The sequence below is a fragment of the Treponema sp. OMZ 790 genome (assembly GCF_024181285.1).
Taxonomy (GTDB): domain Bacteria; phylum Spirochaetota; class Spirochaetia; order Treponematales; family Treponemataceae; genus Treponema_B.
Window position 1 is genome coordinate 2,363,160 of record NZ_CP051201.1, and the last position, 57,671, is coordinate 2,420,830.

A 57,671-nucleotide genomic window follows, 5' to 3' on the forward strand; every position below is an offset into this window, starting at 1 on the left:
TGTCGTTACAATCAAATCGGAACGCATGGTCGAAATATCGACGCTTCCTGCAGGCCGAGCACCGAAAGGCGGATTTGCAAGAATTACATCTACAAGATGTTCGGGTTCGTGTTCCAAACTATCTTCACATTTAATCGGCGTGGTGTCCGCTCCAATGTCATGAAGATAAAGGTTCATAGAAGCCAACGTTACGACAAGAGGCGTAATGTCATTTCCCCTAAGAGCCTTAGTTTGTAAGAAATCCACTTTACTCTGTTCGTCGCTTTGTTTGCGCATATAGTCATAGGCAGCGAGCAAGAATCCTCCGGTTCCGCACGCCGGGTCGGCAACGGTTTCCGTAATTTTCGGCTGAACAACATCAACCATAGCATTAATCAAGGGGCGCGGAGTAAAGTACTGCCCTGCTCCGGATTTTTTATCCTGTCCGTTTTTTTCAAGAATACTTTCGTAAATTGCACCTTTTAGATCTCCGTCCATACTGAACCAGTTTTCTTCATCAATCATTCCGATCAGTTTTTTAAGAAGAGCCGGTTTTGTAATCTTATTTTGTGCTTCCGTAAAAATTGCGCCGATAAGTCCGTCAGTTGCCTGTAAAATTTCCAGAATCTTTTCATATTTTGCAAGTTGATCAGGTCCGTCCAGTTGAACAATATCTTTCCACTTACTTCCGTCAGGAAGTGTGCTGCCTAAACCGTATGATTCTTTTTCAAAATCCATTTTTAGAAATAAGAGATATGTCAGCTGAATAATATAATCCGTAAATCCGACGCCGGCTGCTGCAAGAACATCCGCCATGTTCCAAACTTTTTTCGTAAGCGCCTGTTCCGGTTTTGCCTGTGTTGCTTCTTTTTTTGCCATTTTTATGCTGCCTTTCCGTAGAATAAGTATTTTGAGATTGTCTGCATTTCCGCGTTTAGTTTGTCGGCTCCGAAGATTGGAATGGCTTTTACGAACAAATCATGTTTTGCATTGTTTAATTCAATGTTCGTGATACAACCGTTTTGTACGATGTATTCTGCAATCTGCCGCACGATTTCAATTTGTTCCGGCGTAAATTTACGCCAAGCCTGTCCGCAATAAAGGTTGAAATAGCTGCCGAATCGTCTTTTAAGGGACACAAGTTCATCATCCAACTTATATCCGTATCTTACCAGTTGAATAAGATTGGTAAAAACGCCCAGCTCCGTTTCTCTGTTTAAAGGTTTTACTTTTCCGCTTTCTCCATCCAGCGTTTGATAGCACGTCCACAAGAATTCCGGCTTGAACTGGCTATTATACGCAATAAGTTTCTTTTCCAAATCTTTAAGCATCGTATACGTGATGGCGATTTTTTCCTGATTATAAAGAATTCTTAATGCTTCAATTTCATCTTTATTGTCATCAAGATAGGTTTCAAATGTAACGATATATTCTTTTGCTTGTTCTTTTGAAAATCCTGTATAAATTAACGAGTCCTGTTTTTCAAGGGCAATTTTAATAAATCCGGCATTGATTTCCAAAAGTTTTTTGCGGGCTTTTACATTGTTTATGATAGGGGAAATCAAAATCTTTCTTTCCGTATTCGGCTCATTAATATCTTTGTAGAGGGGTAAAATGCAAGACGCGGCTGCGATTGATTCAAAAATATTTACAGCCAATTGTTTTACGGTAATAGAGCCGAGTAAGTCATTAAGTTCGATAATATCTTCCGATTCGGCTTTTTTATTTACGCGTGAAAGATAGCCTGCTAAAAGTTCCAAATTATTATCGGATAATTCTCCGTGTGCAAGATGTTCAAGAAGGTCTTTGAGCGGTAAGACTTTTTTTATATCGTCGTTTCCGCCCGGAGTCGGCATTGATTTTTCGTGTTCTGTTACGCCGACAGCATCCACAAGATAGTAAAAGTCTTTTGAGGTCGCATTTGAGGTTACATTTCTTAGTTTATCGTCGGCAAATGTTCTGCATCCGCGTCCTTTCATCTGAGTGTAGAGAACTTCGGAATGTATATCGCGCATAAAAACAAGAATTTCCAAAGGTCTGATATCGGTGCCTGTTGCAACAAGCGTAACGGTAATTGCAATCCGAAAATCTTTATCATTTCTAAAATCGCTGATCAGTTGATTTGAATTTCCGGATTTACACGTAATCAACTGGGCATAATGTTCGGGGATTTCTCCGTTAGGAAATTCGTTTTTGAAAACCTTTTTGATTGCTTTCAATATGTCTTCTGCATGGCTTTCTGTTTTTGCAAAGAAAAGCGTTTTGGGAATCATAGTCCAATCTTTTTTTCTGTCCGGATACAGAGACTCATAGATGGAATCTTTATATGCTTGAACAATCGTTTCGATTTGTGCCGGAATCACGACACTTCTATCTATATCCGTTTTGGTGAATTGCCGGTCTTCATGCTGCTTTTGAGTTTTTCTTTTACCGCTCCAGTTGGAAACTTTTTTGATTTTTTCACCGTCTTTAATGGTGCCGCCGCTTTCCGAGATTTCGGTTTTAATTCTATACACACGCGGAGGAACATTAACACCATCGGCAATAGATTTTTCCAAAGTGTAATTTACTACTCGGTTTTTATTAAAAAACGCTTCAGCTTCCGGTGTCGGAGTTGCCGTCAGTCCGATGATTTTTGCATTATTAAAATAAGTAAGAACCTGCCGCCAATCTCCGTAAATCGAACGATGACATTCATCAATTATAATTACGTCAAAGAAATCCGGCGGTAAAAGTATGTTTCCTGTAAACTGAATCCGTTTCCCCGGTGCGTTTTCATCATTATCCGTTTCTTCGTTATCGCCGGCATCATTTATTTCTTGCCCCGTGAGCACTGCAAAAAGCCGTTGAATCGTTGAAATGACGACACTTGCATTTCCCATTTTTTCAACGCTTTTAAGACGATGAACAATGTATTCATCGGAAAAAGGATTACCGGTTTCCGTAAGTTTATATGTTCCGAACTCGCCTTCGGCTTGCTTCCCAAGATTGTTACGGTCGACAAGGAAAAGAACCCGCTTTGCAGATGTATAATTCAAAAGACGATATGCTGCGGTACAAGCAGTAAATGTTTTTCCGGCACCCGTAGCTAAAACGATAAGAGCCTTTTTTAATCCCTGCTTAAATGAAAGTTCCAGCTTCGTGATTGCTTCAAATTGACATTCTCTTAAACCTTTTGACCCTACAGACGGGACGGAAGGAAGTTTTGCATATTCCGAATCAATGTCGCTGCCCGCCAATTTAACAATATCTTTCGGGGAGAGCATTTTTTTAAGAACTTTATAACTCGGTTTTTCGTCGTGCATATCCTTAAAGAGCAAAGTCTCACCGTTTGAAAGAAAAATAAACGGAAGCGGAGTTTTCCATGCCCGTATCCAATCGGGCAGAATATTTCCGTAATTTTGTGCTTGTTCTGCAACTTCAAGACCTAAATTATTCTCTTTTCTTTTTGCTTCAAGAACCCCTATAGCCTTTCCGTCAAGATAAAGAATGTAATCAGCTTCTTTATTACCTTTTAAGATATTTTCACGGACGGCTTGCGCATTTATCGCTTCGGGAACAAACTCATCCCGGTTGACTACCGTCCAGCCGGCATCTTCAAGATATGCATCTATATAAACACGCGCTTTTTGCTCAGGCAATAGGCCGTCATATCTGAAATTATGATTGTTCTTATATTCCGTCATAAATATATCCTAATGTTCTCATATCCCAAAACTATAGGAACAATTATAACACTATTTTAGGTATTTTAATAGTACCTTATAATGGTTAAAGGCAGCCGCTGAATGGCCGCTGCATCTTTTAGCTTCGGGGATGTTTTAAAAGTTTGTTACTTTTTCACCATCCTTTGCTAGACTTGAATTGCACTTTAAGGTAATATACCGGTAGAAATAGGAGCCGTTTATGATAAACATTATAAAAATAGAAAACAAAGACGAAAAAGCAAAAATTGTCGAAGAAGTTTTGACGGATTTACCGGAATGGTTCGGCTTGCCTGAAAGCACAAAAGAATATATCAATGATTCAAAAGAATTGTATTTATGGGCAGCAAAAGAAAATGATGAAATTATCGGGTTTATAACATTAACCGAATCAAGCCCAGATTGTGCTGATGTGCATTGCATGGGAGTAAAAAAAATACATCACAATAAGGGAATCGGCACATTATTATTTAATGAGCTGAAAAAATTTGCTTCAACTAAATATGATTATATACAGGTAAAAACGGTAGATGAAGGTCATTATAAAGAATATGACCAAACAATAGCCTTTTACAAAAAGCAAGGATTTAAAAAATTAGAAGTTTTTCCCACACTCTGGGATGAGTGGAATCCTTGCTTGGTGATGATCCAAAAATTATAAAAATGCAACTGTCTGATAGTTGCATTTTTATAAAAAAAACAATATAATAAGATATGAGCAAGGATGAAAAACTTATAAAAAGGTTAAAATCCAAACCAAAGGATTTTACATATACTGAGCTTAAAAAATTGTTAAAGGCATTGGGCTACGCAGAAACACAGAGCGGAAGAACATCAGGTTCGAGAGTTGCATTTATTAATTCGTCTGACGGACATATTATCCGCCTTCATAAGCCTCATCCAAATAATGAATTGAAACAATACCAAATTGAGCAGATTATTGCCGAATTAGAGTTAAGGGGGATACTATGAAAGACTTTTTAGAATATAAAGATTATTTAGGATCGGTACATTTTAATGCTGATGATGAAATATTTTATGGAAAAATAGAATGTATTGATGATTTAATATCATTTGAAGGCAATACCGTAAATGAGTTAAAAACAGCCTTTATTGAAGCAGTTGAGGATTATATTGAACTATGCAAAGAGGCAGGAAAACCGGCTGAAAAATCATATAAAGGAAGTTTTAATATAAGAATTTCTCCTGCAATCCACAAAAAGGCTAAAAGACAAGCTATTATGCAAGGAATATCATTAAACCAATTTATTCAGCAGGCTGTTGAACAGGCAGTAACATACAATACTCGGCAAATTTAATTTATTATAATTTTGATAAAGTCGATTATTGATAATTTACAAGGAGCTTCACCGCATGTATAGAACTGATAACGAAATAAAAAAGGCCTTACTTATTTTTACCGATATATTTTCAGGACAGGCCTCAAACTCTTATATAAGCCGCTCCTCCTTACAGGAAAAGAGTGCTGAGGCTCTAAAAGAAATAGAAGAAAAGGAGCTAAAAAGCCTCGTTAAAACCATATTTTTGGAGCCCTTATCATCCCTCCGTTTTAAGATAGCAAAAGAAAACCCGGCTACCCTTGTAGGCTCGGGGCAGCTTGAAAAAATTGCCCAAGCTATCGAAGATGAAGGTGCCGATCTTGTTGTCTTTAACAGTGCTATAAGCCCCCGCATTCAGCGAAACCTTGAAGCAGCCCTCAACACCTGCGTTATCGACCGCTCCGAGGTAATTATCCAAATATTTGCAGACAGGGCTCAAACAAGGGAAGCCGTCTTGCAGGCAGACCTTGCCCGTTTGGAGTACTCTATGCCCCGCCTTGCCAGACGCTGGACCGGCTTAGCCCAGCAGCGGGGAGGTGCAAAGGGAACAAGAGGAGCTTCCAGAGGTGCCGGCGAAAAAAAGCTGGAGCTTGACAGAAGAACCTTAAAAACCGAAATTGCCAGGCTAAAAAAAGAGGTAGAAAGGGTCAGACTTCAAAGAAAGGAACAGAGGAAGACCCGCTTACAGGGAGACAAAAAAATAGGGGCGATTGTAGGCTACACAAACGCCGGAAAATCCTCCCTTTTAAAAAAACTTTCGGGAACCGAAATTTTTACCGAAGATAAACTCTTTGCCACCCTCGATGCCGAAACCAGAAAAGTTTTTTTACAAACAGGTGAAAAAAATATTCAGGTTCTATTAACCGATACCGTAGGCTTTGTAAGTAATCTGCCCCATCAACTGATTGACGCCTTCCGTTCAACTCTGGAAGAAGCATCCCTTGCAGATTTTTTAATAATAGTCTGCGATGCCTCCCATCCTGCGATGACGGAATGCCTTGAAGTTACAAGGCAGGTCTTGGATGAACTTTCATGTAAGGAAAAGCCGGTCATAATTGCAATAAACAAAATAGATGAAGTCTTTGATGAAGGTGAAATTTTAAGATTAAAGGAGCGATACCCTGAAGCTGTCGAAATTTCGGTTAAAACAGGGAAGGGGCTTGAAGATTTGAAGACGAGATTGGCCGATATAATTATTTTTAATAAATAGTCAGATAATCATTGAAATACACTTGACATAATATTAGATTTATTGATATAATCGACTCATATTCATGGGGATATAGCTCAATTGGTAGAGCGCTTGCATGGCATGCAAGAGGTCAGGGGTTCAATTCCCCTTATCTCCAATGCTAAAAGTTGGTACATTCCTAACTTATTGATTTGATAAGGCGGCTAATCAGTGGATTCGACAACTGAAATAGATCTTGACGAGCTTCTCAAAGATGTAGTAATGCCTTCCGGCAATGCGGCACAATCGCCGCCAACCCCCGGAGGATTTGACCTTGGTGTAAACCAGTCAACTCCTTTTCCTAACATAAAAAGCGGCGGGTTAAGCAAGGAGACTATGCTGTCTATGGCTCCTGAGGCCAGAGGCGAAGCAAAACGGGATCCGAGTGAACCCGATCTTACACTAACCCATTTTGAAAATGTTGAAAAGTTTTTTTCCGATACCCCCCATACTTTATTTGATACTGCAGAATTTTACAAAATAGTTTTAAAAGGCGAAGGCGAAAATGCCCAACGTCTCCATGCATCTCTGACAAAATTTTTGACGGCTACAGACCCCAAAGACCGAAGCGTATTCCGGCAGCAGGTCGAATCATCCTATTGGAATCTTGTTTCCGACATGGTTATGAAAATCGCCTCCGGTAAGTCTTCAAAAGAAAAGCAATATGCAGTCAGATACGGTCTTGTTCTCCCCACTCTTTTGACCACAGCACAAAAAGATATGTTCTCAAAGATCATCGACGAGAACAAATATTGTGAAGCCGTATACTATTTGGATGAATGGTTTAGGGAAATAGGAATAGGCAAAATCAATCCTTCCGCAACCGACGAAGTTAAAATTTCAAAAAGAGACGATAATTCGAGATTTAATCAACTTTTAGAAAAAGCAAAAGGAAAACTTCAAACAGCCGACAACCTGCTTCGCGCAAAATCGGAAGAAATAAGCCGCTCTGAAGACTCGATAAAGCAGCAAATAGACAGTATGTTTTCCCATGATATGCTTGCCAATTTCTCCAATGTTAAATCGCCTTATACGGAATCACAAAAACAGCAGATATTACAAATAAACGAAAGATTAAAGAAACTCCTCAATTTCGATAAAGAACTGCAAAGCTGTATTTCCGATTATAAAGAAGCAGATGCAGATGTACGCAGTTTGAGAGAAAAGGCTGATGCTTCAGGCGGTATTACAACAAATATGTCAGGGGCAGAGGGCGAATTTGATACGGTAAAACAGATGGCCAAAATGACATGCGGACGAAAAGGCAATCACTTTCCTATCCTGTCCCGTGAATATTTTAGAAGTTCCTCAAAAGAATTGGGCACCCGCGAAAATGTCCTGCGGGAAATGAAATGGCTTGAAGACATAGATGTTCAAGCTTATTGCCGTCAATATAAAAATCAATTAAACCGCATACCTCCATTTGTTATCTTAGTACCCACTTATGGAGATATAGGTTTTTGCTGGGAACCCTTTGACAGATATAACCGTGTAACCAGCCGAGGAAGAATCGTCATCCCAATGTATCCTAAAAGCTTAAGAGTGTCTCTTTTGATGGCAACAGCAGATTTACGCTGGCAGGTTGCAAAAGAAAAAGCCTCATACTATTGGATGGAAGAAGGCTTGACGGGAAACTACTATCAATGGTTCCAAAATCAAAAATTAAAAGGCGATATAAAAGAATATTTTATACAGGATTATATAACTTGGATGATAAAAGAAAGCGAAGGCATCCAAAAATTAGACAAAGAAGTTAGGGAAGTATTTTGGCGGTACATGCCCTTTGCCGATTCAATTAAGGCAAAACTTAGAGACAGGGCCTTGGTATATCAAGAGCTTTGTCAACGAGATATAAACCGCCAGATGTCGGATGGATATTAAGATATGAAAAAACAACTTTTTTTATTTGGTAGTAAGTTGTGCCCCGATTGCGGGCCTGCAAAGGAATATTTAGAAAGAAAAGGAGTAAAATTCCGTTATTTTGACATTACCGAAGATTTAGGTTATCTAAAGTTTTTGTTAAAATATCGGGATGAACGGGCTGAATTCGATCAGCTCAAAAAGGAGGGGAAAATCGGCATTCCGTGCTTGATGGTTGGAGATGGCGAAGAGTTTGTGTTCGACATTGAAAGAGCTGATCTGTCAAAATGGTCATAACTCAATCAACCATCTTGCCCAAAATCAGGTAGTAAAGCCGGTTTGTATTTAGGCTCAGCCTAAGTACACCTAGCAGGACGTGAGAAGACACGCCCTGCTTTTTTTTGCCGCACCGTCATTTTAATACTGTCAAAGGGTTAATTAGTTTTCCGTTTTTATATATTGAAAAATGCACATGAGGCCCCGTAGAGCGTCCTGTATTTCCTACTGTTCCTATTACGGCACCCTGATTTAAGATCTGCCCTCGTTTTACTTTTATAGTGTGCATATGTCCGTACATTGACTGATAGCCGCCTGAATGCGTAACAATGACGTAATTCCCATAGATTGCGGAGTAACCAGTATAAGATACTTTCCCGTCAAGAGTGAGCTTAATCGGTGTTCCGGTAGGTGAAGCTATATCTATGCCTGTGTGAAAACTCTTTCTTCCGGTAAAAGGGTCCCTCCTATAACCGAAAGGTGAAGTCAGCCTTCCATTTATCGGGTAAATAAAAAGTTCACCCAAAGCTTTTCTAAGCTCAAAAGTGCTCATTGTTGCTCCGGGTATAAAAAGTTTTTGCCCTATGTTTATACTCTGATTTTCAAGATCGTTTGCATCCAATACCGCGTTAATAGAAAGATTAAATTTTTGAGCTATTGAGCTTAAAGAATCGCCCTTTACGGCGGTATAAATAATTCCGTCAATGGACGGAATAACCAATTTTTGCCCTATCTTTAATTTTTTTACACTGCTTATTCCGTTTACCGAAAGCAGGGTTCCCGGATTTTTAAGACCGAATTTTTGGATAAGGCCGCTTACTGTATCACCTTTAGAAACCATGTATTCTTCAAAATCAACAGCAGTAATAAAGTCAGGAACATCTGCAGGGGAAAAAGAATTTTTTTCTCCAGCATCCGTTTGAGCGGCATAGTTCTCCCCTTTCGAAATATCGGCAGAAGGCATAACATATTGGCGCATTGCATTTATTGAAGAAGGCTCATCCCAGAACGATATAGGTTTTATTGACGAAAAACCCCAATTTAACTTTAAAATTGGAAAATAAAAAAATATAACCCCAAGAATCAGCATCGTTAAAAGACTTAAGAAAATAAAAGACTCCTCTCTGGAGCTGAGTCCGGTCTTTTTCGCAGTCTCCGGCTTTACCGATGAACCGAATAAAATTTTTTGCGGGTTAATAGCGGAATAGAGTCTGACAGTTTCTATATGAGAAAAAGCAATTTTTCTTCTTTTTTCTTGTCTATATTTATTTTTATGATGCACTGCATCCGAATACGTTATGATATCCATATTCAGTATATCGGCATAAAAAAATATGATTTTAGACCAAATTAAATAAGAAAAGGGCTTAAAACTTATAAAAGTCTTAAGCCCTTTGTTAAAATCTATGAGAAAAGACTATCTCAAAAGACCATACAAATTTTTCGGATTTTCTAAAACAGGAACGAGTTCTTGGGGAACACCGACATTCTCATCTTTTGCAATATCATACATCAACCTGAGCATTGAAAAGTCTTCAAGGGCAAACCCAACGGAGTCAAAAATAGTAATTTCATCCGGCTTGCGGTTTATTGGTTTACCTGTTTTGATTACATTCCAAATTTCGGTAACCTTAAAGCTTTCGTCCATGTGCTGAATTTCACCTTCAATTCGGCTTTGAGGTTCAAATTCTACATAAACATCGCCCATAGATAGAACTTTTGAGTCAAGCTCAGTTTTACCCGGGCAGTCGCCTCCTACACCATTTATGTGCATACCCGGCTCAACCATATCGGGAGTAATGATAATAGCATTTTTTTTATCGGCTGTAACAGTAGTGATAATATCCACTCCCTTACAAGCCTCTTTTGTACTGCTGCATTTAATTAGCTTTAACCCCTTTACGTCTTTAAGGTTATCCATAAGCTTATCGGTAGCAGCAGGATCGACATCATAGCAATAAATTTCTTCTAAACCCAAAATATGATGGAATCCAAGAGCCTGAAATTCACTTTGGCATCCGTTTCCTATCAAAGCCATTTTTTTGGGATTAGGTTTTGCTAGATATTTTGCAGCCATTACAGATGTTGCAGCAGTTCTAACAGCGGTTGTCAAAGTCAACTCGCTTAGAAGAAGCGGAAACCCTGTACAAACTTCGGCTAAAACGCCTATAGCCATGACCGTTAAAAAGTTATGTTTAGGATTTTCAGGATGTCCGTTTACATATTTAAAAGAATAGGTTTTGGAATCTCCTATGGGCATGAGCTCAATAACTCCGATAGGACTGTGATGAGCCATTCTTGGAACTTTATCAAAATCGTTCCATCTTTTATAATCTTCTTCCAAATACGGAACAAGTCTTTCAATAACCTTTTCGGCACCTACAGATTTAAGATACTTTGCCATTGTAGGCAAATCAATATACTTCGTTTTCAACATATTAACCTCCTCAATGTTGATTCTACAGTAATGATACACGCTTTTTTTGATTTTGTCTATACAACATATATAATCTCCAGCTCAAATTATTTTTTCTGCCCCGGATTATATTTTTTATTTTTAAAAAAATCTTCAGCAAGTTCTTTGACTTCTTTGTTAAGCCATATAATTCCTACCATGTTTGGAATAACAACGAGGGCAAGGGTTATATCGAGTATAAAGCCTGCATGTTCAAATTTTATAAAAGCTGCCGCAGCAATCATTAAAGTAGCAATGAATCTAACTAATTTTCCTATAAATGTTCCAAAACAATATTCCGCACATTTTTCACAATAGTAAACAATTACCAAAATAGTAGATAAAACAAATAAGAAAAGCGAAATAGATATGATAACAGAACCGGTAAACCCAAAGGAAAGATTAAAAGCTCTTTCTACGGCAATACTTGAAAATTCGCTTTGTTTCCATATTCCTGTTGTTAATACAACTAATGCAGACATTGTACAAACAAGAAGGGTGTCCACAAGCACTTCAAAAACACCCCACATACCCTGTCTACAAGGATGGTCGGTAATTGCCGTTGAATGTGCGTAAGGGGCAGACCCCATACCGGCTTCGTTGGAATAAACTCCGCGGGCAACACCCTTTTGAATAGCCAATAAAATTCCGCCTCCTATACTTCCTCCTGCAATTGCAGCAGGATTAAAGGCTCCGATAAAAATCATCTTAAATGCCGACGGAACATTTTTAATGTTTATCAAAATAATTATCAAAGAACATACTGTATATAACAGAGCCATAAACGGAACAAGGTATTCCGTTACCTTGCTTATACGTTTGATACCGCCGTATACAACCAATCCTACAAGCACAAAAATAAATCCGATAGCAACATAGCGGGTTGCAGCAATATCGGTATTAAAAAAACTCTCTCCCAGCTTTTCGATGGGGCCTACAGCAGACAATGTTTGCAATGTAATTGAAGGTAATATTTCAAGCATAAAGAAAAAGGATACACAAAATCCTAAAACCTTACCTATTTTTCCTCCTATTCCTTTTTTTAAGTAGTATGCAGGACCGCCCACATACTCTTGTAAGGCATTTTGTTCGCGGTATTTAATGCCGAGAACAATTTCCGCAAACTTTGTAGCCTGCCCTAAAATAGCTGTTACCCACATCCAAAAAACGGCACCCGGGCCTGCTGCAAAGATAATAGTAGGAACTACAACAATATTGGCAGCTCCTATCGATGATGCCAAAGCAGCCGTTGCCGCTTGAAATGGAGTTACGGTACCTGTTCCTTCTCCTTTGGTAAATATCTTACCAAATGTTTGCTTCAAGATAAATCCCAAATATTTAAACTGGAAAAACCCCAAACGCAAAGTAATCAAAAAACCTCCGCCGACAAGTAGAATTAATAGCGGCGGCCCCCAAAGCCAATCTGCAAAGCTGCTAAGACTTTCAATTAAAGTATTCATACTATACCTCCTACAAAATATTGAATTATCATTAACAATAATTATAACACAATGTTTTATAAAAATCGATAATAAAAACTTAGGAGTCAAATAAAACAGGTTAAAAATAAACCGCTTACAAGATAACATCTTGTAAGCGGTTTTCTATTTTAGAAAAAGCATTTTAATTGTCTTATTCAACAAAGGCGTACTTTAGATTATAGGTACCCGGATAAAACTGTTTAACTCCTTTTAATCTTTTTTGCATAAAGATATTATAGGTCTGGTTTGCATAGGGAGCAATTCCGCATTCGTCGGCCAATAAAATCATTTCCGCTTTTTTAAAACATTCCAACTGTTCGTTAAAATCGGAGCTTTTCTTTGCCTTTTGAACCAAGTCTGTATACTCCTTATTTTCCCAGCCTATCGGAACAATTTTGTTGCCGGGTAAAAAAAGATCCAGATATCTTGCCGGCGTATCAATGCCGCCTCCCCAGGATTTAAAACCAACCTGATAGTCCAAGCTCTTATTCCGTTTTTTAAAGACCGTTCCCTCAATTTTATCAAGCTCTACATTTACTCCAAGTACGCTTGAAAGACGATTTTGTAAATATTCGTCAAACTTGGAACTTTCGTGTGATGGGAACATTATAGAAATCGTTATTTTTGACGGGTCATCCCCAAGTCCGAGCTCTTTTAAGCCTTCAATAAAATGAGATTTAGGATCAGATACTTTTTTTATCAATTCCTGAATCGGCTCACCTGCAAGACTGCGGTAATTTTTACCTTCAAGCTCGGTTGCAATCGAAACAAAGCCGTAGGCCGGTTTATAAATATCGTCAAACAAGTCCGTGCAAATTTCTTTGCGGTCAAGACTTGCCGAAAGAGCTTGACGAATTTTTTTGTTTGAAAATAGCTTATCCTTTTGATTCATAAAAATATATTGAACTCGGCTGTCAACTCCGTGTATTTCGGCAAAGCGGTTTTCTTTTTTTAGCTTGTTTATCCAGCTTATGGAATAAGCATTTGCAATATCGATGCTTCCGTTTAAAAGTTCGCCTAAGGCGGCATTTTCTTCATTTATTATTTTAAATGTAAGAGCATCTATTTTTACCCTTTCGGCATTCCAAAATTTATCGTTTTTAACGAGCTCAATCTTGCTGTTATGTACCCAAGTTTTTATCTTAAAGGCCCCGCTGCAAATTATTTTTTCGGCCTCACTTCCATAGGATAATCCGAATTGGTTTATAATATCTTCCCTCTGGGGAGGAATTTTTGCAGCAAATTCATGAAGATTTTTTATGGGATTTTCAGTTATAATTTGAAGAGTTTTTTCGTCAAGGACCTTGATGCCTATTTCGGAATAATCCAGTTTTCCTTTTAAAATGGCTTGGGCATTTTTGATATAGTCGTAGTACATTGCCATGGGAGAGGCAGATTCGGCATTGATGATACGGCGAATACTGTACACAAAGTCTTCAGCCCTTATCTTTACGCCGTCAGACCAATAGGCCTCACGCAATTTAAAAGTCCATTCGGTATAATCGGCATTATGAGTCCAAGACTCGGCAAGGGCCGGAAGAACCTTTCTTTCCCCATTATCTTCGGTTAAGATATCGGTAAGGTTTTCGTTTATATAGTCCAGCACTATAAAAGAATACCTATCCGAAGCCTTTGCAGCATCCAAAATACTCGGTTCTGCACCCAATGAGGCCGTAACAACTTTGGGCCCATCAATTTTTTTATTGCCTCCGCAGGCAAAAAAAAGCAGCACGAATGCTGCAAGAAAAATAATTTTTATAGTCTTCATTTAAACCTCGGCTTGCACTATAGCAAATTTTAGATGATTTTTCCAGCGGGTAAAAATAGAGCAGCAAGAAGCTATAAGATGGTTAAAATTCTATAAAAAAGATTCAAATAGTTTACCGAAAAGGAGGCCCCAGCCGTCAACCATAACAAAAAGAATCAATTTAAACGGCATAGATATTTGAATAGGAGGCAGCATTATCATACCCATCGACATAAGTATACTGGCCACAATCATATCTATTATAATAAAGGGCAGGTACAAAAATATACCTATCTGAAAAGCTATTGTAAGTTCATGCAGAATAAAGGCTGCAATCAAAATATGCGTCGGAACATCTGCAAGAGTATTCGGCTTTGGGAGTTTTGCCATAGCCATAAAGGTACGGATGTGTGCAGGATTTTTTTGCATTTGCTTGTACATAAAATACCGCATAGGTTTTTCCGCCTCTTTATAAGCTTCTTCTATTCCGATTTGTCCCTCGCTCATAGGTTTATAGGAATTATTGTATATCTGAGTGAAGGTCGGCCACATAATAAAAAGAGTCAAAAAGAAAGCTATTCCGTTTAAAACCTGAGTCGGAGGCACTTGCTGCAAAGACAAAGCCCTTTTCACAAAATCCAAAACAATACTCAAACGCAAAAAGCTCGTCATCAGCATTAAAAGACTCGGAGCTATCGAAATAAGAGTAATAAAAATTAAAAGCTGAACGGAAAAGGCCACATCCTTATTTGTGGAAGGTTCCCGTATCGAAAAATCGATAAAAGGAATGCGCCCAGCCTGTCTGTTAGGGTCGGCATCCGTTCTTCCGGCTGTAGAGCCTTCAGGAAACCTTGCTTGCGAAAAAACCTGAAGCGGAACAAAAAGGACCATGACGAAAAAGATTACAACTAAAAATCTTTTTTTCATTCTCTTTCCTCCGGCTGTCCTTTTGCGGCATTATTTAATCTTTCTCTTTGCGCTTCAAAAAAATTGACATCAATGCCGTTATTTTTTGTGTTTTTAAAAACCGACGAAAGCATAGAAGCAAAATCCCGTTTGGGCAAGGAACTGCGCCGTTCGGCTTCCAAATTCATGGTATCGACCAAAATTTTATCTTCAACTTCTCCTATCATGTTTATTGAAGAATCGGTAACTCCTACAAGATAGGCTTTTTCGCCCAATGTGATTACATGGATACTTTTACCTTGAGCAAGGTTGATTGAAGCAACGCTTTTTAAATAAGGATCTTCAGAAGAAAAAGTTGTCGAATATTTTTTTATGAATTTAAGTACAACGTAAGCTAAAATACATACAACCAGCAAAGAAATAAGTATACGCAAAAGAACGGAAACAGAAGATTGAGATCTTTCTGCAACATTCAAATCAAAGCCTGTCTCATTTCTTGAAGGTAAATCTTCTGTTCTATCCGTAGTCTTTTCCGTATCTGCATCCAGCAAAATACCCGACTCGGAAGGTAAGGCCTCATCACCTGTAGAAGGACTGTCACCTTCAGCAAACAACAAGACCGAAAACAAAAAGAAAAGAACAAAAGAAAGTTTTTTTCTTAACCTCATTAAAGCCCCCACCCGATTTTAATTTTATATATCCGAAATACGCTCCGCCGGAGACAAAATTTCGGTAATACGGACACCGAAACTTTCTTCTATAACTACAACCTCGCCCTTGGCTATAGGTTTGTGGTTTACAAGAACATCGACAGGTTCACCGGCAAGCTTATCAAGCTCAATAATGTGCCCCTCACCCATTCCGAGGATTTCTTTAATCATTCGCTTTGTGCGCCCTAATTCTACGGTCATTTCCATGTAGACGTCCATGATAAGACCGATATTACCCTGCTCTTCCTGACTTACAAAACCCTGAAGGGGCGGAAATTGAACAGGCTGAACATTAGCGCCCATTCCCATTTGAGGCATCATGCCCATATTATTCATAGCCTGCATACTTCCTCCTTGCTGAGGCGATCCTTGGGCCATACCGGAACCGAACATTTGCTGTGCAGGGCCTCCTGCTTGCATAGCCCCCATCTGCATACCGCCCATCATTCCGTTTTGCATTGCGCCCATATTTTGCATACCTCCCATTGCCGCCATGCCTTGTGCTCCGGCATCTCCTCCCATAGTCTGCATTGAAGGATCAGGCCCTGCAATAGCAGAAGCTATTTTATCGACAACATCTTCAGGAAGAATCTCCCATAATTGGTATGCTGAGTCATCAAGCTGTACATTATACGTGACACTTATAAAGCTGCGCTGAGGCAATCTCATCATAGCCTTAGGAACATGTGAAGATTCTGCCGGAGCAGATGAAACGCCGGTAAGCCCGGCACGCTCAAGGTAACTAAGTTCCGTACCGACATATTGAGCTATTGTCTCGCTTATAACCGAAAGGGCCATATCGTCTATTTCTACGCTGTCTTCATGGTTAACCAAGCTGACTATTTTTTTTGCAAGCTCAGGTGTCATCATAAAGGCATGATCACCTGTCATAGATCCTGAAAAATCAATGAGGGTCGCAACCGCCATTTCGGAAACCTTTCTTAAAAAGGTCTCCCTATCTGAAAGCTCGATAACCGGCTCCGAAATAGCGACACTTTTACCGGTCATAGACTCCAAATTAGAAGATAGCCCCGGAATATTTTCTTTTATAAATTGAAGCAAGGCTGTTTTTTTAAAACTAGCCAAATCATCGCCTGCACCTGCAGCAGGGGCCGGTGCAATTCCGCCTCCGCCTACTCCCGATAACAAGGCATCTATTTCATCTTGAGAAATTGAACCATCACTCATACAACTCATCTCCTTCCGATGTTAATTCTTCGAATTCATCACCGCTAATATCTTCTATTTTTTCCAAAATCTGAACTGCTAATTTTTTACCCTTTACACCGGGCTGGCAGGAGAATTTAGGCCTGCTTCCTACTGTGAGTTTAAAGGGATCCCCTACCCTTACGTTGGGTAAGCGTACAACGTCTCCGGCTCTCAAATTAAGAACGTCCCTGATTGAAACATCCAAGGAACCTACCTCGGCAACCATGTCAACTTCAACCGAAGAAAGTTTATCCTTAATCGCAGCCGCATATTGACCTGTTGAAGCCCTCCTGACCGAAGAAAACCAAAACTGTGTCGATAATTTTGAAATAATCGGTTCAAGGGTAATATAAGGAAGACAGATATTCATCATTCCTTCTTCTTCACCGACTTTGGTTTCCAAGGTTACCAAAAGAACCATTTCCGAAGGGGTTACAATCTGAACAAATTGCGGGTTGGTATCTATGTTTCCCAAACGGGGACGTAAATCGACTACGGTAGTCCATGCTTCCCTCATATTTGCAAGGATACGGACTATAACTCCTTCCATAACCGAGCTTTCGATTTCGGTCAATTCTCTTTGAACCTTTGAGCCCTGTCCTTTACCGCCGAACAAGCGGTCTATAATCGAAAAGGTAACCGAAGGGTCTATTTCCAAAAGAGCACTTGCCCTTAAAGGATCCATGTTGATAATCGCCAAGGTCGTCGGCGTAGGTATTGATCTTATAAATTCTTCATACGTAAGCTGTTCTACAGTTGCTACGTGAACATGAGCCATGCTTCGCAGCTGAGCCGAAAGAGAGGTGGTTGTGAGACGGGCAAAGGTTTCATGCATCATCTGTACCGTCCTCATCTGCTCTTTAGAAAATTTATCGGGACGTTTGAAGTCGTAAATTTTTATTTTACGGGTATCGTTAACGGCACGAAAATCTTCAGTATCCGTATCCCCTGAGCTTATTGCGGTGAGAAGCTGATCTATTTCATCCTGCGAAAGAACTTCTGTCATGGCTCTCCTATCCTTTATTGTTCAACAATGTCGTATTGCGTGAAGCGAACATCCTTTATTTTATTTTTTGTAAGTACATTATCGTTTATTTCGTGCTTTATTTCAATCTTTATTTTTTCTTCCTGTTTTAATTCTGCCGTAGTTTTGTTCTTAAAATAGGAACGTAAAAAGTCTATTATTTCGACCTTTCTTGCAGAAAGTTCCTGAGGTGTCGACTTATCGTTATTGGTATATCCCAATGCAACATCAACTATCAAAGTTGCAGGAATTCTATCGGCCGTATGTACTTTCAAAATACCGATTGCCTGATACCATTGAAAAACATCCCTTGTTTCCCGATATTCTTCAGAAACGGGGGATATTGAATGAGATGCACCCTTCTTATCTCTTATGTTCATTGTAATAACAACAACGGTAACAATGAAAATTAGAGCAACCAATACAATAGCAACCCATTTTATCAACATGGGTATAAGACCTGCACCTCGTTTTTTGGTGTCTACAGATGAACTCATGTTTTCCTGAATATCATCGTCATCCATTAAGTCATTATCAGCCATAATTTTCTCCTTACTATCATAATCGGCACATTTCTATTTTTACTAAAAGTGTGCATCATCAAGAATAATTATATCAACCCGCCTATTATAGGCTCTGCCTTCTGCCGTATCATTCGAAAATATCGGACGTGTGTCCGCATAACCGGCTACAGAAAACCGGGATTCTTGAGCTCCAAAATCTGTAAGACTGTGCAAAATATTTATTGCTCTTGCAGATGAAAGCTCCCAATTACTTTTCCATACATCAGAATCCGTTACGCCGGAATCCGTATGGCCTTCAACCCTAAATCTATGAGAAGCAAGGTCTTGAGAAGATAAAAATTGGGCGAGGTTTAAAAGTGTGTCTCTGGATTCGGCAATATTAAGCTCCGCACTTCCCGGGTAAAAGAAAACGTCCGACGCCAAACTTATTACCACTCCTCTTTCATCGCTTGTAACCGCAATTTTATTTGTTTTAATTTCGGGAGCAAAAAGAGAAACGGCTTTTTTTAAGGCCGTCGCAAGCATCTTTCCTTTTTCCATTGAAGGCAGGGAGCTTATGGTGTTTCCAAGGTCTGAAAGTCTGCCGGCAGAAACGGAAAGACCGCCTCCCGTCGGGTCACCGCTTATTGACGCAGAAAGAGCCAAGAGTTGAGTTACATCAATCTCAGACGGCTCAAAAAGCATTACGAAGAAGCAAAGCATGAGAGTAACCATATCTGCATAAGTGGTAAGCCATCCGCTTCCTGCGGCGCCCGCTCCGTGTTTCTTTTTCCTCGCCATTTTAATCCTTTAGGACTTCCGCCTCAATTGCTTTTCTATCGGAAGGAGTCAAATATGTAACAAGTCTTTGAGCCAAAATTCTTGGGTTATCTCCGGCTTGAATTCCCAAAACTCCTTCTATAATCATTTCCTTTGATTTTACTTCCATATTATTTTGATATATAAGTTTTGTTGCTATAGGAACCAATAACCAGTTTTGCATAAGTGAACCGTAAAAGGTGGTAACAAGAGCCGTAGCCATGTTAGGACCTAGAGCGCTTTTATCGTCCAAGTTTAACAACATACCTATAAGACCAATAACCGTTCCCAACATACCAAAACCGGGCGCAAGAGTCGCCCAAGCATTTACCAAAGAAACCCACGTATTGTGTCTTTCTTCCATTTGGTTAAGTTCATTTTCCATAAGGGAGCGGATAGCTTCACCGTCTATACCGTCAACTACGTTACGCAAACCGGAACGCATAAAGGGATCTTCAAAATCTTCGATTTCTTCTTCCAATGCAAGAAGACCCGCACGGCGGCTTTTTTCGGAAAGAGCTACGAAGCGTTGAACCAGAGCTTTTTCGCCGTAATCGGTTACTTTAAAAACCCTTCCTACAACTTTAAAAATTCCTATTGTGTAAGATAAAGGATAGGTTAAAAAAAGACACATGTAGGAGCCGCCCATTGTAATGAACATTGAAGGCAAATGAATAAGACCTCCGGCTGAACCGCCTAGGAAGGCACCAAATGCAACAACTCCTAAACCTCCGAATATTCCTATAAACGACGCTATATCCATATATTCCCCTTTTTGCTTCTTCTACAACTCATTTTTAAATACACCTATTTTACGGCGGTACGCGACTATAGCCTCCAAAATCTCTTCAGGACTTTCTTTAATCACATAGAACTTTCCTGAAAGCATTTGCAACGTAACATCAGGATTGCACTCTATCGTTTCAATTTGATGAGGATTAATCCAATATTTTGTTCCGTTTAGCCGCGTTACCTGTATCATAAATAATACCCTACATTATACCATACTATCGTTTCAAGTTCAAGACTGTTTCAAGCATTGTATCTGAAGTTTGTATTGTTTTAGCTCCTGCCTGAAAGCCTTTTTGAGTTACGATCATGTCTACAAATTGGTCGGTCAAGTCAACGTTACTCATTTCGAGGGTTCCACCGATAAAGTAGCCCTTGCCTACTGTTCCCGATGTAGAAATATTTGCAATGCCTGAGTTGTTGGACTGAACATAGGTGTTTTGTCCGGCCTTTTCAAGACCGCCCTGATTAGCAAAACCGGCCATGGCTATCTGCCCTATTTCCTGTCTTACACCGTTGGAGTAAACGCCGGTTATAATACCGCTCTGGTCTATTCTGAAGTTTTCAAGGTATCCCAGAGTATATCCGTCCTGTTCGTAAGCCTTAGTGGTGCTCTTATCGGAAAACTGAGTTATAGTATTTTTGGAAGTACCGATTTCGCCTAAATTTACGTCAAATGTGTGTCTTGTAGGAGCTCCTGCCTCATCGGGGTTTGCACCTACTACATTGTAAGAAATTTGAACCAAAACTTGTCCTGCAGGTGCTGTTACGTTTCCGGCAGTGTCGGTAACGGAGGCAAGATGTCCGTTATTGTCAAAGCGGACTATAAAATTATTTTGGACACCGTCGGTTGTTCCGATTCCTACACGGGTAGCAGTAGCTTCTGCATTTGTCGGATCAACATTTACGGTTGCCTGCCAAGCATTGACCTCTCCCGGAATTCTTGCAAAATCGATTTGAAGTTCATGGGCTTCACCGAAGCTGTCATAAACCTTAAATTCGGTAGACCATGTGGATTCCAAAATCTGAGCCCGGTTTGCTCCTTCGGGTAATTCGGGTAATCTTTTATCAAGGTTACAAGCATAGTTTACACTTGTAGTAGCCTTTGCATCAAGTTTTTGACCTATCGGAATGTTTAAATCTTCTGTCTGGCCTGAGGTATTGATTATCCTAAACCCATCGGCTTCTTCAGCCATCCAGCCCTGAACTCTCATTCCGTTTGCGGGATTTACCAAAGTTCCGTCCTTATCGATACCGAAGGCACCGGCCCTTGTATAAAAAGTTTTTTCTCCGTCTTTAAGAATAAAGAAGCCGTTTCCTTGAATTGCAAGGTCGGTGTTGACTCCCGTTGTCTGCAAGGCTCCCTGTGTAAAGATTGTGTCGATACTTGCTACCATCATACCTAAGCCGACTTCTTTAGGGTTTACACCTCCAAGTTCCTCGGTAGGACGGGCTGCACCGCTTAATTGCTGTGAAATTAAATCTTGGAAGTTTACTCTTCCTCTTTTAAAACCTGTTGTATTTACGTTAGCTACGTTATTTCCGATAACGTCCATTCTTGTTTGGTGATTTTGCATTCCGGTAACACCCGAAAATAATGATCTCATCATAATTATTGCCTCCTAATTGTTTTCTGCATAAACCGTTTTAACGGCAGACCAGTTGTACCAGTTTCCGTTTACCATAACTTCAGGATTTATACCTCGTGTTGCTGCCGAAATATATCCTGAAACTTTAGAAGAACCTAAATCAAGGTCAACTTTTTTGCCGATGGCGTTTACAGCCGATGAGCCTGTCATAAGCTCGTTTAAGGCGGCAAAATTTTTATTCATATTGGTCATCTGCTCAAGGGATGAAAATTGAGCCATTTGCCCGATAAATTGAGTATCTTCCATCGGAGATGTAGGATCTTGATGGGTGAGCTGGGCAATTAACAGCTGAAGAAATTCGTCTTTCCCAAGCTGCTGCTTAGGAACCCTTGTTTCAGCAAAATTTTGTTTGTTCAAGGTGTCAACCTGAAGGCTTAAAAGAGCCTTTTCTTCAGGACTCATCTCGGATTTAAAATCCTTCATCATTTCCGCTTGTTCAAGAGCGGTGTTTACAACGCTTCTATTAATATTATTTACTTGCATAAGATTCCCCTTTAAGCCAAAAGATCTACAGTTGAACCGTAAACGTAACTGTAGGTACTCAGATTATCGGCCGTTTTTTCAAGCTGCCTTAAATCTTGTTCCGGATTTTTATAAGCAAATCCGGCAAAAGATTCAAAATTTTCGGCAAAACCATCTTGTCCCGAAGTTCCCGACCAATCTAAATTAAATTCGGCAAATTCAAAGCCGTTTTCTTTAAATTCTTTAGCCAAATTATCCAAATTTTTCTCAAAGGCTTCGTAGGCTTCTTTAGAGGCAACCGTTACTGTTCCGGTAACCCTTTTACCCTCACTCAACTCTAAATTGATTTTTACGGATCCAAGATTTTCAGGTCTTAGATGCAGCCTTATTTCTCCTGCGTTATTGTCGCGAAGAACTATTTTTCCGGCTTGTACAAAGTCTGCTGCCGACTCTCTTATTTCTTGAGCCAACATAGCGGAAAAACTTTGATTTGTTTTTTGAGCCTCGCTGCCGTTTTGAGTGCTTTGAAGATCTCCGCCCTGTGATGCATTTTGAGGCTTACCGCTAAAATCGATGACCATATCGACGGAATTATCGGTTTCCACCCTCGATTCGGAACCTGCCGTATGAACATCCGATTGAACTGAATGCATTGAGCGTAAGTCTTCTACAGAAATTTTAGGCTTAAGCTTGGAAATCGGCTTTTTGTTTAAGTTTTCCTTTACCGCTTCACTTTGAGGAGATATCTTTTTTGGTAAGCCTTTTTTATCGGTCTTGGATAAAGATGCCAACGCTCCTGCTTGTCCGGCCTTTTCTTCGTCAACGGACTGAGTTTTTTTCTTTTTTGTCTTATCTAAGTTTTTTAAAGCTTCATCAGAAAGAAGAGTAAGGCTTTCATCTTCTTTGACATCTTGCGGCAAAAGATCCTTAATTTCTCCCCTAAAATCCTCATTGAGAATTTTAAGATTTAATTCAGGTATATCTTTTTGCACTTTTTCAGCCTGCAAGTGTTCCGAATTTAGCTTTTGCGTTTCGTTATTAGGCTTTTTTAGTAAATCCTTGAGCTCTTTTAAATAAGCTTCTTTGGAATTAGGCCGATTATCGGTTTCTGCAGCATTCAAACCCTTGGCGTTACGGGCCGAATCTTTAGCCGAGAATTCCGTATCTTGCCTTCCTGTTTCCTTTTGAAGCGATGAATCCCTCATTTTATCTTCCCTAAGGCGGGCATCTTCAAATCGGGCCTCATCAATCTCCTTGCTTCCATCCTTGGCGGCGGCAATCATCTTTTTGATCATTGCCAGGAATGAATCTCCGTTTCTTACAGGTTCCGCATCAGCTCTTTTAATGTCCCTAGGGCTTTCGTTTTTTTCCGGTTCCTGTACCGGCAAAGCCTGCATACGAACATCAACTGCGTGCATATGAACCTCCTATTAATTTTTAACTGATCGTTATCTCAATAAATTTTCGGCTTGTTTTTAAGTCGGGTTTAGGAAAAAAAGAGAGTTTAAAGCTAAAGGGCGAAGTGAAAAGTACGAAGTACGAATGACGAAGTGAGAAGTGTGAAGTTCGACATTCGACATTCGAACTTTCCAATCGTTCGAACTTTCCAAATTTTTTAAAAAAATTTTACTATTTATTCAAAGTAAAACCCTATAATTATGTGAAGGCAGGCAAGAAAATAATGTCTGTTAAGGAGTTACAATGAATAAAGAAAAAATTTTAAACCCTAAGACCGATTGGGTATTTAAGCTGATGTTTTCTAAAGGCGAGGAAGGAAACAAGGCTCTTATCAGTTTTCTAAATGCCTTTTTGGAAGATTCTTACGGTAAAATCAAAAAGGCCGAAATCCTAAACACCGAGCTCATCCGCGACAGACCGTCGGGTGAAACCTACCGCCTAGACTTTTTAATTAAAACCGACACAGGCCTTCTTGTAGATCTTGAAATGCAACAGTTTTGGAAAGCCAACTATCCGAGGCGGAGTCAAATGTACCTTATGCGTTTAGCTTCTCGTTTTTTAAAGACGGAGCCTAAAGAAGACGACTTTTTGTATGCAATAAGCCTTTCGGTTTTTGGCTGCGATGTTCCTAAAAACGCCGAGCTTGTCAGAATGTCTGAAGGTTCGGTAATTCAATATCTTTATGTTGAATTAAACGAGCTAATAGTTTATACTATGAAAAAGAAACTTGAAGAGTATAACCTAAAAGATTTTTGGATAAGGTTTTTAGCCAACTATGAAGAAGATAAAAAAAGCGGGATGTTGGAAGAATTATGCAGATTAGAGGAGGGTATAAGAATGGCAGAAGCGACACTCTTTAGGGTAACGGATGAAGAGAGGCGAATGGCAATAGAACTCTCTAATGAAAAATACAAGATGTATGTAGAATGTGAAAGGAATGAAGCCAGAAGAGAGGGATTAGCTGAGGGCCGGACAACAGGTTTGGCTGAGGGTTCTCATCAAAAAGCCCTTGAAACAGCAAAAAATTTACTTGAGATGGGATTATCACACAATAATATTGCAAAAGCAACAGGCCTTTCAGTTAAAGAAGTAGAACAACTCTAATTTGACCATGAAATAAAGGTATCTAAAATCTTGTAGATTTTAGATACCTTCTCAAACCATAATAAAAAAATCTTTTAATCCTCTCTTGTTTTAAGAATAATCAAAAATGTATATATGAGGCCGAAAGCCAAAAGGATGTGGCCTATTCCAGCTATGCCTGAAAGGGCAGCATATTGAGCTTTTGAGGTATAATTATTTCCTAAAACAGTAATAATACCTCTCAAAAGCATGAGGACTACAGTAATAAGAAGCCCCATATTCCAAAAATAATTAGCCCTTCTGACACAGGCAAGTTTTTTTTCGTCAAGAGACGGGACCTGTTTAAATGCAAGGTAGGCAGCCAGGGAAAGGACAACCCCTAAAACCAAAACATGGGCATGCATCAAGCTTAGATATGAAACCCCGTCAAAGCCATTGAATTTTGTAAATTCCCTAAAAAAAACACCGGCGGCCAAACCTAAAATCAAGTACACAAAAGAATTCTCCAAGATACTTCTTAGGCTGAATTTGGGTATAAAATGCTTAAATCCTACATATACGATTCCCACATAGGCCACAGTCTTGGGCATCATAAGAGAACCGACTACAGGCACGGTTTTTGAAAACAAGACAACAGGTAAATAGAATAAAAAACTTAAAGCGGTTAATAAGGCCATGTGCTCCAAGCCGGGGGTTTTTCTAGCCTTGTAAAAGAAATAAATCAAAACGGCTCCGAGAACAGCAAAGGGGATATTACGGATTATGCTCCAAGTATAGCTTGCATCGGCCATACCCCACTCATTTTGAGGCATAACGGTGAGTATCAGCCTTATGACTGCCAAACCGTATATAAGAATATCCTTATGCTTGCTGCTTGTATTGGTTTTTATCTTATAATAATGATAGAACATAAGATAAAAAATAGTCATTGTAATGGAAGTTATTAAAACTCCGATTGACAGGTAGAAGGCATTTGCCTCAAAACCGCCCTTGTGCCACATAGAAATTACACGGGGAAGAAGGTGAAATGAATCCCCGGCGCCTAAAAGAAGAGCCATAAGCCCAAACAGCTTTGCCGTTCTATCCTTTTGTAACAAAAGCTTTATGCTTAGGGCCATAACCAGAGCCAAATAGCTCAAATCAAAAACAGATTCAACAATGTACATAAACAACTCCTTGATGACACACCGTCATTATTTACAAACAATATAATGACAAACCGTCATTTTGTCAAGAGGTTTTTGAATTTATTGCCTATAAATTCACTACTTGCAAAACTCCTAAAAATATGATAAATTTAAAGATATTATGACGGAAAAACCGTATAATTTCAGTTTACGTTGTTTTTACAACAGGAGGAAAAAATGAGTATTTCACTCGCATTGTATGCCGTGCTCGGAGGCGGGATTGCAGCCCTAGCCTATGCACTTGTAAGAACCTTATGGATTTATAAACAAAAGGTTTCAGATCAGGCTTTAAAAGAAATTGGAGGCCATATAGCCGATGGGGCTATGGCTTTTTTAAGAAGAGAATATATAACTCTTCTACCTTTCATCGCCATAGTTGCCGTTTTCCTAGCCATAGGAAATAAGGGAGCTCTTAAATTCCAATCTCTTTCATTCTTGCTTGGTGCTCTTGCTTCAATGTCAGCCGGATACATAGGTATGCGCGTTGCAACACAAGCAAACTCACGCACAACACAAGCCGCCAAGGATCAAGGCTTAAACGGAGCTTTAAAAGTTGCTTTTTCAGGCGGAAGCGTTATGGGAATGAGCGTTGTCGGTCTTGCATTTATAGGTCTTTTTATCGTTCTTATTCTCTCTACTTCAATGTTGGGAACTGAAGAAAATACCCTTAAAGATATTATTTTACCCTTAGCAACAGCTTTTTCATTAGGAGCTTCATCTATTGCCCTTTTCTCACGTGTAGGCGGCGGTATTTATACAAAGGCTGCCGACGTAGGAGCCGACCTTGTAGGAAAGGTTGAAGCAGGTATCCCCGAAGATGACCCCCGAAACCCTGCCACTATTGCCGATAATGTAGGTGATAACGTAGGTGACGTTGCAGGCATGGGCGCAGACCTCTTTGAGTCCTTTGTAGGCTCATTGGTAGGTGCTATGATTTTAGGTTTAATCGTAAACACTCCGGATTCTTCTTTAAAGATGAAGATGATGATACTACCCTTGTTGATTTCGGTTGCAGGACTCGCTGCTTCCTTAATCGGAACTTTCTTCGTAAGAGCAAAACCGGGTTCGAATCCTCAAAAAGCTCTCAACACAGGAACATTTGGAGCCGCAATCATCGCTACGATTTTTGTCTTCTTCCTCGTAAAATTCGTTATGGGAGAAGATACGTTTAACGGAACTCAAACTTATTTACACGTTTTTGCTTCTACGGTAATCGGTCTTGCCGCAGGTGTTCTAATCGGTATCATAACCGAATTCTACACAGGAACCGGAAAAAAACCCGTTAAAGACATTGTCGATTCTTGTGAAACAGGTGCAGCTACCACGATTATTTCAGGTTTAGCAGTAGGTATGAGAAGCGCCTTCCCCGTAATGATTTTAATCGGAGCTTCAATCTTTTCAAGCTTTATGCTCGCAGGCCTTTACGGTGTAGGTATAGCCGCTGTAGGTATGTTGGTAACCTTAGGAATCCAGCTTGCAGTTGATGCTTACGGCCCAATCGCCGACAACGCAGGCGGTCTTGCCGAGATGGCCGAGTTCCCCAAGGATGTCCGAAATATCACAGACAGTCTTGATGCCGTAGGAAACACCACGGCCGCTATAGGAAAAGGCTTTGCCATCGGATCAGCTGCTTTGACGGCCATCATCCTCTTTACCTCATTTAAAGAGCAAGCCGGTGTTGCAAGTGTAGATATTACAAACATTAACGTTCTTGTAGGCGTTCTCTTGGGAGGTGTTTTCCCCTTCTTGTTCTCAGCTCTGACAATGTCGGCTGTAGGAAAGGCCGCCCATAAGATGATCGAAGAAGTACGCCGCCAGTTTAAACAGCACCCCGGCATCTTGGAAAATACCGAAAAGCCCGATTACAAGAGATGTGTAGATATCAGTACTCAGGCAGCCTTAAAAGAAATGGTTATCCCCGGCCTTGCCGCAATCATTACACCCATTCTTGTCGGTTTTGCAGGAGGCCCCGCTATGTTAATCGGTCTTTTGACAGGTGTAACAGTATCCGGCGTTGTATTGGCAGTCTTTATGTCCAATGCAGGTGGTGCATGGGATAATGCAAAGAAGATGATTGAAGGCGGAATCGCAGGCGGAAAGGGTTCTCCCTCACACAAGGCTGCTGTTGTAGGCGACACTGTAGGCGATCCCTTCAAAGATACTTCCGGCCCCTCCATCAATATATTGATTAAGCTTATGTCAATGGTTTCATTGGTTATAGCCCCGATGTTAAAACTATACTGGGGATAAGCTTTTGTTAGGTTTCCGGCAAGCGGAAATCGGATAAACACAAAAAAAGACGGTCTTTTTTTAAGGCCGTCTTTTTTTATTTTAAAAAGGTTTTAAAGATCCAGCTTTAAATCTCCATCCTTAATCCAATTTATTTTTCGTAAAAGAAAGGTAAAGAAAAGAGCTAAAAGGGCCGGCAGAATAAAGTGTAAAAGAAGAACGGCAAAATAAGTGTCCAAACCGTTTCTTCCTATAGTATCCATTGCAGTGATAGTGCCGATTTGACCTACAAGGCCGCAGGTTCCCATTCCTGAACCTAGAGGGATGTTTTCCATTTTAAAGATAATTGTAGCCAAGGGGCCTAAAACAGCCGCCGCCAAAGTCGGAGGAATCCATATCCTCGGATTTTTGATAATATTCGGCATGTGAAGCATACTTGTACCTATACCGACGGCAAAACTTCCTCCAAGTCCGTTATCCCGATAGCTCATAACCGCAAAGCCTATCATTTGAGCGGCACAGCCTACAGTGGCAGCTCCTCCTGCGAGCCCTCCAAGGGAAAGCATCATACAGATTGCGGCACTGCTTATGGGCAAGGTAAGAATTACGCCTACCAAAACCGAAACGGTAACTCCCATCCAGAAAGGCTGCAAGGTAGTAGCTTCCATTATAATTTGCCCGAGCCATATCATAAAAGAGGCCATTCCGGGGCCGACGAGTGCAGCAATTACGGCTCCCGAAATAATCGTTACCATCGGCGTAACTATGAGATCAATCTTAGTTTCGCGGGAAACGGCTTTTCCCAGTTCGGTGCTGATTATCGTTGCTATGAAGACCCCTACAGGGCCGCCCAACTTATTTCCTGCAAAACCTACTATTGTTGCCGAAAAAAGCACAAAGGTATGGGCTTTTAGCGAATGAGCGATGGCTATACCGATTGCGGCCCCCGTCATATCCCGGCAAATAGGCCAGACGGTTTCGGTTAAAAAAGAAATATTAAGTTTAAGGCCTATACTGTTTAAAATTGTACCTACCAAAAGAGAGGAAAAAAGCCCCATTGCCATTGCACTCATAGCATCAATAAAATAACGTTTTGCCGATATTTCAATGTTTTTTTTAGCCAAAAAGGCTTTAAAAGAGTGGTTCATTTAAAATGCTCCCGGAACAAAATGTGTTTTTAGCGGAAAAGTATAGTGGAGAATATGGGGATCGAACCCACGACCTATTGATTGCGAACCAATCGCTCTACCAACTGAGCTAATTCCCCAAGGTAATTGCGAGTAAATCGATGTTACATCAAAAGCAAAAAAAAAGCAATAAGGGACCTTGCTTTTTTCAAATTTTTTACGTAAAATAATATAATGAAAAGAAACTTAATTTTTTTATTTTTTATTACAATTTTTATATGCTTTACAACAGCGTGTTTAAGTGTGAACGGCTCAAAAATTGAACACTCCAAAAAATCTTCTCCTAAGTCAAAAGAGCTTATCAAAGGACCTTTTATCGATTACCTTACAGAGAGAGTTTGGCGTTTAGCCGGCTGTTCTTTTGAAAACGGTGTTTATATGCCCTTGGATGCAAATATGTCAGCTTCCCGTATCAACTTTTTAAAAAACGGAACATTTGAAGCTGCCAGCGGCATTACAAACTATGCCGGAACATGGAAACATAAACAAAGTAAAAACCAAGCGGAGGCATCTTTTCGTTTTCAAATAAGCTCAAAAAAACTTGCTGATCCGTCAAATACTATAGGCAAGCCCTTTGATGCAGCTTTTGAACAAAATTTAAAAAACACCGAGTCGATTCAAATAAGTGTAAACGAAATAAAATTCTATTCCAAAGACGGAGAACTTTTATTGCACTTTATAAGGCTGTAAAAAACTTTTTAAGTATAAGTCCATACTTTGCACAAAAAAACCGTCCTTTCCCGGACGGTTTTTATCTTTTTAAAGCCGATAGATCTGATCTTTTAGGCGAATTCTCTTCCGTAACGGTTTATTACCGAAGCCATGTTGTCAAGGCTTACCTGTTCCATAACGCCGCCCATTTCCCACGCAACACGGGGCATACCGTATACAACTGAAGAAGCTTCATCCTGTCCTATTGTACGGGAACCTTCAGTAAACAATTTTGTAATATTTTGAGCTCCGTCCTTTCCCATTCCGGTCATTATTATTCCGAGAGCATGATTTTGATATTCCTTTGCAACCGATTCAAACAAAACATCAACGCTGGGTTTATGACCGCTTTGAGGCGGAGCATCTATAACCTTTGCAACCGCGGCAAGAGAGCGTTTTTCTACGACAAGATGTTTTCCGCCGGGAGCAATAAGAACGCGGCCGGGTTTTATAAGATCGCCGTCTTCCGCTTCTTTTACTTCAAGCGGACATATTTTATCTAAACTGGAAGCAAATTCTTTTGTAAATCCGGGAGGCATATGTTGAACCACAACTATTGGTTGAGGCAAATCCTTATCGATGGATGCAAAAACTTGCCGCAAAGCATTGGGGCCGCCTGTCGAAATTCCTATGGCGATAATTTGAATATTCCCAGGCTCTCTTTGAGCCTTGGGTTTTTCTTCCTTTTGAGGCTCTGCTGCAACACCCGTAATGGGCTTTGGGAGAGGAGTTTTATAGGCTTCCGAAATTGATCTTCTTTCTTCACCTCCTCTTGTGCCTGTTTCAATTTGATGACGCCGGCCATAGGCCAATAACATTTTCGAAAGAGTTTCTGAAACCGTATTTAAATTAGCAGACTCCGAACCGGAAGGCTTTGTTATAAAGTCACAAGCGCCAAGCTCCAAACAATCCATTGTAATCTTAGCACCTTCTTTTGCAATACTGGATAAAATTACAACCGGAATCTTTATATTTTGTTTTTTAAGTTCTCGCAAAAACTCAATACCGTTCATCTCGGGCATTTCCAAATCCAATACTATAACATCAGGAGCTACACGATCCAATTTTTGAAGGGCAAAACGGCCGTTCATCGCCTTATCGGCTATTTTTAAGCCGGGGGTTGCATCGATAATCTTCCCTATCAGGTTCCTCATTAACGCAGAATCATCCACTATTAAAACACGAATATCTTCCATAAAAACTCCTTTATAAAATTATATCAAACCTTTAAAATCAAAAACCTTTTTGGTAAAAACAGGCCCAATCCGTCTTCATAAACTTAAATTGAGTGTCCATCCCGAAAAGAGATTCCGAATGGCCTATAAACAAAAAGGATTTAGGCGACATAGCCCGCCAAAATCTATCAATAACGTCTTTTTGAGCCGGTTCGTCAAAATATATCAAAACATTTCGGCAAAATACCAAATCAAAATCAATGTGCTTTGAATCATGCTTTAAGTTATGATAGTCAAAATTCACCATTTGCATTATGTCTTTTTTTACCTGATAACCGTCATTCAACTTATCGAAATAAAGCTTCAAATAATCATCAGGAATTCCTGCAACTCTGGACTCCTGATAAAACCCGGTTTTACCAACAAGAAGACATTTAAGCGACAAGTCCGATGCAGTAATTTCGGCGGAAAACCCTATAGGCAAATTCTTTTTCATTACCATGGCTATAGTATAGGGTTCTTCCCCTGTCGAGCAACCTGCACTCCATATTTTAATCTTATTTTTTCCCGCGGTTTTTTTTATCTTTACGAGTTCGGGAATAACATAATTTTCCAATGCATCAAAGTGAGGTTGATTTCTAAAAAATCTTGTAAGGTTTGTTGTAACGGAATCCAAAAGGCTCTTTTGCTCTTCAGAGTCCTTAATAAGCATCGCATAATAATCCGAAACTTTTTCAAGTTTCTTGTCTCTAAGTTTTTCTTTTAACCTGCTTTCCAAAATAGACCTATTAGTATCGGAAAAAGTAATACCGCTTGCGGTATATATTAAATCGCTAAACATACGGAATTCTTGATCAGTTAAAAAATCTGACATACTCTAGGCTCCTAGTTATCTTTAAATTTATTTTTTAAATATTTTATAGTCTACGCACTATCCGCTCTTATGTCAATCGGCAGTCAAAACCTTTTGACTAAGATTAAAAAAGATAGTATAATAAACCATGAATTTTAAGAAAGCTCAAAATTTGCTTATAGCCTCTATTCTGCCTATTATATCATTTTCTTGCAGTTTAAACTATAGTAAAGAGGCACAAATTTTTGAAAAAAAACCGAATTTTGTATTTAAAAATGCAAATTTGGACCAATATGAGGAAAATTCTTTAAATTTACGCATAAATTTCGCAAAATTGGAGATTTATGACACCGATAAAACGTGGGCAGGAAAGAATTTGCGCTTTTTTAAAATAGATAAAAAATCGCTCGAAAAAGACAATCCTGAGGCGGAACTCAAGGGAAGAGCCGGACTTATAAAAATAGACGAAAAGAACAATAACTACTTTTTAGGGCAAAAGGTTTTTTTTGAAGATTTAAAAGAAGGCCTGATGATTTCGGGCGAGGCATTTTTTTGGGACAAAAAAGAAAATATTCTTTACGGAGTGGAAACCGGCTCGGTCACTGTAAAACAGGGAGATGAACTTTATATAAGCGGAGAAGGATTCATTGCAAATACCCTTTCCAAAGAATTCGAATTTTTACACTCAATTGAGGGTAAGATTAAAACTAAAAATGAGGAGAAAAAAAATGAAGAAATTTCCGAATCACAAGAACAATAAGATTTTTATCTTATGTTTTTTTATATTTTTCTCCCTGTCACATGCCGCAGCTGAAATCTCCACTATAAGTTTCAAAGCAGACAAGGTAACAGCCTCCGTTGCTGAAAATAAAAAATCGACAAATTTAATCGGCAATGCCGAAATCAAAGTAGACAGTTTAACCATATCGGCAGACCGCATTGAAATTTTCGGAAAAGATTATCGGTATGTGAACGCAAACGGCTCGGTAAAGGGCAGCGATACCGAAAAGGGTTATAGTTTTCAGGCAGATCTTATCAACTTTGATAGAAAAACCGATACGGTTACAATGTTCGGAAAAATAGAACTGAAGGATACAAAAAATGATGTAACTATCACTGCCGAAAATATGGAGTACAAAAAAAAACAAGAAGTAATGATCATACGCTTCAGTGTTAAAATAATAAATAAGGATATAAATTGTATTTCGATGTTTGCCCTGTATAATAGAAAAGAGGCGAAGGTTGAGTTAACAGGCCGTCCTATCGTAAAAAAAGCAAAAGACGAATTTAGAGCCGGAAAAATTTCGGTAAATCTGGAGACGGAAGACATAGCTCTGGATGGCCGCGTCAGAGGTTCAGTAGAGCAAGTAAAAGAAGAAAAAGACGACACCGATAAAACCGAAAATCAAAATGAATCAGAATCAACTCAAAATCAAGAGGAACAATCCAATGTTTGACACAAAGAGCATTTTAAAAGTTGAAGGATTAAATAAATTTTTTAGAAAAAAACATGCCGTAAAGGATGTTAGCTTTTCGATGAATCAGGGAGAAATTGTAGGACTTTTAGGCCCAAACGGAGCCGGAAAAACAACTACATTCTATATGATTGTTGGTTTTTACAAACCGAATGCGGGAAATATTTATCTGGACGGTAAAAAGATAACGGCCTTACCAATGTATAAAAGAGCTCATGCAGGTATTTCTTATTTACCGCAGGAAGCCTCAGTTTTTAGAAAACTTACTGTCGAGCAAAATATTTATGCTATCTTGGAAACACGCAAAGATCTTTCCAAAGAACAAAAAAAAGAAAGACTGGAATTCTTACTTGAAGAGTTCGGAATTACGGCAAACAGAAAGCAACAAGCCTACACTCTTTCCGGAGGAGAAAGAAGACGTACGGAAATAGCACGAGCTTTAGCTATAGAGCCCAAGTTTTTACTTTTAGATGAACCCTTTGCCGGTATTGATCCGATTGCAGTACACGACATAAAAAGCATAGTACGCATTTTAGCTAATCAAGGTATAGGCATCTTGATAACCGACCACAATGTCAGGGACACCTTGGAGATAACCGACAGGGCATACATAATAGGCAGCGGAGAAATTGTAGAACAGGGCTCCAAAGACGAAATTCTAAATTCCGAGATTGCCCGCAAAATCTATCTTGGTGAAGAATTCAGAATGTAATTGGAGATGAGATGATAGACTTAATCGCTTTTTTGGGTAATTACGGAAAAAAATATGAGAACACAAGGCATAATGCAGCTTGGGTTTTATGTGATTTAATAGACATAGGAACAAATGCCGTATGGCAGAGTAAATTTAAAGGACAATACGCAAAGGCATCTCCTTCCATAACAGGAGGAAGAGTAATCCATTTGTTAAAGCCCGAAACCTATATGAACCTATCTGGAGAAAGCGTAATTTCAGCCGCTTCCTTTTTTAGATTAAAGCCTGAAAATATTTTGATAGTGCATGATGAGCTGGAGTTAAAACCCGGCATTATCAGCTTTAAATGGGGAGGAGGCCTTGGAGGACACAACGGCCTGCGCTCTGTAAAATCGGTTTTAAATACGGCAGATTTTTTCCGTTTGAGGATAGGAATAGGCCGGCCGGATTTTTCTTCTCAAGGAGGAGATTCTTCGCCCGATATTTCAGGTTATGTCCTTTCCCGTTTTGCACAATCAGAATTGGAAACCATAAAAAGCCAGGTATCCAATGTAAATTCTTTTTTCAAAGAACTGCTTGAAGCCGAAGAAGCTCAAACTCTTATAAAAAAATGGGCCAAGGTTCTGCCTCCTCAAAGCGGAGTACTTATCTCTTAAGATTTTTTTTATTTTTCCGAAACTAAAATGAGGAATGATAATGAAAAAAACACTAGGTCTATTATTTTTTATTGCTCTATTTTTGCCCTCAGTTTTTTCAGAAAAGGGTATTGAACCGGAAGTTTATCAAAAACTAACAGAATCAATCGTAAGAGTTGAAGCGCCCAAAATTAAGGACGGATATATAATCTTTACATCCTCTGCAAAAAGACATATAGGAATAGCTTTTTCACATGAAGATTACAAGCGCATCCATTCTTTTAAAAAACTCAATCGAAGCGAATTCGAAAAAACTATTTTTTTCTATATTTTTCCGATTCCTGATGAGTTAACCGAAATAAGGTATAGGCTTGTAATAGACGGACTTTGGTCGCCAGATCCGATAAATCAGAATACGGCTTTTGATAATCTGCACAGCATGAGCGTTTCCTGCATTAATGTTCCCTATAAAAAAGAATATAAAACCGGAATAAGCAATAAAAATGCAGTAAAATTTACCTATTTGGGAGAAGCTAAAAAAAACATAAAACTTGCGGGTTCATTTAATAACTGGGATCCTTTTATGTATGATCTAATCGAAGTTTCTCCCGGAAGATATGAACTAAATTTGAACTTACCCTCAGGCACTTGGCTCTACGCTTATTTTTCAGGCGGAACCCGGCTGCCCGATACTACAAATAAAAATTATGTATATACCGTTGACGGTCGTGTAGCTTCAGTTATTACGGTTAAGTAAATTGTTATTTTATAGGAGATTCGATAAACAGTTCGGCAGGAATTCTGCCTCACTGTTTATCTTCGAGTTTTGTGCTTTGCACAAAACATCGCATTATTGTATGTAGTTTTGCTTTATGCAAAACTACTTGAAAAAACTTTTTTCGCAAATTGATATTTGCTACAAAAAGTTTTTATAGGAGGTTAAGTATGCACGAATATATTATACAAGGCGGCTTCCCTGTAAAGGGAACAATAAAAGCAAGCGGAAATAAAAATGCTGCCCTTCCCTGCATTGCCGCAGCCATTCTTTCGGAAGAACCTATAATTTTAAAAAACATTCCGGAAATTGAAGATGTTTTTGTAATGCTTCAAGTCTTTGAAGCATTAGGAGGGCATTACGAAAAAATAGAAAAAAACGTATTCAAGCTTCAAATCGAAAAAGTAAAAACAAGCAAGATACCGGAAGATTTAGCCTCAAAAATAAGAGCCTCCATTTTATTTGCAGGCCCTCTTTTAGCAAGAACAGGCAAGGCCATTTTGCCTCCTCCCGGAGGAGATGTTATAGGCCGCCGAAGATTAGACACTCATTTTTTGGCCTTAACCGAATTGGGCGCCAGAGTCGAAACGGATCAAAATTTTTCTTTCATCGCTCATAAATTAAAGGGTGAAGATATTTTCTTGGATGAAGCTTCCGTTACCGCAACCGAAAACGCTATCATGGCAGCAAGCCTTGCAGAAGGAACAACCATCATTACAAATGCAGCAAGCGAGCCTCATGTTCAAGAGCTTTGTAATATGTTAAACAAAATGGGCGCAAAAATTAGCGGAGTCGGCTCAAATATATTGACAATTGAAGGAGTCAAAAAATTAGGCGGAACGGAACACCGAATAGGTCCGGACTATATGGAAATAGGTTCTTTTATAGGACTTGCATCGGTTACAAGGGGACAGCTTAAAATAACTGACGTGGAACCGAGGGATATGAGACCCTTAAAAGTAGCTTTCGGTAAACTAGGCATAGGCTGGACTCTTGAAGGAACAACGCTGACCGTTCCCGATAAACAAAAAATGCAGGTAAACTGTGACCTCGGCGGAATGATTCCTAAAATCGATGATGCTCCATGGCCCGGCTTTCCGCCTGATCTGACAAGTATTATGACGGTAATAGCAACGCAGGTTGAAGGAACGGTTTTAATTCACGAAAAGATGTTCGAATCAAGAATGTTTTTTGTAGATAAACTCATAGGTATGGGAGCACGCATTACCTTGTGTGATCCCCACCGTGCAGTTATTTCCGGCCCAAGCTCACTCCATGGAAGCGACTTGGTTTCACCGGATGTAAGGGCCGGTATGGCAATGGTGATAGCGGCCTGTTGTGCCCGCGGAGAAAGCATTATCAGAAACGTCTATCAGATAGAGCGCGGTTATGAGCATTTGGTTGAACGCTTAAAATCCATAGGCGTAAAAATCGAAGTTAGAGAAAAATAAGTCAATATTCAATCTGCACCGCTCGGTGCAGATTTTTTTTAATAAAACCTCTTCCTATTATGCCGAATTTGTGATATTCTGTTTTCCAAGCTCAACAAAGAAAGGCTCATTTTAAAGATGCTTAACTTTATTTTTAAAAGAATTTTATATGGTATTCTTACAATGTTCATCGTTGCCAGTATTACCTTTTTTTTGGTGCATATTATTCCGGGGAATCCTATTGAAACAATAGCAGAAAATCTGCCTGAAGAAAGGAGAGCAGACCTTTATTCTCAATACGGCTACGACAAACCTCTTTTTACTCAATACATAGTTTTTTGGAAAAATATTTTAATTAAAGGAGATTTAGGCACATCTCTTTATTATCGCGGGAGGCTCGTTACGGATGTAATAAAAACCCATGCTCCCATTTCTGCAAGACTTGGACTTCAAGCCTTATTCTTCGGAGTTTCTGCGGGTTTGCTATTCGGCATTTTGGCAGCAGTAAACCGCGGAAAAAAATTCGACTACAGCCTTATTTTAATTGCGGTGATAGGCATATCCATTCCGAGTTTTGTTATGGGACAAATGCTTCAATATTTTTTCGGCATTAAACACAATCTCCTTCCAATTACAGGATGGGGAAGTTTTAAGTATACTGTGCTCCCGTCTTTGGCCTTAGCTATAGGGCCCATTGCAAAATACTCCCGGTACATGCGTTCCAATTATTTGGATATTGTAAATCAAGACTATATTTTAACGGCAAGGGCCAAGGGTGCTTCAAAGGTAAGAATTATAAAAAGTCATATTTTGCGTAATGCCTTTTTACCTATCATAACAATGCTCGGCCCTCAAATCGCATTCACCTTTACCGGAACATTTATAATTGAAAATATTTTTTCGGTACCCGGATTAGGCTCTTACTTTGTACGTTCAATTTCGGAAAGAGATTATACAATGGTTATGGGGCAAACCATATTTATCTCGTTTTTATATGTAACATCTTTAATTATAGTCGATATAGCTTATAATTTACTCGACCCGCGGATTAAAGTTCAAACAAAAAATGAGGTTCTTTAGTTTATGAATAAAATAGATTCCGATTGCAATAATCAAATTAAAGAACTCGATTTAAAACCTGAAGATTTTATCCCTGTCAACAGAACAAAAAAAACTCTTCAAACTACAAGGGTAAGTATTGGTTTTTGGGAAGATGTAAGAAGGCGCTTTAAAAAAAGCAAACGTGCCCTTTTTTCTTGCATAGTTTTAGGATTAATTATTTTGGTATGTACATTCGGGCCTATCTTAAGCGGATACCCGGATGATGAAGGAAATTTAAAAGAAAAAAATATGAGCCCTTCCTCTTCACACTTTTTTGGAACGGATGAATTAGGGCGCGATATATTTACGAGAGTATGCAAGGGCGGAAGAGCCTCTCTTTTAATCGCAATTATAGGTACTGCAATAGATATAAGCATCGGCTTGATTTATGGAGGAATCTCGGCCTATACAGGAGGAAAAACGGATACCGTAATGATGAGAATAGTAGAAATACTTTCAAGTGTTCCTTATTTAATTACCGCTATTTTAATTTCGCTTATTTTCGGTAAAGGTATTTTTTCGATTATCATCGCAATGACAATCACAGGCTGGTGCTTTACGGCACGTCTTGTACGGGGGCAGATCCTTCAACTTAAAAATCAAGATTTTGTTTTAGCAGCAAAAGCTTTAGGTACAAGTCCTTTTAAAATAATAGTAAAACATTTACTTCCCAATACCGTAAGCGTTATGATAATAGCTTTGACCTTCGATATTCCTTCATTTATTTTTGGGGAAGCCTTTTTATCTTATATCGGTTTAGGAATACAGCCTCCATATACAAGCTGGGGACTGTTAGCTTCCGAGGCTCAAAAAACGATGCTTTTTTATCCTTATCAATTATTTTTTCCGGCCCTCTTTATAAGTTTGACAATTTTATCGTTACAGATTATAGGTGACGCTTTACGGGATGCAATGGACCCTCATTTAAGGAAGAACAAATGAAGCCGATTCTTCAAGTTAAAAATTTAGAAGTTACATTTAAAAATTATGCCGGAACAATTTATGCAGTAAACGGTATTTCGTTTGATTTGTATGAGGATGAAACTTTAGTGCTGGTAGGAGAATCAGGCTGCGGCAAAAGCGTCACAGCTCATTCGATTTTAAAACTCCTCCCCGGAAAAAAAACACGCATACACGAAAATTCTCAAATTATTTTTGAAGATAAAAATATCTTGGAATATACGGAAGAAGAAATGCAGCACATTCGAGGCAACGAAATATCCATGATATTTCAAGACCCTTTAACATATTTAAATCCTACAATGCCCATAGGCAAACAAGTTATGGAAAGCATTTTAATTCATCAAAGGGTAAGTAAAAAAGAAGCCTTGGAACAAACAATAAAAATTTTAGAATTGGCACAAATTCCCGACCCGGAAAAAAGGCTCAAACAATACCCTCACGAATTTTCAGGCGGAATGAGGCAGAGGGTTTTAATTTCAATTGCACTTGCAAGTAATCCTAAAATTTTAATTGCCGATGAACCGACAACAGCTCTCGACGTAACAATTCAAGCCGAAATCTTGGAACTAATACAAAAAATTCAAAAAGAAACAAAGACAGCGGTAATGCTTATCACACATGACCTTGGAATTGCAGCCGAGATCGCAGACCGCATTCAAGTCATGTATGCCGGAAAAATTATTGAGCGAGGCAAAACCGAACATATTTTTAAAAATGCGCAACACCCTTATACCAAGGCATTGCTTGCCGCTGTTCCATCAGTTAATCAGTTAAAAGAAAAAACACTTTATGCGCCTGAAGGAAATCATCCCGATATGCTTTCCCTTCCAAAAGGATGCGCCTTTGCAGATAGGTGCGAAAAATGTATGAAGGTTTGTCTTACCCATCAACCTCCCGGAATGCAAATAGAAGAAGGTCATTTTACCTCATGTTGGCTTCAACATGAATTTGCAAAAGGAAAAACAGATGAATGATTGTCTTTTACAAGTTTGCAATTTAAAAAAATATTTCCGTCTGGCACACCGCGATGTTCTTCACGCAGTAGATGATGTAAGCTTTTCAATAAATAGAGGGGAAACCGTAGGCATAGTAGGCGAATCGGGCTGCGGTAAAACAACTCTCGGAAGAACAATTCTGGGTTTATACCGTCCTAACGGCGGCAAAATAGTTTTCGACGGAACAGATATAGGTTCTGCCTCAAAAAAAGAACTGCACGCTTTTAAAAAGAGAGCTCAAATAATTTTACAAGATCCTTATGCTTCATTTAATCCGCGCATGACAATTTCGCAAATTATTTCTGAAGGAATGGAAGCTCATAACTTATACAAAACAAAAAAAGAAAGAGAGGATGCCGTATATTCTCTTCTCGAAACGGTAGGACTTGTACCCGAACATGCAAATAGATTTCCGCATGAATTTTCCGGAGGGCAAAGGCAGAGAATAGGAATTGCCAGAGCTTTGGCAGTAGAACCCGATTTTATAGTCTGCGATGAGCCGATTTCTTCATTAGATGTTTCAATTCAAGCACAGATAATAAATTTATTGATAAGACTTCAAAAAGAATTTAAAATGACTTATCTTTTTATTGCCCATGATTTATCTATAGTAAAATATATTTCGGACAAGGTCGGCGTTATGTACTCAGGTAAACTTGTGGAATTCGCAAAAAGTGCAGAACTATATAAAAAGCCTCTTCATCCTTATTCTCAAGCATTAATTTCAGCAATACCGAGCACAGATATAGCCTCGCCTATGTATGCAAGACGCATTCATATCAAAGGGGAAATAAGCAGCGCAATCAATCCGCCGCAAGTCTGCCGATTTTATAAACGCTGCCCCAAGGCCTTTGAAAAATGCAAATCGATTTCTCCCGATCTTGTCGAGATTGAAAGCGGACATTTTGCAGCCTGCCATTTACTCAATGATAAAACCTAAATTAGTCACAACCTTGCGTAAACTAAAATTCGAAATTGACGGAACTTCAACAAAAAAATTATTTTTTCTTTTGATTATCAAAGTACTTGAACCCCCTCCATCCAAATGAAGAGCATGGCTTGCGCCAAGTTTTCGCATAAAAAAATAAGCCTGATTAAAAGTTATACCCCTGCTTTTTTTCTTGTTTTCAGCTTCGGCAAAAAAAATAAACAAAGTTTTACCGTCTTCATCTATCCCCGCACAAGTTCTTGAGTCTTCTCTTGCAATAATATCGGCGATAACGGCTTTTCCGTTTTTTAAAATTACCTTGTGTCCGCTCACTGCATATTCAATACCGACAAGATTTTCAAGCTTTTGTTTTTCGATTATAAAGGCCGAATTATCCGGTGAAAAACAAAGTGCTCCATATTCAAGAAAGGGTTTAGATAAATGTATTTTTTTGTCTATATGAATACCGATAGGTTCTCCTCGTGAAGAAAATAAAAAAGATTTTAATTTAAAAAATGAAGCATTTACGGATACTATTGTATTATGCCTTTTTGCAAAACTTAAAGTTGTTTCCCGTTTCACCATTCCCTTATCATTAAAAAGTTCAGACTCGGTTACAACAATTTTTAACTTAGGATTGGTTAAATCCAATTTTACTGCATGCACTATAAGAGGATAATCTTCATATTCAATATGAGAAATCCAAACACCCTTTGTCAATTCTTCCCATACAAATTCTTTTTTTGAATTTTCTATGAAAGAAAAATCAGGAGAATGTTTTTTATAAATGCTTTGACAAGAGCAAAATAAAAAAAATGAGAAGATAAAAAAAAGCACAAATTTATTTTGTTTAGAATTTAAAAACATAAGCAACCTTACAGATTATTTGTATATACCATTCTATAATTAAGTTTTATAATATTCAATAGCTCTTATCAAGATTGATTTTATTTTACGGTTTTGATATACTATAAAAATGAATAGCGATAATAGAATAAAACTTGTCAGAATTGCATCTCTTACAGCCCTCATAGGAAATATAATAATATGTATTGCAAAACTTATAATAGGTATTTATGCACAAAGTCTTTCGGTAATAGGCGACGGCCTAGACTCGGCAACTGACGTAATAATATCGATCATTACACTTGCGGTGAGTTTTATAATAAACATACCTTCAGACAAAAAACATCCTTGGGGTCATCAGCGTGCTGAAACAATGGCAGCTCTCATCTTATCATTTATAATAATGACAGCAGGGTTTCAACTTTTTCTTACAGCAGCAGGAAAACTAATAAATGTTTATAAAGGAACTGCAAATATTCCGATGCCCCACATACTTGCAGTTATCGTTACGGCATCTTCGATAGCCGTTAAACTCCTTTTAGCTTTAAATCAACATATTCTCGGCAAAAAAGCGGGAAGCATGATGATTCAGGCAAATGCAAAAAACATGACAAATGACGTTATTCTTTCTGCTTCGGTTTTAACCGGTCTTGCAATCTCATACTTTTTTAATGCGCCGTTTTTTGATGCAATTACAGCCCTTTTGGTAAGTGTGTGGATTATGAAATCGGGCATAGAACTTTTTATAGAATTAAATGTTGAACTAATGGATGGAAACACAAACGAGCTCTTATACAAAAAATTATTTGAAGCTGCAAATTCCGTTGAAGGCGCACATAATCCTCATCGAGCAAGAATAAGGAGGATGTCCAATCTTTTAGATATTGATCTGGATATAGAAGTTGATGCCAAAATAAGTATCTGCGAAGGCCACTGTATCGCTGAAAAGGTAACTTCTGCAATAAAAGAAAAGATAGAAAATGTTTATGATGTAATGATACATGTTGAACCCTACGGCATCTGCAACTGCGAAGCCGAAGGGTTCGGCCTATCCGAAAAAGACATTGAAGCCTAATTGAGTTTTGCTTTTTGTTTTTTCCAAATATGAATGAACTCCAGCATATATTGCTGAACATCACCGAACCATTCTTTTTGAAACTTGCAAGCCTCAACGCCTAAATATCTGTAATGCCAACTTTCCCATTTATAGCCCGTAATATGCTCCATATGCTTTGGATAGGAAAGCGACCAGCCGTACTTCCACGCATTCTTAAGCATCCATTTCCCTGCAGCAGTACCGGCATAAGAATTCGAAATACTGCCGAAATCTACAACAGTACCCAGCTGATGCTGACTTGCCCCGGGAGGTGCTGAAAAAGATAAGGCTTTCTTTTTACCGTATACACGAACATATCTTGCAAAAAGTTTTGATTGATAATTATAAGGTCTATAAGCCGAACTTACCCATATTTTTATTCCATCTTTTTTTGCTGCCTCTGCCATCTTTTGTAAAGGCCGTTCTGCAATTTTTGCCAGATAAATATCGAATCGATCGAGAAGATATTTTCTGTCTTTCATATTGAACAACAATATAACGTTTTTAGGCTTATAAGTATTATCAAGAAGATGCTTTTTATCGACCAAAATCAATTCTCCTTCTTTTTCTGCAGCCAAAACTTTATTTAAGTCTTTAAAAAACTTTTTTTTATTTTTGTTTATTTTATCGCGTATATTTTGCGGAAGAATTTTTGAAAATTCAACATAATTTTTTTTATATACATTTTCATCCGAATCTGTTTTATCATTTGGATAGATGCAAAGTATTAAAATAAAAAAGAAAGAGAGAAAAAAATACTTCTTTAGAGTAGAATGCATACTTTAATATTTATAAAAATTATTTATATCTCATCAACAGAATGGATAATATTGAATACATCCGAAAAACCGGTTGTGTCCAAAGCCATTTTGACATCTTTTGCAGGATTCAAAATATACAGTTTATGTCCGTTATCTTCGCCGTCATTATGTGCAGACATTAACACGCCGATACCCGATGATGAAAGACTTATCACCTTTGATAAATCTAAAATCACATCATTATCTTTAATCGCCGAATATACTTTTTTTTCAAAGTCACCTGACGTATAAAGATTGACGGTACCCTCGACAGTTAATAACAAACATCCGGATACATTTGATTCATTAATAATTAAATTTTCCATAGTACATCCTTTTTATATATGTTTAAACGTCATGATAGTGATATCGTCTTCAATTTCTTTGGCAATATAATCCAAAAAAGTTCTATATATGATATTAGAAATTTCGTTTGCGGATTTTGTTTTATTTGCTGCAATCAATCGACTGACTCTGTCATTTCCGAATTTATCACCTTTTAAGTTTTTAGAATCCAACAAACCATCAGTCGTAAAAACTATAATATCGTTACGGTTCATTGTGATTCTTCTAACCTTTAAAAATGGCCTTATATTTTTTACAAAACCCAATACTTTTCCTTCACCTTGAATCTCTATAACATTTTTATAAGAATCGATATACATCGACATAAGAGGAATACCGCAGTTAAGATAATAAATTGTAGATGTTTTAAAATCAATGATACCGAAAAGTCCGGCAAGGAAAGTTCCTTTGGGAAGATTATCTTTAATAAAAGAATTTATTTTTACTACAAGTTCTTTAAAATCCGGAGTTTCAGAAAGATAGGTATGTAGAACCGATTTTAAAATAACCATCGACATACTTGCACTCAATCCCTTACCGGAAACGTCTCCTATCAAAAATAAATATCTATCTTCAGACAATCTAATAAAGTCTGTAAAATCGCCTCCCAGTTGATGGGCTGAAAAGGCAATCGAATCCACATCAATAACCTTTTTTTCGACGATATCGATATTCTTTTGAATTGCCCCGATAATCTGATCCGACATTTCGATTTCACGGTCAAGAATAAGAACTATATCCTGTTTTGCTATATTTCTCAAATAATAAACAACCAAGAAAAAATATGAATAAAGACTTTTCAATACATCAAAATCATAAGCAGTATAAGCTTCATTCTTTTTCTTAGCAGAAATAGCTATAACGCCTATCAATTTTTGTCCTTCACGAACGCATATTAAAATTTCGGAATATGTACTGTTCATAAAACCGATCAAGTCACTTCTTACATTCAAAAAGTCGGGGTTTGTTAAAACCTGAGACCTCATTACAACCTGAATATTTTCATTCAATAAAAATTCAAAAATAGGCTGTTTAGCATTAAAGCCGGTGTTTATATCCAATGTAGAATAAACAGGCTCCAGTATTTCATTTTCACTCGCAATTAAAATACTGATAGATCCGGCGCGCAGTTGAGCCAATAAAACATTTGAGAAGTTTTTCATGACCTTTTCGCGGCCTTCGGTATAATCAATTTTTTGTAATTTTTCTTCGATAGCTTTTGCATACTCGGAAGTATCACCAAAAAACCATCTCATTTTTTGCGATACAAAATTTCGAATGACAAGAAAAATAAAGGCGCCGATTATCAACAAAACAACTTGCAGATAAAAGTTTCTTACATATGTCAAAACCCAAGAAGCCCAAAATCCCGTCACAGCAGCAAAAATTAAAATAAAAATTAAAAACCTCAATAAAATAAAACCTAATCGTTTTCTGTCATAAACCATTGAGGTTGAAAAACCGTATGATGCAAAGAAGATTAAAAACAAATATCCTAAAGGGTTTATTGCAATCGCCCATGAAAAAATATGAGCGATATAATGTACAGTACTCCAAATTACCGCACTAAAAAGAAGAGCCGTAAAATAAATAGCCATCTGCTGCCGATAAATTCTGCCGGGTTCTTTAATGATTTTAAAAACGGAAACAGCCATCGCTAAAATAGGCACTTCCAACAGAAGAAGTCTTTGAAACATATCTGCAGCGGAACTGCCTGCTATCATTGCCGAATTAAATTTAAAACCTAACAAGGCATTCCAAGAAAAACTTTTTATAAAGAAGATTGCCAGCGCGGCTATACCTGCGTGCAAGACGGCATTAAAGATTGTAAAGGAAAAGTTTTTTTTATTTTCAAAGCGCGGCATTTTTATTGTAAACTGCAAGGTAAAAAACGAAATTGCAGCCATCCCAAGCATGAATATTTTTGAGATAGGAACAATTACCGCAGAAATATTAAAATATATAGACAATATTAATGCCAAAAAAAGCAAGGTCGTTATTGCCGTACTTACTGCGATCATAAAAAGATCCCGAGCATAGGGCTCCTTTTTATAACCCAGATTTATTGCAAGTATCGTTAAAACAACAAGAAAAAAGAATACAAAAACAATCAGACCCATAACTTACCCCTTTACCTTAGCACACATTATTGTAATGTCATCCCTCATGGGCTGATTACCTGTATGGGCATAAGCCATTCCTGCGACCTTCTCGACAATATCTTCTGCACTATCTTTAACAAAAGATTTTATAGATTCCATATAATTATCGGTCTCGGCCAATTCAACACCTTCATTGTTCATAGATTCAGGAACACCGTCCGTCATCATTAAAATTACATCACCCCTATAAAGCGGTCTCTCATGAACTTCAATCTTATCGAATTCGATAATTCCTACAATACTGCAAGTAGATTCAAGAACCTTTACCTTGTAACCGTCAGGAGATTCCGTAAGAATCATAGGGTCTTCCATCGAAGCGTTAACATATTTTATGGTCATTTTTTCCGTATCGACGAGGCCCAAAAATAAAACAGTGTACTTATCCAAAAGTCCCATTCGTTTTATGGCGCTGTCAACAGCAAGAATCAAAGCAGGAAGGTCTTCTTTATTTTTGGCTATCTTGATAGTATTAACAACAATACCCATAACCAATGCTGCAGAAAGCCCCTTTCCCGAAACGTCTCCTACAACAAGAAGAGTTTTATTGTCATCTATTTTTATGGCATCATAATAGTCGCCCGATACGTTTACAAGAGGTTTAAAATAAGCTGCCAGCTCAAGCATAGGCATTTCAGGAAGCTTTTGAGGAAGGAAGGCTTTTTGCGTATTTGCAACCATGTTCCATTCCTGACTCAATTCCGAAAAATATAAGAGCTGTTCAAGAGTAGAAATTCTGTTTTGATAACTTAAAAATTCCGAAAACATTGTGTTAAAAATTTCAGGTTCTATCTCATTAAAATATCCGCAAATGATAAAAAAATGAATATCGTCTAATAAAACCGCAGCAATACGGGCTTTTTTTAGCGTACATTTTTGCATATCGGCATTAAAATAATAAACACCCGGCTTATATTCCGCCGTAATTTCATTTAGCGAAGTAAAGGTTTCAGGAGAAGAAATAAATCTTGATGAGCTGTTATATAAAACAATATTATTGCCGGCATCTACGAGCATAACCGAACAATCACCGGCATACTCAAGTTCAGTTTGAACCGCATCTATCAAGTTTTCAATTGTATAGCAGAACCTCAGCCTTTCCAAAAAAGAGACAAATATTTTATTCTTTGGCCGAGCATATTCCGTGTTTTCTATTTTTTTATAGAACGTCCGCAAAAGATAATCCGTAAAGATAGCAACAATAATAAAAACCAATGCTCCTATGGCAAAGCGGTGTTCTTGTCTTATTTCAGGGATTCTTGCCAACCGGCTTAGAGCTAGGGTCATATCATTAGCAGAATAAAATTTGCCCAAAAACAAAAATCTAGGACTAACGAATATTGAGAAAAGAGCAAAAACACTGCCCATTCCAATACTTATTAGAATATTAGAAAGCAATTTGCGTAATTTTATCATTAATGACCTCTCCAGCGTAGGAGATATTATACCATAAAATGAAATAAAGATAAAGTCTAAAGCAAAAAAAATTCAAACTGCCTATTTTAAGGCAAATCCTTTAAGGCTATGAGGTTCGGGGTCTCATTTTCGCCTTCAAGCTCGGAAATTTCCTGCAAAAGTTTTTTTGACTTTGACGATAATTTTGAAGGAATTTGCACTTGAATTTGAATGTAAAGATCGCCTTTTCGGCCTATGCCTGTAGGAACTCCTTCGCCGCGGATTCTTAAAAGTTTTCCGTTTTGTGTGCCGGCAGGGATTTTAAGCTTTAAGGTTTTTTCGTCAAGGGATTTGATGTTTATTTCTCCGCCCAAGGCAGCCTGTGTCATTGATATAGGCACTGCGCAGTAGAGGTCTATTCCGTTTCTCTCAAAATAAGGATGAGCTTGAACAAAGATAAATACAAAAAGATCTCCGTAATCTCCGCCTGACTGACCTGCGTTTCCTTGACTCGGAATGGTAATCCGTTTTCCGTTTTCGACACCGGCAGGAATGGTAACGATTATGCGCTGTTTTTTGCGCTCTAAACCGTTCCCTCCGCATTTTTTACACGGTTTTTCGATTATGGAACCTTCACCGCCGCAGGTGGGACATGGCCTAGATATAGAAAAGAAGCCCGTACTTTGGCGCACTTGCCCGGTACCTCTACAATCAGGACACATTCTTTTTGAGCTTCCGCTCTCGCTTCCTGTTCCGTGACATTCGGTGCACTTTTCGTTACGGGTGTAACTTAACTCGGCTTTTTTACCGTAGACTGCATCAACAAAAGAAATTTGAAGATCATAGCGAAGATTGGAACCGCGGATAGGGCCGGCATGGCGGCCTCCGAAACCGGAAGCACGGGCAAAACCGCCTCCGAATAGATTTTCAAAAATATCCGAAAAGCTTCCGCCGAAGATGTCTTCAAAACCTTGGAAGGCCGAAGGATCATAGCCTCCGCCGCCCGACATTCCGTCTACACCGGCATGGCCGAATTGGTCGTACATGCTGCGCTTTTTTTCGTCTATAAGAATTTCATAAGCTTCAGTAGCTTCTTTAAATTTTTCTTCAGCTGCCTTATCCCCTTGATTTTTATCGGGATGATATTTGATTGCTAATTTTCGATATGCTTTTTTGATTTCGTCATTTGAGGCTCTTTTATCTACGCCTAAAACCTCGTAATAGTCTCTTTTAGATGCCGGCACTAAAAACTCCCAGTATACAAATTTAATAGGCGGAGAAAAGAGAAATTATAAAATCTAAAGCCTCTTTCTCCGCCGTTTTAGTTCTTAAAATTTATTTATCATTATCATCATTTACGACTTCATAGTCAACATCATCGGCTGTGCCTGTGTTGGGCCCTGCTCCGGAAGCGCCGTAATTGGGGCCGCCCTGCTGAGCTCCTTGAGCACCTGCGTTGGGGTCTGCTCCTGCTTGAGCTCCCTGCTGCTTGTACATTTCTTCTGCAATCTTATAGGCTGCCTGCTGGAGACTTTCAGTCTTTGCCTTAATGTCGGCAGTATTATCGGAAGCAAGGGCCTGTCTTAAATCGGCTATTGCAGTTTCGATGTTTTGTTTATCGGCAGCTCCTATCTTGTCTCCCATTTCTTTAAGAGTTTTTTCGGTTTGATAAATAAGAGAGTCTGCATTATTCTTTGCCTCAACCTTTTCTCTTTCGAGCTTATCGTTTTCGGCATTGGCCTCAGCCTCTTTAACCATCCTGTCGATTTCGCTCTCGCTTAGGCCGCTTGAGCTTTCGATGCGGATGTGCTGTTCCTTTCCGGTTCCGAGGTCCTTAGCCGAAACGTGAACGATACCGTTTGCGTCAATATCGAAGGTAACTTCAATCTGCGGAACACCGCGGGGTGCAGGAGGAATACCTACGAGGTCAAAGTTGCCGAGAGTTCTGTTCTGGCTGGCCATACCGCGTTCCCCCTGCAATACATGGATAGAAACGGCAGTCTGTCCGTCGGCAGCCGTCGAGAAGACCTGACTCTTTCTCGTCGGAATAGTGGTATTTCGGTTGATAAGGGGAGTAAATACGCCGCCCATTGTCTCGATACCCAATGAAAGCGGAGTAACGTCCAAGAGAAGAACATCTTTAACGTCTCCGCCCAAGATACCGCCCTGAATAGCGGCTCCCATTGCTACGGCCTCATCGGGGTTTACGCTCTTAGAGCCTTCTTTACCGAAGATTTCTTTTATAATCTGCAAAATTTTGGGCATTCGGGTTGAACCGCCGACCAAAAGAATTTCGTCGATTTTGTCGGGAGTGATGCCTGCATCCTTCAATGCTTTTCGGCAAGGCTCCTTTGTTCTTTCAAAGAGGTCTTCGGTCATCTGTTCAAACTTAGCCCTGGATAGACTCTTTTGTAAGTGCTTAGGCCCGTTTGCATCGGCTGTGATAAAGGGCAAGTTTATATCGGCATTTGCAACGGAAGAAAGTTCAATCTTTGCCTTTTCGGCAGCCTCGCGCAAGCGCTGTAAGGCCATCCTATCCTTGGAAAGGTCGATACCGGTATCCTTTTTAAACTCGTCAACGAGCCAGTTTACTATTCGATTATCAAAGTCGTCACCGCCTAAATGGGTATCTCCGTTTGTGGATTTTACTTCAAAAACGCCGTCACCCAGTTCAAGAATAGAAATATCGAAGGTTCCTCCTCCAAGGTCATATACGGCGATTGTTTTTTCTTTTTTGGAGTCCTTGTTAAAACCGAAGGCCAAGGAAGCGGCAGTGGGCTCGTTTATAATTCGCTTTACTTCCAAACCGGCGATTTTTCCGGCATCCTTTGTTGCTTGTCTCTGAGCATCATTAAAATAAGCCGGAACAGTTATAACAGCTTCGGTTACGGTTTCGCCGAGATAGTCTTCGGCTGTTTTCTTCATTTTCTGCAAGGTAAAGGCGGAAATTTCCTGTGTGGAATAAAGTTTTCCGTCAATGTCGATTCTTACATCGTCGCCCTGAGGTACAATTTTGTAGGGAACACGCTTTAACTCGTCTGTGAGTTCATTGTAGCGGTGTCCGATAAAGCGCTTTACCGAGTAAACCGTTCTTTCGGGGTTGGTAATCATTTGGTTTTTTGCAGGCTGTCCTACAACCCTTTCATCTTTTGAGGTAAAGCCTACGATGGACGGAGTTGTTCTTCCGCCTTCAGAGTTCGGTATAACGACAGGCTCGCCGCCTTCCATTACCGATACGCAAGAGTTTGTTGTTCCCAAGTCAATTCCTATAATCTTTCCCATTTTCAATATCTCCTATTACCTAATTTTCGTTTGTTTTATCGGCGGCTTCGTTTTCTTCCGCCTCTTTTTCATCCTGCTTTTGGGCAGGCATTAAGACCATTACCTTGGAGTGACGGATCACTCTTTCCTTTAGTTTATAACCCTTTTGGAGTTCTTCCCCTACAACAGCCTCTTTTACATCAGGAGACTGAATCATCGAAACTGCTTCGTGAAGGTTCGGGTCAAAGGCTTCTCCCTTTGCAGGGTAATAGCTAAGTCCGTACTTTGAGCTCAGCATAGAAACCATTTGTTTTTTTATCATCACAACGCCTTCAGCAAAGGCATTGCTTGCGGCTTCTCCACCTTGATTTTTACCGGCATCGATAGCCCTGTCAAAATCATCCAGAACCTGTACAAGATCCAAAAGCAGATTACCGTTTGCATAGTCGATAGCTTCCTGCTTTTCCCTAATCATACGCTTGCGGTAGTTTTCAAAATCCGCAGCCTTGCGTAAATACTGATCCTGCCAGTCCTTACATTGAGCTTCCGATTCTTCGAGTCTTTTTGCAAGCTCAGAAGCCTTATCATTTTCCGTTTCTTTTCCGCATGTTTCGCCGGTAGAAGCGTTTTGCTCTGCTTTTTCTTCTTGAGGGATTTCTTTTGAAGCTTCACAACCGCATCCGGCCCCTTGTTCATCTTTCACGGCAGACTCATCTTTAGGCTGAAGGTCTTTTTCAAGTTCTTCCTTCTCCGCCTGTTTTTTATCGGCCTGCTTTTCATGATTCTTACTCATTTGAACTCCAACTATAGCTATAACTTTATCTTACTAAGAAGATACTAATAGAAAAAAAAAGGGTCAATAGCTTTTCTAAAATCATACCGTATTTTTTAAGATTTTTATTGTAAAACTACGCAAGCACTATGAATTAAAATAATAATTAATCATACATAATACCAAAATAATCCAAATATTGCTTCATTAAATCCTGTCCGGTAAAACAGGTATCCCTTAAAAAACCGCGTTCGTTTTTCCAATTTTTAATTCCTCTGTAATAGTAAATTTTTAGTTCTTCAGTAATTATGAAGGGAACAATATTATGTTTAAGACATTCCTTGAAAATTATTAATCTTCCGATACGGCCATTACCGTCTTGAAATGGATGAATAGCTTCAAACCGGACATGAAAATCTAAGATGTCATCAAAAGTGATTTTAGCTTTTAAATTGTATTCCGTTAATAATGCTTTCATCTCTGCTGCAACATCCGCAGGTTTTGTAGTTTCATCGCCGCCCACTTCGTTTTCCAGCATTTTATAATCCCCAACCTTAAACCATGATTTCCGGCTGTCAGTTGTACCGTACTTTAGAACATAATGAAGCTCTTTTATAAAACTTTCTGAAAGTTTCGTATGTGCACCTTCTATTATTAAATCAATACAATGAAAATGATTGACTGTTTCAACAATATCATCAACTCTAACAACGTCATCTGTAATGCCAATAGTTCTTGTTTCAAAAATGAATCGAGTCTGCTCGTGGGTAAGTTTTGAACCTTCGATGTGATTTGAATTATAAGTAAGATCAATCTGAATTTTGTGATAAATTCCGCCTTTCAGACCGGCTTCTTTTTCACGTTTAAGAAATGATAAGAGAGTATCTTGTTTTGCTGTATGACGAGTTTTTCGATGAGGCTTTTTTGCATCGGAAGGGATTTTCCATGTTTTACCTTCTAATAGAGCCCCCGCAATTCTACCCTGCAAGCAGTAATTTCTTACACTACGTTCACTGATTTGCCAGCGCTTTGCAGTTTCTTTAACAGATATGTATTTTATCTTATTCATAGGTAATATTATAACACATTATCGGCAATATATAAAGCGGATTTATGTATTTAAATTCAATTTTATTTTGCCGACAATAAAACGGTTTATTTGTACATTTATATTACTTTACCGGCTCAGAGGGCTGTCGTCTAGCATTCGCTTAACCTGCATTTGCGGCTCCTCCGCAATGGCAGGTTGAATATGAGTGTTAGAACTGATTATTTTTTATTTATAAAACAAAACAATGAATTGAAAAGTAAATAATTATATATTCTATATCTTTCAGAATAAAACATATTGATATTTGAAAAATTCATTGATGTACTCATCAAATATAATCTTTTTTCTTTTTCATCATAAAGATATGCATTAAAGGTTGCTGAACTACCTTCCGGATCACTTCCGAAAGCAATAATATATTTATCGGCTCCACAATTCCATAAAATTCCTTCACGCTCCAACTCTATTGACTGCCAATTATTTGGATGTCTGTTTTTATAATAGCCTTGGTTCATCGCAACATCCAAATCTTCTCTCTTTACTCCATTTTTCTCATAGAAATTAATTGTTATTGAGTTTGTACCACCTCCGTAAATCAGAAAAAATTTATCTTCGGAAGTCTTTTCTTTTTGACTAAAAGAAATTTGATTCCAATCATTATCAAAGAGCAGCATACCGAGTTTATTATTAAACACATTCGCTTCTCTAAAATTGAATAAATTTATATTCTCATCAAATTCCTTATCATCATAATTATATCTCCATACTTCTTTTTCTGATGTCTTTTGTTTTTCTAATTTTGAATCAATTTTCTTTACTATTGCTTTTGAAAATGATGAGTCAATTTTATTGGATTTTATATATTTTTTTAATTGCTGTTGTATCTTGGCATTTCGTGTATTTCTAAAAAAACTTTCAAGTAGTAGACTATTTATCGTTTCTTTTCCAATATTATTTTGATATATTTTATCGAAAGTTAAATCATCTACTACACGTTTGCCGGCATCCCATTCTGAAAGGTAATTCTTCATACTAAAATAAACCTGCATTTCTTCAGTTGACGGAACATAAAAAAAATATTTATTCTTTTCAGAAAACAGGCAATTAACTGAAAAAAATAAAACAATCACCAATACTACTTTTCTCATTCTTTTCTCCTCGCGCCGATAGGCGTCATTCTAACATACATTAAACCCGTCCAAATACTACCTCAAAAAATCATGTTTTTCAAGTCCGTAATTCCATAATTTTAGATTAAATTAAACATTTTTCCACTCTCATATTTCTCCATAGTTTGTAAACCAGATTGCAGCGGCGTTTATCTATGCATTATCTTGGAATCACGACCAATCTGTCGGATCTATTGATGATATCAGCTTCTATCTTATAGATGCTTAAAATATTTTGAGGGGTAAGAACCTCTTGGGGACTGCCTTGGGCAAAGAGTCGGCCGTCTTTCATGGCAAAAAGGTAGTTGCCGTAGCGGGCGGCCTGATTTAAATCGTGGAGAACCAAGACGGCCGTAACGCCCGTTTCCCTGTTTAGACGGTTTACCAGTTCCAAGAATTCTATCTGATGGGCCAAATCCAGATAGGTTGTAGGCTCATCGAATAGAAGAATATCGGGTTCTTGGGCAAGGGCCATGGCTATCCAAGCCCTCTGCCTTTCTCCGCCTGAAAGTTTTTCTAAGGTCTTATCGCGCAAGGAAAGGGTGTTTGTAAGGCGCATAACTTCTTCTATTATTTTTTTGTCGGAAGATTCAAAACCCTCAAACCATTTTTTCCGCGGATAGCGGCCGAAATAGACCAACTCTTCAACGCTTATATCGTCGGGCGTTCTGTTTTGCTGCAAAAGAATAGAAACCTTTTGGGCTAATCTTTTGGAATCCATTTTTGAGATGTCTTTTTCTTCGATAAAGATTTTACCGCCGGCAGGTTTTATAATTCCTGCTATGCTTTTTAAAATGGTAGACTTACCGGAAGCGTTGGGCCCGATTATCGAAACAACCTGCCCCTTTTTAACCCTCAAGTTTAGGTTTTGAACAACATGCTTTTCTCCGTAGGAAAGGCTTAAATTTTCTATCCTAAGCATGTCCATATCTTAAAACCTCATTTCTAAATTCTTCAAAGCCTTTAATGCCCTCTTCTTTTCTCCGTCTTAGAATTAAGGCCCTTATACCGAGGGCCGCACAGGCGGCGAGCTTTTCTTTTGTACCTCCGGCATCTCCGCTGTCCTTCATAACAACATAGGAGGCTCCGTATTCTTTAAACATAGCCTCATTTAAATTTTGGGAAAAGGGGCCGGTCATGGCAATTATGTCCTGAGTCACTACTCCCGCATTTTTACATTTTTCGACACTGTCAACCGTGGGTAAAATTCGGTACACAAAGCGGTTTGAAGAGCGGTACACTTCAAAATCGGCAAGGGTCTTGGAGCCTGTCGTAAAAAAAACAACAGAAGATTTTAATTCTTTTAAAAACGAGCAAAGACCTTCCATGTCATCAAATGTATAAAAATCGCCTTGGTCAAAATCGGCAGAGGATTGAGAAGCCCCGCGGGTAAAGCGCAAATATTTTATGTTCAAGTTTTGAGCGGTTGCTTTTGCATTTTGAGAAACGATGAGGGCGTAGGGATGGCTTAAATCGGCAATGAGGCTTATTTTTTCTTCAATACAAAACTGTTCCATTTGGGATTCATCCATTCTGCCGATTTTAAGTTTATGATTTTTAAAAAAGTCCCTGCCTTCTTCCGTTGCAACGCTCATTATGTAGGGCTCATTTTTTGCTTTTAAAAAATCTGCAAGGCTTCCGGCTTCGGTTGTTCCGCCTATAATCCAGATCATTTAATCTTATATCCTCGCGGGGTAATTATTTTTCCGTTTTGAATGTAGGTATTGCTGTTGCCTATTATTATGAGGCTGAACATGTCGATTTCATCGTAATTTATTTTTTGAAGCTCGGTAACGGTTATTTTTTCGTTGTTACGGCAGGCATTTTTTACTATGCCTACAGGTGTTTCGGGAGCCCTGAATTTTAAGATTATATTTACGGCTTCTTCGATATAATCGGAACGAGTTTTGGATTTTGGATTGTAGAGGCCAATTACAAAGTCGCCCTCCGCCGCTAAGCCGACTCTTTTTTTTATAACCTCATAATCGGTGAGCCTGTCGGAAAGGCTGATAAGGGCCGTATCGTGCATTAAGGGGGCTCCCAGTCTTGAAGCTGCGGCAAAGGCTGCGGAAATTCCCGGAACTATTTCGACATTTAAATCGGGAGCAAGTTCCAAGATTGGGCCTGCCATTCCGTAAAGCCCGGCATCTCCCGTGCTTATAATGCTTACGGTTTTTCCTTCCTTTACCTTTGAAACCGCATACTTACATCTTTCAATTTCGCCGGTCATTCCGGTTTGAAAAACTTCCTTTCCTTCGATAAGGGGTTTTACATATTCAATATAGCCCGAATAACCTACGATTATTTCGGACTCTTTTAAGGCCTCGACAGCCTGAACCGACATCTGTTCCGGCCCGCCGGGGCCGATACCTACAACAAATAGTTTACTCAATTTTGTTTCCTTTAAAATCTATTGGTTATCAAAAGTTTCATATTTCCAGTCTTTTATGGTGCGCTCCTTTTCGTCAAAGGATGAACCGATTAAGACTATTTTTTTACCGCTTGATTTAAAAGGCACAACATAGCCTTTTTCTTTTATCTGTGCTATTGCATCTTCCGCACTTCCGTTCCCGGCAAGTTTAAATTCAAAGATATAAATTGTATCTTTAGTATGCACGATGGAATCTGCTCTTCCTGCGGCACAGTGCACCTCAGTTTCTACAAATTGCCCCATCAGCTTAAAGATTAGGTACACGGCAGTCTGATAATTTTGCTCCCTAAGTTTTAGTTTGTCTTTAGGAAGATTGTCGTAGGGGACGCCTGCAATTATGGACTGCATTCTTTCCATAAAGCCGGCTACATTTCCGTTCTTCACATCTTCCGTAAAACGCCAAACGGAAGATGCTGTTTGATCGGTACGCAAGGAAGTGTAGTCAGGTAAAAGGTTTTTAAAAAAGCCGTAACGTACCTCATCATTGGGAAAGCCTAATCTGTAAAGAGCGGCCTCCCTTATATATTCTTTAATTGTAAGATAGCCGGACTGAAACAAAATCGGCAGAGGGTTTTTTTTGTCGGCTCGGTAATCGGCAAGGCCGGCTTCGTCAAGCTCAACATTTCCGTCAAGGTCGGGAATATTATAGTGAGCATCTTTTAGATAGTTTACCAAGAAGGTCGGTGTTCCCGTTGCAAACCAGTAGCTTCCAACATCCTTTGCAGAAAAAGCATTTAAAAGACTAAAAGGATTATAAACGCTCCTTCCTTCTTTTGCAAAAAGATATCCGTCATATCTTTTTTTAAGGAGGATTAAACATTCTTCAAAGCTTATTTTTTCTTTGTCGGCTAGTACCTGAATTTCGGGAGAAAAAACGGCTGTCAATTCTTCTTGAGTTATGCCGCAAAGGGCAGAGCAATCTTCGTGAAGGCTTATATCCTGCAAGTTATTTAAATCGCTAAAAATACTTACCTTGCTGAATTTGGTTACACCCGTTAAAAAGGCAAAGCGTATGTACTTGTCGCAAGTTTTTATAACGGAATAAAAAGATTTTAGAGTACTGCGGAATTCTTCGTTTAGAGTTTCATTTACCGACATTGTTTGCAAAAGCGGTTTATCGTACTCGTCTACGAGGATAACAACCTGCCTGCCTGTTTTTTCATAAGCTCGGCTGATAATGCCTGCAAAACGGGCAGATAAGCCGTCATCAGTTTTATTGCTTCCATATATTCTTTCAAGATTGGTAAGAAGATAATTTAAGGTTTGGTTTAAACCTTCTTTTTCATCATATTTTCCTATATTAAAATCCAAGTAAAGAACGGG

General features: G+C 38.8%; 55 protein-coding genes and 2 tRNA genes (2 of these 57 cut by a window edge). 21 read left to right on the forward strand and 36 right to left on the reverse strand.

The features are described 5' to 3' along the window. Together E4O01_RS11190 and E4O01_RS11195 are read right to left on the reverse strand one after the other, a co-directional pair. Positions 1-858 carry the 5' portion of a type I restriction-modification system subunit M gene (locus tag E4O01_RS11190; RefSeq protein WP_253692267.1) on the reverse strand. 585 nt of this gene lie to the left of the window's left edge, so only the first 858 of its 1,443 coding nucleotides appear in the window; its start codon is at positions 856-858; the stop codon falls past the left edge of the window. Between the two features lie 2 nt (positions 859-860). Then, entirely contained in the window at positions 861-3,665 is a 2,805-nt protein-coding gene (locus tag E4O01_RS11195) for a type I restriction endonuclease subunit R (RefSeq protein ID WP_253692268.1), read from the reverse strand. A gap of 220 nt (positions 3,666-3,885) precedes the next feature. Between E4O01_RS11195 and E4O01_RS11200 the strand changes: the two genes are divergently transcribed. The 7 genes from E4O01_RS11200 to E4O01_RS11230 all read left to right on the forward strand — a co-directional run bounded on the left by E4O01_RS11200 (position 3,886) and on the right by E4O01_RS11230 (position 8,411). Next, complete coding sequence (locus tag E4O01_RS11200; RefSeq protein WP_253692269.1) at positions 3,886-4,344, forward strand: GNAT family N-acetyltransferase; 459 nt, start codon at positions 3,886-3,888, stop codon at positions 4,342-4,344. 53 nt (positions 4,345-4,397) lie between these two features. Then, complete coding sequence (locus tag E4O01_RS11205) at positions 4,398-4,655, forward strand: type II toxin-antitoxin system HicA family toxin (protein WP_253692270.1); 258 nt, start codon at positions 4,398-4,400, stop codon at positions 4,653-4,655. After that, a complete protein-coding gene (locus E4O01_RS11210) occupies positions 4,652-5,002 on the forward strand; it encodes a type II toxin-antitoxin system HicB family antitoxin (protein WP_253692271.1) in 351 nt (116 codons plus the stop codon). Before E4O01_RS11205 ends, E4O01_RS11210 begins: the two co-directional genes overlap by 4 nt. 55 nt (positions 5,003-5,057) lie before the next feature. Next, the gene (gene hflX, locus E4O01_RS11215) at positions 5,058-6,233 is read left to right on the forward strand and encodes a GTPase HflX (RefSeq protein WP_253692273.1); all 1,176 of its coding nucleotides are present in this window, start codon (positions 5,058-5,060) and stop codon (positions 6,231-6,233) included. 66 nt (positions 6,234-6,299) lie between these two features. Next, positions 6,300-6,372, forward strand: a tRNA-Ala gene (locus E4O01_RS11220). A gap of 53 nt (positions 6,373-6,425) precedes the next feature. After that, entirely contained in the window at positions 6,426-8,135 is a 1,710-nt protein-coding gene (locus tag E4O01_RS11225; protein ID WP_253692274.1) for a hypothetical protein, read from the forward strand. 3 nt (positions 8,136-8,138) lie between these two features. Beyond that, positions 8,139-8,411 carry a glutaredoxin domain-containing protein gene (locus E4O01_RS11230; protein WP_253692275.1) on the forward strand — a complete coding sequence of 91 codons (273 nt, stop codon included), beginning with the start codon at positions 8,139-8,141 and terminating at the stop codon, positions 8,409-8,411. A gap of 115 nt (positions 8,412-8,526) precedes the next feature. Here the strand turns inward: E4O01_RS11230 and E4O01_RS11235 are convergent, their stop codons facing one another. The 15 genes from E4O01_RS11235 to E4O01_RS11305 form a co-directional block, all read right to left on the reverse strand. Then, a complete protein-coding gene (locus tag E4O01_RS11235; protein ID WP_253692276.1) occupies positions 8,527-9,699 on the reverse strand; it encodes a peptidoglycan DD-metalloendopeptidase family protein in 1,173 nt (390 codons plus the stop codon). Positions 9,700-9,807: 108 nt separating this feature from the next. Further along, a complete protein-coding gene (locus E4O01_RS11240) occupies positions 9,808-10,827 on the reverse strand; it encodes an ornithine cyclodeaminase (RefSeq protein WP_253692277.1) in 1,020 nt (339 codons plus the stop codon). A gap of 86 nt (positions 10,828-10,913) precedes the next feature. Continuing rightward, positions 10,914-12,305 carry an alanine/glycine:cation symporter family protein gene (locus E4O01_RS11245; protein ID WP_253692278.1) on the reverse strand — a complete coding sequence of 464 codons (1,392 nt, stop codon included), beginning with the start codon at positions 12,303-12,305 and terminating at the stop codon, positions 10,914-10,916. A gap of 172 nt (positions 12,306-12,477) precedes the next feature. Further along, positions 12,478-14,094, reverse strand: coding sequence for a peptide ABC transporter substrate-binding protein (locus E4O01_RS11250; RefSeq protein ID WP_253692279.1), 1,617 nt, complete (start codon positions 14,092-14,094; stop codon positions 12,478-12,480). A gap of 90 nt (positions 14,095-14,184) precedes the next feature. Continuing rightward, on the reverse strand, positions 14,185-15,000 hold the full coding sequence (fliP, locus tag E4O01_RS11255) for a flagellar type III secretion system pore protein FliP (RefSeq protein WP_253692280.1): 816 nt from the start codon (positions 14,998-15,000) through the stop codon (positions 14,185-14,187). Beyond that, on the reverse strand, positions 14,997-15,647 hold the full coding sequence (gene fliO, locus E4O01_RS11260) for a flagellar biosynthetic protein FliO (protein WP_253692281.1): 651 nt from the start codon (positions 15,645-15,647) through the stop codon (positions 14,997-14,999). The genes fliP and fliO overlap by 4 nt, the downstream gene beginning before the upstream one ends. Positions 15,648-15,671: 24 nt before the next feature. Beyond that, positions 15,672-16,877, reverse strand: a complete 1,206-nt coding sequence (gene fliN, locus E4O01_RS11265) for a flagellar motor switch protein FliN (RefSeq protein WP_253692282.1) — start codon at positions 16,875-16,877, stop codon at positions 15,672-15,674. Continuing rightward, on the reverse strand, positions 16,870-17,904 hold the full coding sequence (fliM, locus tag E4O01_RS11270) for a flagellar motor switch protein FliM (RefSeq protein ID WP_253686675.1): 1,035 nt from the start codon (positions 17,902-17,904) through the stop codon (positions 16,870-16,872). The genes fliN and fliM overlap by 8 nt, the downstream gene beginning before the upstream one ends. Before the next feature lie 14 nt (positions 17,905-17,918). Then, a complete protein-coding gene (locus tag E4O01_RS11275; protein WP_253692283.1) occupies positions 17,919-18,464 on the reverse strand; it encodes a flagellar basal body-associated FliL family protein in 546 nt (181 codons plus the stop codon). A 42-nt stretch (positions 18,465-18,506) separates the two neighbouring features. Continuing rightward, complete coding sequence (gene motB / locus E4O01_RS11280; RefSeq protein WP_253692284.1) at positions 18,507-19,226, reverse strand: flagellar motor protein MotB; 720 nt, start codon at positions 19,224-19,226, stop codon at positions 18,507-18,509. A 1-nt stretch (position 19,227) separates the two neighbouring features. Then, a complete protein-coding gene (locus E4O01_RS11285) occupies positions 19,228-20,007 on the reverse strand; it encodes a motility protein A (RefSeq protein WP_253719268.1) in 780 nt (259 codons plus the stop codon). Between the two features lie 21 nt (positions 20,008-20,028). After that, the gene (locus E4O01_RS11290; protein WP_253692286.1) at positions 20,029-20,226 is read right to left on the reverse strand and encodes a flagellar FlbD family protein; all 198 of its coding nucleotides are present in this window, start codon (positions 20,224-20,226) and stop codon (positions 20,029-20,031) included. Positions 20,227-20,251: 25 nt separating this feature from the next. Then, positions 20,252-21,643 carry a flagellar hook protein FlgE gene (flgE, locus tag E4O01_RS11295; RefSeq protein WP_253692287.1) on the reverse strand — a complete coding sequence of 464 codons (1,392 nt, stop codon included), beginning with the start codon at positions 21,641-21,643 and terminating at the stop codon, positions 20,252-20,254. A 12-nt stretch (positions 21,644-21,655) separates the two neighbouring features. After that, the gene (flgD, locus tag E4O01_RS11300; protein WP_253692288.1) at positions 21,656-22,165 is read right to left on the reverse strand and encodes a flagellar hook assembly protein FlgD; all 510 of its coding nucleotides are present in this window, start codon (positions 22,163-22,165) and stop codon (positions 21,656-21,658) included. An 11-nt stretch (positions 22,166-22,176) separates the two neighbouring features. After that, on the reverse strand, positions 22,177-23,562 hold the full coding sequence (locus E4O01_RS11305) for a flagellar hook-length control protein FliK (protein ID WP_253692289.1): 1,386 nt from the start codon (positions 23,560-23,562) through the stop codon (positions 22,177-22,179). Between the two features lie 283 nt (positions 23,563-23,845). On the opposite strand from E4O01_RS11305, the gene E4O01_RS11310 reads away from it, so the two are divergent. After that, entirely contained in the window at positions 23,846-24,706 is an 861-nt protein-coding gene (locus E4O01_RS11310) for an Rpn family recombination-promoting nuclease/putative transposase (RefSeq protein ID WP_253692290.1), read from the forward strand. Positions 24,707-24,780: 74 nt separating this feature from the next. Here the strand turns inward: E4O01_RS11310 and E4O01_RS11315 are convergent, their stop codons facing one another. Then, the gene (locus E4O01_RS11315; protein ID WP_253692291.1) at positions 24,781-25,851 is read right to left on the reverse strand and encodes a DUF2871 family protein; all 1,071 of its coding nucleotides are present in this window, start codon (positions 25,849-25,851) and stop codon (positions 24,781-24,783) included. Positions 25,852-26,049: 198 nt separating this feature from the next. Between E4O01_RS11315 and E4O01_RS11320 the strand changes: the two genes are divergently transcribed. After that, positions 26,050-28,122, forward strand: coding sequence for a sodium-translocating pyrophosphatase (locus E4O01_RS11320; RefSeq protein WP_253692292.1), 2,073 nt, complete (start codon positions 26,050-26,052; stop codon positions 28,120-28,122). 92 nt (positions 28,123-28,214) lie between these two features. Here the strand turns inward: E4O01_RS11320 and E4O01_RS11325 are convergent, their stop codons facing one another. Beyond that, complete coding sequence (locus tag E4O01_RS11325) at positions 28,215-29,249, reverse strand: PTS sugar transporter subunit IIC (protein ID WP_253692293.1); 1,035 nt, start codon at positions 29,247-29,249, stop codon at positions 28,215-28,217. 46 nt (positions 29,250-29,295) lie between these two features. Continuing rightward, positions 29,296-29,368 (reverse strand) — tRNA-Ala (locus E4O01_RS11330). Between the two features lie 163 nt (positions 29,369-29,531). Between E4O01_RS11330 and E4O01_RS11335 the strand changes: the two genes are divergently transcribed. Continuing rightward, complete coding sequence (locus tag E4O01_RS11335; protein WP_253692294.1) at positions 29,532-29,978, forward strand: hypothetical protein; 447 nt, start codon at positions 29,532-29,534, stop codon at positions 29,976-29,978. Between the two features lie 92 nt (positions 29,979-30,070). On the opposite strand, the gene E4O01_RS11340 is transcribed toward E4O01_RS11335, so the two are convergent. Together E4O01_RS11340 and E4O01_RS11345 are read right to left on the reverse strand one after the other, a co-directional pair. Continuing rightward, positions 30,071-31,195, reverse strand: a complete 1,125-nt coding sequence (locus E4O01_RS11340) for a protein-glutamate methylesterase/protein-glutamine glutaminase (RefSeq protein WP_253692295.1) — start codon at positions 31,193-31,195, stop codon at positions 30,071-30,073. A gap of 37 nt (positions 31,196-31,232) precedes the next feature. Then, on the reverse strand, positions 31,233-32,048 hold the full coding sequence (locus E4O01_RS11345; RefSeq protein ID WP_253692296.1) for a CheR family methyltransferase: 816 nt from the start codon (positions 32,046-32,048) through the stop codon (positions 31,233-31,235). A 127-nt stretch (positions 32,049-32,175) separates the two neighbouring features. Between E4O01_RS11345 and E4O01_RS11350 the strand changes: the two genes are divergently transcribed. From E4O01_RS11350 to E4O01_RS11395, 10 genes are all read left to right on the forward strand, one after another. Then, entirely contained in the window at positions 32,176-32,787 is a 612-nt protein-coding gene (locus E4O01_RS11350; RefSeq protein WP_253692297.1) for a hypothetical protein, read from the forward strand. Continuing rightward, positions 32,756-33,484, forward strand: a complete 729-nt coding sequence (locus tag E4O01_RS11355) for an LptA/OstA family protein (protein WP_253692298.1) — start codon at positions 32,756-32,758, stop codon at positions 33,482-33,484. The genes E4O01_RS11350 and E4O01_RS11355 overlap by 32 nt, the downstream gene beginning before the upstream one ends. Further along, entirely contained in the window at positions 33,477-34,214 is a 738-nt protein-coding gene (gene lptB / locus E4O01_RS11360) for an LPS export ABC transporter ATP-binding protein (protein ID WP_253692299.1), read from the forward strand. Before E4O01_RS11355 ends, lptB begins: the two co-directional genes overlap by 8 nt. A gap of 11 nt (positions 34,215-34,225) precedes the next feature. Then, entirely contained in the window at positions 34,226-34,852 is a 627-nt protein-coding gene (pth, locus tag E4O01_RS11365) for an aminoacyl-tRNA hydrolase (protein WP_253692300.1), read from the forward strand. A gap of 40 nt (positions 34,853-34,892) precedes the next feature. Beyond that, entirely contained in the window at positions 34,893-35,588 is a 696-nt protein-coding gene (locus E4O01_RS11370) for an early set domain-containing protein (RefSeq protein WP_253692301.1), read from the forward strand. A gap of 188 nt (positions 35,589-35,776) precedes the next feature. Further along, on the forward strand, positions 35,777-37,057 hold the full coding sequence (gene murA, locus E4O01_RS11375; protein WP_253692302.1) for a UDP-N-acetylglucosamine 1-carboxyvinyltransferase: 1,281 nt from the start codon (positions 35,777-35,779) through the stop codon (positions 37,055-37,057). A gap of 117 nt (positions 37,058-37,174) precedes the next feature. Continuing rightward, positions 37,175-38,116 (forward strand): ABC transporter permease, encoded by a 942-nt coding sequence (locus E4O01_RS11380; RefSeq protein ID WP_253692303.1) that lies wholly within the window; start codon positions 37,175-37,177, stop codon positions 38,114-38,116. 3 nt (positions 38,117-38,119) lie between these two features. After that, positions 38,120-39,079 carry an ABC transporter permease gene (locus tag E4O01_RS11385; RefSeq protein WP_253692304.1) on the forward strand — a complete coding sequence of 320 codons (960 nt, stop codon included), beginning with the start codon at positions 38,120-38,122 and terminating at the stop codon, positions 39,077-39,079. Next, positions 39,076-40,074, forward strand: coding sequence for an ABC transporter ATP-binding protein (locus E4O01_RS11390; protein ID WP_253692305.1), 999 nt, complete (start codon positions 39,076-39,078; stop codon positions 40,072-40,074). The genes E4O01_RS11385 and E4O01_RS11390 overlap by 4 nt, the downstream gene beginning before the upstream one ends. After that, complete coding sequence (locus E4O01_RS11395) at positions 40,067-41,035, forward strand: ABC transporter ATP-binding protein (protein ID WP_253692306.1); 969 nt, start codon at positions 40,067-40,069, stop codon at positions 41,033-41,035. The genes E4O01_RS11390 and E4O01_RS11395 overlap by 8 nt, the downstream gene beginning before the upstream one ends. On the opposite strand, the gene E4O01_RS11400 is transcribed toward E4O01_RS11395, so the two are convergent. After that, the gene (locus tag E4O01_RS11400; protein ID WP_253692307.1) at positions 41,015-41,890 is read right to left on the reverse strand and encodes a phosphodiester glycosidase family protein; all 876 of its coding nucleotides are present in this window, start codon (positions 41,888-41,890) and stop codon (positions 41,015-41,017) included. The genes E4O01_RS11395 and E4O01_RS11400 overlap by 21 nt on opposite strands. A 109-nt stretch (positions 41,891-41,999) precedes the next feature. Between E4O01_RS11400 and E4O01_RS11405 the strand changes: the two genes are divergently transcribed. After that, positions 42,000-42,944: a cation diffusion facilitator family transporter gene (locus tag E4O01_RS11405; RefSeq protein WP_253692308.1), complete on the forward strand. Its 945-nt coding sequence runs from the start codon at positions 42,000-42,002 to the stop codon at positions 42,942-42,944. Here the strand turns inward: E4O01_RS11405 and E4O01_RS11410 are convergent. The 13 genes from E4O01_RS11410 to E4O01_RS11470 all read right to left on the reverse strand — a co-directional run. Next, a complete protein-coding gene (locus E4O01_RS11410; RefSeq protein ID WP_253692309.1) occupies positions 42,941-43,744 on the reverse strand; it encodes a M15 family metallopeptidase in 804 nt (267 codons plus the stop codon). The two genes, E4O01_RS11405 and E4O01_RS11410, sit on opposite strands and share 4 nt — an antisense overlap. Before the next feature lie 23 nt (positions 43,745-43,767). Beyond that, complete coding sequence (locus E4O01_RS11415; RefSeq protein ID WP_253692310.1) at positions 43,768-44,091, reverse strand: STAS domain-containing protein; 324 nt, start codon at positions 44,089-44,091, stop codon at positions 43,768-43,770. A 12-nt stretch (positions 44,092-44,103) separates the two neighbouring features. Next, entirely contained in the window at positions 44,104-46,230 is a 2,127-nt protein-coding gene (locus E4O01_RS11420) for a PP2C family protein-serine/threonine phosphatase (RefSeq protein WP_253692311.1), read from the reverse strand. 3 nt (positions 46,231-46,233) lie between these two features. Further along, positions 46,234-47,685, reverse strand: coding sequence for a PP2C family protein-serine/threonine phosphatase (locus tag E4O01_RS11425; RefSeq protein WP_253692312.1), 1,452 nt, complete (start codon positions 47,683-47,685; stop codon positions 46,234-46,236). A gap of 86 nt (positions 47,686-47,771) precedes the next feature. After that, entirely contained in the window at positions 47,772-48,908 is a 1,137-nt protein-coding gene (dnaJ, locus tag E4O01_RS11430; RefSeq protein WP_253692313.1) for a molecular chaperone DnaJ, read from the reverse strand. A 91-nt stretch (positions 48,909-48,999) separates the two neighbouring features. Further along, a complete protein-coding gene (dnaK, locus tag E4O01_RS11435) occupies positions 49,000-50,946 on the reverse strand; it encodes a molecular chaperone DnaK (RefSeq protein ID WP_253692314.1) in 1,947 nt (648 codons plus the stop codon). Positions 50,947-50,965: 19 nt separating this feature from the next. Beyond that, positions 50,966-51,718, reverse strand: coding sequence for a nucleotide exchange factor GrpE (locus E4O01_RS11440; protein ID WP_253692315.1), 753 nt, complete (start codon positions 51,716-51,718; stop codon positions 50,966-50,968). Positions 51,719-51,863: 145 nt separating this feature from the next. Beyond that, complete coding sequence (locus tag E4O01_RS11445; protein ID WP_253692316.1) at positions 51,864-52,766, reverse strand: Fic family protein; 903 nt, start codon at positions 52,764-52,766, stop codon at positions 51,864-51,866. A 200-nt stretch (positions 52,767-52,966) separates the two neighbouring features. After that, on the reverse strand, positions 52,967-53,896 hold the full coding sequence (locus E4O01_RS11450) for a hypothetical protein (protein WP_253677452.1): 930 nt from the start codon (positions 53,894-53,896) through the stop codon (positions 52,967-52,969). A 181-nt stretch (positions 53,897-54,077) separates the two neighbouring features. Continuing rightward, positions 54,078-54,845, reverse strand: a complete 768-nt coding sequence (locus E4O01_RS11455) for an ABC transporter ATP-binding protein (RefSeq protein ID WP_253692317.1) — start codon at positions 54,843-54,845, stop codon at positions 54,078-54,080. After that, complete coding sequence (gene cobK, locus E4O01_RS11460) at positions 54,832-55,590, reverse strand: precorrin-6A reductase (protein ID WP_253692318.1); 759 nt, start codon at positions 55,588-55,590, stop codon at positions 54,832-54,834. The genes E4O01_RS11455 and cobK overlap by 14 nt, the downstream gene beginning before the upstream one ends. Next, positions 55,587-56,309, reverse strand: coding sequence for a precorrin-3B C(17)-methyltransferase (gene cobJ / locus E4O01_RS11465; protein WP_253692319.1), 723 nt, complete (start codon positions 56,307-56,309; stop codon positions 55,587-55,589). The genes cobK and cobJ overlap by 4 nt, the downstream gene beginning before the upstream one ends. A gap of 18 nt (positions 56,310-56,327) precedes the next feature. Next, on the reverse strand, positions 56,328-57,671 hold the 3' portion of the coding sequence (locus E4O01_RS11470; protein WP_253692320.1) for an ATP-binding protein. The gene runs 279 nt beyond the window's last position; the window shows 1,344 of its 1,623 coding nt (coding positions 280-1,623); the start codon falls outside the window, past its right edge; it ends in the stop codon at positions 56,328-56,330.

What these genes read in the sequence shown, in the direction of transcription:
- E4O01_RS11395 (WP_253692306.1), top strand. Translation starts at nt 40,067, where the DNA reads ATGAATGATTGTCTTTTACAAGTTTGCAATTTAAAAAAATATTTCCGT.
- E4O01_RS11285 (WP_253719268.1), bottom strand. Translation starts at nt 20,007, where the DNA reads ATGGATATAGCGTCGTTTATAGGAATATTCGGAGGTTTAGGAGTTGTT.
- lptB (WP_253692299.1), top strand. Translation starts at nt 33,477, where the DNA reads ATGTTTGACACAAAGAGCATTTTAAAAGTTGAAGGATTAAATAAATTT.
- flgE (WP_253692287.1), bottom strand. Translation starts at nt 21,643, where the DNA reads ATGATGAGATCATTATTTTCGGGTGTTACCGGAATGCAAAATCACCAA.
- E4O01_RS11420 (WP_253692311.1), bottom strand. Translation starts at nt 46,230, where the DNA reads ATGGGTCTGATTGTTTTTGTATTCTTTTTTCTTGTTGTTTTAACGATA.
- E4O01_RS11230 (WP_253692275.1), top strand. Translation starts at nt 8,139, where the DNA reads ATGAAAAAACAACTTTTTTTATTTGGTAGTAAGTTGTGCCCCGATTGC.
- E4O01_RS11405 (WP_253692308.1), top strand. Translation starts at nt 42,000, where the DNA reads ATGAATAGCGATAATAGAATAAAACTTGTCAGAATTGCATCTCTTACA.
- motB (WP_253692284.1), bottom strand. Translation starts at nt 19,226, where the DNA reads ATGGCGAGGAAAAAGAAACACGGAGCGGGCGCCGCAGGAAGCGGATGG.
- fliO (WP_253692281.1), bottom strand. Translation starts at nt 15,647, where the DNA reads ATGAGGTTAAGAAAAAAACTTTCTTTTGTTCTTTTCTTTTTGTTTTCG.
- hflX (WP_253692273.1), top strand. Translation starts at nt 5,058, where the DNA reads ATGTATAGAACTGATAACGAAATAAAAAAGGCCTTACTTATTTTTACC.
- E4O01_RS11235 (WP_253692276.1), bottom strand. Translation starts at nt 9,699, where the DNA reads ATGGATATCATAACGTATTCGGATGCAGTGCATCATAAAAATAAATAT.
- E4O01_RS11425 (WP_253692312.1), bottom strand. Translation starts at nt 47,685, where the DNA reads ATGATAAAATTACGCAAATTGCTTTCTAATATTCTAATAAGTATTGGA.
- E4O01_RS11200 (WP_253692269.1), top strand. Translation starts at nt 3,886, where the DNA reads ATGATAAACATTATAAAAATAGAAAACAAAGACGAAAAAGCAAAAATT.
- dnaK (WP_253692314.1), bottom strand. Translation starts at nt 50,946, where the DNA reads ATGGGAAAGATTATAGGAATTGACTTGGGAACAACAAACTCTTGCGTA.
- E4O01_RS11305 (WP_253692289.1), bottom strand. Translation starts at nt 23,562, where the DNA reads ATGCACGCAGTTGATGTTCGTATGCAGGCTTTGCCGGTACAGGAACCG.
- E4O01_RS11370 (WP_253692301.1), top strand. Translation starts at nt 34,893, where the DNA reads ATGAAAAAAACACTAGGTCTATTATTTTTTATTGCTCTATTTTTGCCC.
- E4O01_RS11355 (WP_253692298.1), top strand. Translation starts at nt 32,756, where the DNA reads ATGAAGAAATTTCCGAATCACAAGAACAATAAGATTTTTATCTTATGT.
- E4O01_RS11455 (WP_253692317.1), bottom strand. Translation starts at nt 54,845, where the DNA reads ATGGACATGCTTAGGATAGAAAATTTAAGCCTTTCCTACGGAGAAAAG.
- flgD (WP_253692288.1), bottom strand. Translation starts at nt 22,165, where the DNA reads ATGCAAGTAAATAATATTAATAGAAGCGTTGTAAACACCGCTCTTGAA.
- E4O01_RS11245 (WP_253692278.1), bottom strand. Translation starts at nt 12,305, where the DNA reads ATGAATACTTTAATTGAAAGTCTTAGCAGCTTTGCAGATTGGCTTTGG.
- pth (WP_253692300.1), top strand. Translation starts at nt 34,226, where the DNA reads ATGATAGACTTAATCGCTTTTTTGGGTAATTACGGAAAAAAATATGAG.
- E4O01_RS11410 (WP_253692309.1), bottom strand. Translation starts at nt 43,744, where the DNA reads ATGCATTCTACTCTAAAGAAGTATTTTTTTCTCTCTTTCTTTTTTATT.
- E4O01_RS11320 (WP_253692292.1), top strand. Translation starts at nt 26,050, where the DNA reads ATGAGTATTTCACTCGCATTGTATGCCGTGCTCGGAGGCGGGATTGCA.
- cobK (WP_253692318.1), bottom strand. Translation starts at nt 55,590, where the DNA reads ATGATCTGGATTATAGGCGGAACAACCGAAGCCGGAAGCCTTGCAGAT.
- E4O01_RS11415 (WP_253692310.1), bottom strand. Translation starts at nt 44,091, where the DNA reads ATGGAAAATTTAATTATTAATGAATCAAATGTATCCGGATGTTTGTTA.
- E4O01_RS11390 (WP_253692305.1), top strand. Translation starts at nt 39,076, where the DNA reads ATGAAGCCGATTCTTCAAGTTAAAAATTTAGAAGTTACATTTAAAAAT.
- fliM (WP_253686675.1), bottom strand. Translation starts at nt 17,904, where the DNA reads ATGACAGAAGTTCTTTCGCAGGATGAAATAGATCAGCTTCTCACCGCA.
- E4O01_RS11380 (WP_253692303.1), top strand. Translation starts at nt 37,175, where the DNA reads ATGCTTAACTTTATTTTTAAAAGAATTTTATATGGTATTCTTACAATG.
- E4O01_RS11250 (WP_253692279.1), bottom strand. Translation starts at nt 14,094, where the DNA reads ATGAAGACTATAAAAATTATTTTTCTTGCAGCATTCGTGCTGCTTTTT.
- E4O01_RS11290 (WP_253692286.1), bottom strand. Translation starts at nt 20,226, where the DNA reads ATGATACAGGTAACGCGGCTAAACGGAACAAAATATTGGATTAATCCT.
- E4O01_RS11310 (WP_253692290.1), top strand. Translation starts at nt 23,846, where the DNA reads ATGAATAAAGAAAAAATTTTAAACCCTAAGACCGATTGGGTATTTAAG.
- E4O01_RS11240 (WP_253692277.1), bottom strand. Translation starts at nt 10,827, where the DNA reads ATGTTGAAAACGAAGTATATTGATTTGCCTACAATGGCAAAGTATCTT.
- E4O01_RS11275 (WP_253692283.1), bottom strand. Translation starts at nt 18,464, where the DNA reads ATGGCTGATAATGACTTAATGGATGACGATGATATTCAGGAAAACATG.
- E4O01_RS11205 (WP_253692270.1), top strand. Translation starts at nt 4,398, where the DNA reads ATGAGCAAGGATGAAAAACTTATAAAAAGGTTAAAATCCAAACCAAAG.
- E4O01_RS11350 (WP_253692297.1), top strand. Translation starts at nt 32,176, where the DNA reads ATGAATTTTAAGAAAGCTCAAAATTTGCTTATAGCCTCTATTCTGCCT.
- E4O01_RS11325 (WP_253692293.1), bottom strand. Translation starts at nt 29,249, where the DNA reads ATGAACCACTCTTTTAAAGCCTTTTTGGCTAAAAAAAACATTGAAATA.
- fliP (WP_253692280.1), bottom strand. Translation starts at nt 15,000, where the DNA reads ATGAAAAAAAGATTTTTAGTTGTAATCTTTTTCGTCATGGTCCTTTTT.
- E4O01_RS11445 (WP_253692316.1), bottom strand. Translation starts at nt 52,766, where the DNA reads ATGAATAAGATAAAATACATATCTGTTAAAGAAACTGCAAAGCGCTGG.
- E4O01_RS11400 (WP_253692307.1), bottom strand. Translation starts at nt 41,890, where the DNA reads ATGTTTTTAAATTCTAAACAAAATAAATTTGTGCTTTTTTTTATCTTC.
- E4O01_RS11340 (WP_253692295.1), bottom strand. Translation starts at nt 31,195, where the DNA reads ATGGAAGATATTCGTGTTTTAATAGTGGATGATTCTGCGTTAATGAGG.
- murA (WP_253692302.1), top strand. Translation starts at nt 35,777, where the DNA reads ATGCACGAATATATTATACAAGGCGGCTTCCCTGTAAAGGGAACAATA.
- fliN (WP_253692282.1), bottom strand. Translation starts at nt 16,877, where the DNA reads ATGAGTGATGGTTCAATTTCTCAAGATGAAATAGATGCCTTGTTATCG.
- E4O01_RS11210 (WP_253692271.1), top strand. Translation starts at nt 4,652, where the DNA reads ATGAAAGACTTTTTAGAATATAAAGATTATTTAGGATCGGTACATTTT.
- E4O01_RS11195 (WP_253692268.1), bottom strand. Translation starts at nt 3,665, where the DNA reads ATGACGGAATATAAGAACAATCATAATTTCAGATATGACGGCCTATTG.
- E4O01_RS11315 (WP_253692291.1), bottom strand. Translation starts at nt 25,851, where the DNA reads ATGTACATTGTTGAATCTGTTTTTGATTTGAGCTATTTGGCTCTGGTT.
- E4O01_RS11450 (WP_253677452.1), bottom strand. Translation starts at nt 53,896, where the DNA reads ATGAGAAAAGTAGTATTGGTGATTGTTTTATTTTTTTCAGTTAATTGC.
- E4O01_RS11385 (WP_253692304.1), top strand. Translation starts at nt 38,120, where the DNA reads ATGAATAAAATAGATTCCGATTGCAATAATCAAATTAAAGAACTCGAT.
- E4O01_RS11345 (WP_253692296.1), bottom strand. Translation starts at nt 32,048, where the DNA reads ATGTCAGATTTTTTAACTGATCAAGAATTCCGTATGTTTAGCGATTTA.
- E4O01_RS11440 (WP_253692315.1), bottom strand. Translation starts at nt 51,718, where the DNA reads ATGAGTAAGAATCATGAAAAGCAGGCCGATAAAAAACAGGCGGAGAAG.